This is a genomic window from Enterobacter sp. BIDMC93, from assembly GCF_001037805.1.
GTDB classification, from domain to species: domain Bacteria; phylum Pseudomonadota; class Gammaproteobacteria; order Enterobacterales; family Enterobacteriaceae; genus Enterobacter; species Enterobacter hormaechei_C.
Window position 1 is genome coordinate 57,672 of the sequence record NZ_KQ089962.1, and the last position, 57,671, is coordinate 115,342.

Here is a 57,671-nt window from a genome sequence, read left to right on the forward strand (position 1 = left end):
TAGAATTAAAGTGTCAGTACAAACCGGAACCTCCTCCACAAGCTCGACACGAGGGGTACTGATGTCGGGGGAAACCCTCCCGTGAGCCAGCGGGATAGAGAGAAAGACAAAGACCGGAAAAAACTAAAGCGCCCTTAGTGGCGCTTTAGTTCTTTATGCTTATTGCCGGGTGGCGGCTGCGCCTTACCCGGCCTGCAAAACCGAGAGCGTAGGCCGGGTAAGCGAAGCGCCACCCGGCAAACACCTCTCAATCCTCCTCCAGCAACCGCGCCCCCGTTCCCTGCTCGCCCAGCCTGTCACCCGGGTTACGTAGCGGACAATCGCTGCGTGATAAACACCCGCAACCAATGCAGCCGTCCAGCTCATCGCGCAGGGCCACCAGCGTGTGAATACGACGATCCAGCTCTTCTCGCCACTGGGACGACAGCTGCTTCCACTCCTTCGCGCTCAGCGAGTGCCCTTCCGGCAATACGCCGAACGCGTCACCGATGGTGGCCAGAGGAATGCCGATACGTTGCGCAATTTTGATGATCGCCACGTAGCGGAGCACATCGCGGGTGTAGCGCCGCTGGTTTCCGGCGTTACGGATACTTTTTATTAACCCTTTGCTTTCATAGAAGTGGAGTGCCGACACCGCCACACCGCTTCGCTTAGCCACTTCACCGGGGGTTAACAGCGCTTTGATGCGCGGTAATCTCTTTTCCATAAAACCTCTTTACCTCAAGTTAACTTGAGGAATTATACTCCCCCGCAGAGAAAACGACGAATCAACCAGGACAGATGTCTCCACAGAGGGGTAACCTTATGTCGCATCAGCAAATTATTCAGACACTTATTGAATGGATTGATGAACATATCGACCAGCCGTTGAACATTGATGTGGTCGCTAAGAAGTCGGGCTATTCGAAATGGTATTTACAGAGAATGTTCCGCACCGTAATGCATCAAACGCTGGGTGATTACATTCGCCAGCGCAGGCTCCTGCTGGCGGCGCAGGCGTTACGCTCCACGCAGCGGCCCATTTTTGATATCGCAATGGATCTGGGCTATGTGTCGCAGCAGACCTTTTCCCGCGTCTTCCGCCGCGAGTTTGACCGTACGCCGAGCGACTACCGCCATCAGCTTAATTAATGCGTGTTAACGCAAGGGTTGCTGCTGCCAGGCCATAAATGCCTGGGGCGGCATCGCTTTCGCGAAGTGCCATCCCTGACAATACTGCACGCCACGCTTCAGCAACCAGCTCACCTGCTCCCCCGTCTCGACCCCTTCCGCAATGGTTTTCAGCCGCAGGCTTTGCGCCATCTCAATGATGTGCTCGGCAATCAGGTGGCTGGTGCTGTTGGTGGTTAAGGTATCGATAAAGGATTTGTCGATTTTCAGGATATCGACGTTCAGCGAATAGAGGTTATGCAGGTTAGAGTAGCCGGTTCCGAAATCATCAATCGCCACTTCATACCCCGCCTGGCGAAACGCCTGAATGACCGGCGTGGTTTTTGGCACGTCAATAAACCCCCGCTCCGTCACCTCAATTTTGATTTGCTGCGCGCGAACCGAGTAAAAGCGGGCTTTGTCGGAGATCAGGGCGATAAGACGCGAAGAGTGAAAATCCGACGCCGACAGGTTAATCGAGACATACAGATCGGGATGAGCGGCAAGAAAATGGCCCAGATCGCTGAACACCTCCTCCACGACGTAATCCGTAATGCGCTCAATCATCCCCTCTTTTTCTGCCAGGGGAATAAATTCCGCCGGGCTCATAACCTGACCATTGAATCCAGGCCAGCGCAACAACGCCTCTGCCCCCACGCACTGGTTATTTTTAATATCAATAATGGGCTGATAATGGACGCACAGCTGGCGTTTATTCAGCGCCCGGTGCAGAAGTCGGCCAGGCGAATTGAATTCACGGTGTGTACGCGACCACACCAGCAGAATAATAATGCTGCAAATTATCCCCAGCGGTAGCGTCAGGGTAGCCTGATGATAAAGCGTTTTATAAAAACGGGCGCTGGAGGTTGAAACGATGGCCGCAATCGGCCGCTGCCCGGATTTCACGATCGTATAAAAACGGTCACCTTTCTGAAAAGTCGTTTCCTGATGTCGAAGCATCGAATGCAATAAAGAAATATTGGCTTTCTGGCTTACAGAAAAGAATGCATTGCTGACGGTGTCATACACCCCCCACGACAGGGAACGATCGTCTGACATCACCTCACTGTACGAAAGCGGGTTGACCACTGCGACATAATTTCCGCGCTGCATATATATCATTTTATAACCATCAAAAAATGGCGTATCGCGAAAATAATAGATAGCAACGTCGGGTTTACGTGTGTAATTGGCAGCGGGAATGGTGTAAGGATGATCCGGCGTAAAAAGGGTCGAGCAGAGAAACGACTGGCCTTCAGCATAAATTAAATCGGCAACAAAAAGACGACCGCGGGAAACGTTCAACATATATTGACGATGCTCCGGCGTACACACTTTTCCCTGATATTTTTCCGCGTCTTCCCGGGCCAGATCAACCTGTTGAATAACCCGTTCAGTTTTGTTTAAAGCAAGTTCAGCAAACGTGCGCAGCTGGGCGCTGATTTCCGACACGGCTCTAAGCTGGGCAAACCATAGCGCAAGCATCACCGGCAGCATAACTACCATGATAATCCCGACCACTTTGAGCATGTTGCGCAGCGCGCTACGATTCATTTCCCGCTCTGTATCCCTGCATGTTGTACGCCTGTAGCAATGAAGACCGGCTGCTTTGATAAACAGGTGATTACGTTGCATGAATCATGGGAAGTTAGCAACTGACTTTTGGTATTAAAAATCCTAAAATTCGTGATGCCGATAATATTTTCCCGTAAGCCAAACTAAAAGTATTCATTTCGTTTCTGATAAGGAAAATAATTACCCGCGACAGGTGTGGAAAATTCGCTGGCTGAAATAGCCTGCTCTTTGTTCTTATGCTGATTTATAAATAATCAGACGCCAGGACCGTTTTTCCTCTTCCCGTACGCTTGGCGTCATATAATGCCTTATCGGCACGCATCAGTATGGCAGAAGTATCCCGTTGCCCCTGACAGACTTCAACCACCCCGGCGCTGAAAGAGAGTACCAGCGTTTTATCGCCCACACGCAGCGGTTTTGAGATCAGCGCGGCACGCAGCCGGGAAGAGAGCAACGTAGCGGCCATACCATCCGTGTGCGCCAGCAGAAGAACAAACTCTTCGCCCCCCACCCGTCCCAGCGCCGACCCGGCCGGGCTCACCTCGCGAATACGGTCGCAAAAGTGGATCAATGCCGCATCGCCAACCTGATGTCCCCACCGATCGTTGATCTGCTTGAAATAATCGAGATCGAACATCAGGAGACAGAAGTGGCTACTGACATCCTGCGGCGAACTGGCTGCCAGCGCTATTTTGAGACGCTGTAAGATTGTCGAGCGATTCAGACAGCCCGTCAGATCGTCCGTGGTGGCTTTGACGGTCAGCTGCTGTTCTGCTTTTTTACGTTCGGTGATATCCAGGCCAATGTTGAGAATGGAGTTATCCGGCAAAAGGATGTTTGACCAGAGAATGGTTAACTGCGTCCCGTCTTTACGCACCGGGTGCCATTCGTACATATCCTTAAGTGGTGCGAAACGAACCGACTCCTGCACGCGCTGTCGCTCCTCAGGATCCGGGTAAAACAGGGCCAGCGGATCGGGATGCTCGCCGATTTCAGTCATACTCCAGCCAAAGACTTTTTCGCATTCGGCATTCCACAATACACACCGGTTATGCCTGTCAAAGGCGTTCATTAATACCGGAGCACGCTCAAATAAGGTTTTATATTGCGTGACGACGCGCTGCATTTCCTGCGCCGTTTTTTCCCGCACGATGATGTCATCAAAATAATCTTTTAGCTTCTCAACCAATACCACCACGATATTTTTCAATATCGGCAACGAGGTCAGTTTTTCATTAAAAGCCAAAAAGAAATAACCACTGCACTGTCTGCCATGCGCTGAGAATTTACACAGCACGCCGCTTTGCAGCCGCGCATAGCCTGGGTGCTGAGGGGAAAATACCGCCCGGCCAATATGCTCTTTCCAGTAGATCACCCGCCAGGCGCGGTGATGCCGCTGCAACAGGGTGCTGGTAAGAAAATCCGCCACGTTAAAGGCGTGACACGTCACGTCGCCGGCACAAACCACGCGCGGCCCGTCTGCGGATTCGACACTGACCCATGAGAGATTTGCCCCCAGTGCGCTGTTGATAATTTCCAGCATTTCAACCGGCGAACACTGCGCGTTGAGTTGCGGCATCAGCTTCGCCAGGGCATGCAGCGCCTGCATGCTGTCGTTAATAATCTCGCGTCTTTTTTCTTTCATTATCTTTTCGCAGGTCATTAATCGAGAGAGCAACCGCAATAATTCATATCTGAATAAAAGAATAAGACCACGAAATCAAAGAGCATGCCGAGTGTAAAACAAAGAATACAAAATCCAAAAAAGTCAATTAATTCAATGCGATGAATTATTTTTGCGGGTACATTTATTGTTCCACACAAGCATAATCCATAGATATACTGCTGTAAACGCTATACAGCCGATGGCGTTTTGCAAAGGTTTTACTATCTGGATGAAATAAAAATAAAAATTCCGACCAGACGTCGTTCTGAGCGACGACGATATATTTTCCCCGGCAATAATCCCACTTTTACCTCACGCGGATACTGGCGAATAAAACAGCAAATGTGATATAGTTCACACATCTTATGTAACGAGAAACATTGTTTCATTCCAGTTCGTCTGTTTTGTCGAGGATGGGTTTTATGGCAACCATTACCACCAGCATGGTGCTCCTGCGCTGGCCGTTGTTGAGCGCGGTTTTGATGTTCCTGGCCAGCACGTTAAACATTCAGTTTCGAAAGTCCGACTACGCAGGTCTTGCTGTGATTAGCACCCTGTTAGGGTTGGGCGCCGCATGCTGGTTCGCGACAGGTTTGCTTGGCATTACGCTGGTAGACATTGCCGCCGTCTGGGAAAACATTAAAGTGGTGATGGTTGAAGCCATGAGCCACACTCCGCCAGACTGGCCGATGGTGATTACCTGATAGCCTGTTATAAAAAAACCCAGACATTGTCTGGGTTTTTTGTTTTTCACGCGTCTGGATATCAGAACGGTTAAGTTTACCTAATACCTTGTCTATTAACACTCAATAGACAGTTGGGCCTTAGCAAACGCTTAGATAGGTTAGAAACTGAACACTTGTTTCCTAAACCGCGAACTTTTCTAGGCTCAACTGTAATGAATTTTGTAAGGTATTAATTTCATATACTTGTCAAACTTTACAGTTTAACTACCTTCGCCAATTCTGCCCGAATGCAAGAACTACTTGCATGCAACTTACCAGTTAAGGCTAGTTGACGACGGCTAGCAAGCTAAATTTAATCGTATGTCACCAAGCAACAAATGCGGGCCAAAGTAAAGTGAGTTACGTCACTTTGCACCTTGTGCTACCGTACACAAAGCCTCAATATCTTCAGCAGAAAGTTTATGATGTTTAAGTTGCTTATGAACGATTTGCGAGTCGGCATACCCACCATTACTCGCCAACGAGATTGAATATGCTTGTATCGCATTGCGCATCCTATTGAGTCCTTGTTCGTTAACTATTCGGATGTCGGAATGGGGCGATGCCGCGTGTTCAAATATGGTTTTAGGATGCACCAAGATGGGAGTCCTTGTACAAGTGTGACCGTACTTTTCATCAAACCAGACGATGGACCCATTTAACTGGTTCGTGTCATGTTTGGAGATTCTTTCTGCCAGAACAGCTCCGCTCTTGCACTCAATCACGAAATACCTCGAGTTGCCAAGAGCCCAAAGATTATCTGGTCCTCTGCCCACTAGGTCTTCTGGCCTCTCGGATCCGAAACCGAGAAAAATGCCTAATTCCTTAATGGCAGCCTCAAACCGCTTCGACCCTTCCTCTCCCCATTGTAGATCGTCTAACAACCCGTTGACCCATATGATGAGATCGTTTCCTTCGAGAAAACGCGTCATGAACTGAACGGCTGCGGCCGCTTGTCCGCTAGCGGGTGCGCTGAGACGGTGATAAGTCGTTCCTGCCAAGGGTTTAAGAAGTCGATAGTTATCGCTGAGCGCGGCCAGTTGCAGTTCCTGCGCCTGTGAAGGGTCAGTGAAATTCGTATACGCCGCTAACTGCTGCTTCAGATAGCCTTTGATCTGACGCTCGCTTGCTGCATTCACCGCTGTCTGAGCCTTATTCTTAGCAATGTCATATCGCGACACACGGGCCGCATCGAAGGCCTCCCGCAACAGGACCTGATTATCGTCAATCCGTCCCCCTTCGACAGGTGGCGCATTCACAACCGCATTACGGCCAGCCTGTACCCAGTTGTCATCTTGGGTCAGGCATAGGCCCATAATACCCTGCAGCTTCTCAAGCGATTGTCCACGCAACTGCTCCGCCACACTTTTACCGAGCTCAATCTGAGCACGAGTGGCTGAAGAAAACATCGTTTCAGCTTCGGGTTGATGGAGTCGTTGCGTCAACCTGCCACCAAGCAATAGTACGACACAATGATCGTCACTTGAACGTACACCACGACCCATTCCCTGTTCAATTCTCTGAACTTGGCGCACAAGTTGGCGTTTGGTTCCGTCTAGCAGCAACATTTCACGCCTTTCACCGAGTCCGTAAACCTCCGGCAAGCCATCAATGACGAGCAACTCACAAGCCTTTCCTGGCAAATCGATACCGTCGTATTTATTAATTAGTACGGTTAGGCCTACAAAACCGTCCTTGAGACGCTGTATTCCAGCCTGAATGTTATCTTTGTTAAGTATCTGATAAGCAGAATCTTTCCAGAATTTCGCGCGTTCTTTAGAGGGTACGATAACTACTACGTTCAGATCCTTTGCGATATCTGACACAAGTTCGCGGATCTCCTCCATTTTGAAGTCCGGATTGATCTCCTGTGGGGCAAGAATCATTCGGTCTCCAATATCTCCGCCCCCTTTAGGTCGGATCGGCTTAACTACCTCGTCCGCCAATGCCCCAAAGTGACTCACGAGGATCGTGTCGTCAGCTAAGGTGGCCGTCATATAGATTCTTCGCTGAGCAGTTGCGAAGGATGGAATGCGGTCGATCGGAATGAAATGCGGCGCGATTTCTAGTTTACCGCCGCCGAAAAGGCAGGTGCAGAGCGGGATACAATCGCGCAACAAGGGCCAACTCCATTCCAACTCTGCAGAATTCCGTTGTGCATGAAGCAACGCGATTACTTCCTTTTGTTTAGACTGCCAAGCCCAGTATGGCACTTCCATTACAATGCTAGGATCTAGAGCCTGCACGTCGAGCAGCCCAGTAGGGGACTGTTTATCCAAGTCGTTCTCAAAAAGGTTCAGAAGGTCGTCGTACACCGGTGTGCCAACATCTGCCTTTATCGAGAACTGGTCGTGGACCACGCTAAGACATGCATGTGCATCATCGACAACAACACAGCCTATCGGGATCTTTTTCTGTCCGACCCCAAAAACCGATCTTGCATTGAATAACTTCCACACATTGGCAACAAGGATGGCACGTCCAGCAAGGAAATCTGGATCCTTCTCATCGTCTGTTGCGGGAATGCCGAGCGCCTTAGCCTCATCTAGTACCTGATTGACAAGGAAACTATCGGGCGTAATGTATACTGCGGGCTTGACGTTTTCGTTGAGGGAGCTCTGCAAGCACAGCAGGCCCACCACAGTCTTACCACCGCCGGTATTCATCTTCAGCGTCAAATCTTTGGCCTGCCTCCGTGCATACCAAACGTCAAGTACGTCCGCCTGTTCATCCAATGGCCGCTTGAAACGAGCGTCTCGCTTAAGCGTCGTAAAGATTTTTCTCGGGTCAGTTTGTTTTGCACCGATACCAGCGTTCAGCTTGTCAAAGTCTAGGTTCATGTAACAATCTCAAGTTAGGATTGGGCTATGTAAGTCCCCAATATTTCTATAATGTATTACAATGACCATGCAACGAGATAGTCATTGCCCCAATTAGAACTTTAAGGCACTCCGTTTCTAGATTCATTGAACCACTACAAATTTTATTAAAACGCTACAAGATAATTCCTCCTAGAGCTAGGAGAAAATTGGGGGCTATCAATCCATAGATTGACTTGCACCACAGCTGACGACATGGAGTCTAGATGACACAATTTATGACAATACACACTTTTATCTGCTAGATAGTGATATAATATTCCATCCTATTGATATATACCGAGGTATACGTGAAAAATCAGGTTGATATCGAACTCCAGAGATTGATAAGGGCGCGGTATGACGCCGCGTTAGAAAATTGGAGCGAATGGAAATGGTTAGAAATCGGGCATGGCGTCGTCATCATATATCTCGATTAAAATTTAAGAGAAAAACATATCGAACTGCGGTGGCTAAAACAGCAAAAGTTGTAGGGAAAATTTACTGCACTCCTTGTGCTTGTTCTTGTTATTTATGTGGTAATCAAAGAACTCATCACGGATTGAACATTCAAGAGCTACGAGCCTTGCTGCGTTTCACTGATTGACTTATAAAAAATTAATCTATTAGATAACAAAAAAGGCTCCAACCTCAGGAGCCTAAATTGCTAAAGAGCTAATTAAAAACATTATCTTTTACTACATCAAAGAATATTTTCCCGTGACATATAACCAACAACAGATCCTTTTTCCACCAAAAACTCCAATATTACTAAAACCTCTTCCTTCAACTGTTTTGTTCGTCTAATTCGCTCACGCTCAGTGTTAATATACCGTCTAACCAAACATTCTAAATAATAAACTGTATCATTCTCCAATTTCTTTTCACATAACTCTTTATTAGCCGACAATATCCCTGAAAGCCAGGTTATACCTTGATTAAGATAGCAACCAGCAATATTATTCAAAGATTTAGCAAGAGAGTATAAAGTTGAAGGGCAATGACCCATAGTTTTAGAAACATCGGAAAAGAATTGACTGTTGCTATCTTTAAATGTGTGCCAACCATTAGAATTTTCTTTCCAAGAAGTTTCAGCAAAAAGATAACTTTTTAGAATTTTATCAACATACCAATACCTATCTCCATCTTTGCACAAAGTAACCACCTTATCAAAAAACAAATCCCAAACCTGCCAAAATTTGGCATAAGTATTTAATTGATCTTCGGCAAGAATAAATTCTTTAAATAATTCTGCAATAGGTTCAGAACCATTGAAACCATCAAGAAAGGGTTTTAAATAATCAGGGAGTTCACTCGCAGATGTATGAAGTGTAAAATAGGCAAATCTTTCTAAGAATGAGTGCCGTACAGCGTAATCTACTCTATCCTCCCGATCACTCGATAATAGGCTTGTAGAAAAATGTTTAACAATCAATGATACCAATTGCTTATGCTCAATATTAACAGTATTAATTGGGATCAAATGAAAAGCAGTATTCAAAATATGTAGTTCAACCTTTTCCATATCTCCTAAATGATCTATAGAAATTTTATTACCAATGACATTTGATATGCATTGTCCATAATCATTTAAGAACCTCTCATTGAGATTCGTTTTTTTGATATCATAGTCGCCCTGTCGATACCTTTCATGAATAATTTCCCTTCCGAGAGCCACATGCTTTGGCTTTAAAATCAAAAAACCAAACAATAAAGACTGCATGTCATCAAAATAGTCTTTCCATAATTTATGAATCACCATACTAGGAAATACGGAGTAACGTCCCCCTAACATTCCAGTAGGATAATCATTAAACAACGTTAATAGTAATATTATTTTGATAGTATCCCTTTCCATTGGGTAATTATGGTAAACTACAGATAAAGCTGAAATTGCAGAGGTTGTCCCATCAAGAGCCTGATAATTATAACCGTCCGACAAAGGCAACTTTGAATACGCTAAAACAATATCTTTACAGTATTCTCTTTCTTCATATGCTAGCTCGTTAAAATGCTCTAATAGCAATATAGAACAAACATCCGCTGGTATATTACTATTTAAAAGGCGGAAATCGTCATCACTGTTTTCATTAAGCTTACACATTATTTCCTTAGTCTCTTGTAAAACAACCTGCGGTTTATTCTCATACATTTCATACAGCTTGTGACGTTCATCCTTATCTCTTTTATAGCTTACCCATAGCTTCAGCGTCATATACTTCATATGTTCGGAATTTTTCTTGATTGCTTCATCACTATACTGTTTTAGCTTAGGGTCGATCTCAGGATTGAATAATATCTCAATCCCTTCATCTTTCTCCTTAGTAGTTATCTTCATCTTCCGCCGATCCATTCTCGCTAAGCAAAGCCTCCACGTTTTATCGACTTCTGTTTCTTGTGATTCATCAGGAAACTGGCTATAGTATTTATCGAAAATATCCCAAAGTACTTGTTGTCTTTCCTTAACAACTTCCTCCGTTATATTTTCACTTCTGAATATTTGATAATGCAAAGCTAGATTTTCAAGATAATTATTTCTGTGGACATCATCACAAGCCTTAATCCTATCTTCTTCGTGTAAAGTGTTTTTGTAATTTGCACCGCCAAAGCTATTCCTCAGTGAGATTAATGAACTTTTATGTGTTTTGTCTAGAATCATTCGATTCATATCAAAATGGAAGAAAGCCTTTGTTTGGAATAGCACTTTAGCTACATTGAATGACTTCTCAGGAAATGCAAGTACAATACTCGTAACTACCGCGGAGATAGAAGCTGACTTGGAATTTCTCAGCAAATAGAGAAGCCAACTTTCCAGTACTTTTGAGTCTGCATTTTTAAATTTCTCAAGGAAAAACTTCTCCAAAGCCATATGAATTGATGAGAGTAAGTAGGCAGAGACCTGTGTGCCTCGATATGAACACCATAGACGATTGCATATATATTGCTTTATTAACTTCCCGTCTTCGATAAAAACTTCAACTTCTTCAACTTCGTTTTTAGCAAAGCGGGAGTGTGCAAAACATACCGTTGTCTTGTTCGTAAAATCAAGAATGAAATCTATTGTTTTTTTGAACTGTAATTGTAGCAACCAATATATAGGAGTCTGATATGGACTTTCTGGATAATAGTCATGATGAGACCTAAATAGACCGAACTCATCTTCAATATCCATACGGTGATAACGTTCGCCTTTTTCTTTAAGTGGCCGATACCAGAACAGATCTGCCAATTGTAGAACATATTCCGGGAGAGATGCCCAAACCGGATGTGAATCTAAGTCTGTAAGGATTAAAGTCATAAGATCGAAATATGGGGTACCGTGCTCGTTCCACCTATTTTTAAGAACCTTAACTAAAACCTCTTCTATTTCAGGTTTAATCATGGCCGCCCCATGAAGAATCGCATGCAAAATATTTTTCTCATTACCCCTTCCGGATAAATAGACATCCTCCTCTACAGTCCATTGATAATATTTTAGGGCTATCAAACTAGATAATCGAGTCGTTTCACCCACTTTGTTCTTTTGATTCCACTCTTGAATCACCGGAAGTATAAAATTAATATTTCTGACGCCGATTTCATCTAAATTTTCATGGATTAATTTGATCACACTATGCCAACCAGTTCCCTTTGGCTTGGTAAGAACATATTTAATGGAAAGCAGATCAGAATTACTAACCCCTAACTGTCTCAGGAGATCGTAATCAACATCCTTGCAAGCAAGCCTAAGTAAGAAAGTTAGTCTTTTTAAAAAATTCTGGTCATTACCAAGTAAATATCGTTTAAAGAAATTAAAAAACATATCTGAGTTGTCGGAAAGAAGGACAGCTATCCATAACTCATCTTTCCAAAATTTTGATATTCCTTCCCCACAGACTATTTCGGCGATAAAAGGCTTTAATGTCTGGTCATCTAAAAGCAATCGTTCAGATATCCAATTCCGGAAACTACGGCGAACAGGAAGTGATTCTCCTATTTTTTCGAAGAACTCATTATTGTTCGCTTTACGGATATAATCGACGGAAATTTTCTTTTCTAATGCCCATTCCTCGTATATATCATGTGTAATGAAGTAACCAGCAGCTTCATAGCCGATAACTCCGTCTTTAACTAACGCATCTAAAATTTTTGTATCACATGCCGGGGAGACAAAAAATTGGCCCTCGCTAGCCCGCTGAAAAGCAGTCGCTAAGAAACACTGCTCTCGAGAAGGTTTATTTTTAACAATAATCTTATTCCAAAGCTTTTCTTTGAAGCTCACATAATCGATACTTTCATCGGTATAGAACCTCAGATATTCACTTAGATAAAATGGATTTTTGATTAGCTCTAATAATCGAACATCTTGAGGAAGGCTAAATCCATTATTATCAGATAACTCTATTAGCTCGCTGCGTTCAAGGTTCTTTATTACTAAGTTCTCAGGAGTTATCTTATAAATATCTATGAAAGCATAGTTCAGATCTGACAAGTAGTTGTTACGGGTTGTGAAAACAATCTGCCATTTATACTTTATTAAAACAGTTAGGAATTCTTTAAAAGGATCGATATTGGTCAGTTCTAAAAGCTTTTCAGCAGAATCTACGACTATGACTTTACGTAATTCGTCTTGATGAGCATTAGAGAAATCGTCTAAGCCATGCGCACCGAATAGCTCATTAATGCTGTCCTTTTTAAATTCGCTAGCCTTAAAGACATAGAAAGGAGTGCATTGTTTTTCTGCTTCATAAATTTTTTTGATAACTGCTGTTTTTCCAACTCCACCCTCTCCGCTGACGATGACAATTTTTTTCTGAACTAGATTCTCATATAGAATTTCTATGCAATGTCGTCTGTCAATTTCAATACTTCTGTCTTTGAAATCTATATTGGTTTGAATTTCATATAAAACATTTTCTGTGTGCTTGCGCTTTTCTTCTAATAAATCAAAGATGCTTTCATTGAGGGAGAAAAAATGTTTTGCAATCTTTTCATTCTCAACTATTACAAACGGTGATTCAAAAAAACTAGCAACTCTCCATACGATTTCGATACCCGACTCATATGCTTTCTGATCAACTTCAATTTTTATTTTTGGATCGTTACTATTTCCGATATTTTCCAGAGAATTATCAGCACTCTTCTCGTCTTCAGGTTCATGGGACTTTCTCCCCTGCCCCCACTCTTGATTGGTATAGAAAATGATCTTACTTAATCCTGGATAAGCCTTTTTGCTTTTCCCAATCATTTCTATAAGATCAGCTTTGTTATCCGACAATTTTGTGTCATAGAATTTAGCTTGCCAACCGATAAGTTCATTATCTTTGGTTATCGGATTAGTTTCGATACCAGATTGATTCTTATATCTAAATATACCTGCGGGTATTTTGAACTCTTGACAGAACAACAAGTAGCAAAACCACTCAAAATTATCTTGAGGATTCTCATTAAATTTAGCTTTAAAATTATCCCAGTTTGGTTTGATCATTTAATTATTCTCCTAGTTTTTTGTAAATAACTGCCCCTATACAGAGAAATGCACCCTCGATATCGTACTCAGCAACTATCTTCTTTCTCCATCAGAGCGCTCACGGTCAATTTTTGTCAGCTGCGTATTAAGTTGATGTTCTGTCATTCCATGTTTGTATGCATTGTATTGCCAGATCACAAACTGTTGTTTGTACCTCCGGTTCTCTTCCTTAAGCTCTTCGATTTCGCTTTCAAGATTCACAATCCTAGCGGCTGCAATGTTCAAACTAGCTGGACGCGGATTTTTGGGGCCACGGCCTTTAAGCGCCCCTTTCTTTGTTTGATAGGCAGTCACTATTGCCTCATGTGCATTAAGGGACTGTCTCGACGGCAACTTTCCGACCAATGGTTCTGCCGCCTCACAGATTGCTGACCAGGACAGTTTTGGTTCCTGCCATCCTCGAATTAGATTCACGATGGCGTTAATGTCTCTATTGTTCAGATGCTTAGCCAAGGCCACCTCCTAACAAAGTTGTCAAATCATCTAACATCACAGCTTCTTCACTTTCTTTGCCTTTTTGCTCGATGGCCTCAATAGACGTCTTTGCGACAACACGGCGAAGCTGGCTGAAATCATTGCCCCGGAGCTTAATCTGGGCACCATTTTCAATGCCTGGATTCTCTAAAATAGCGACTAGCTCACGAAGCCGGGTGACAGTTTTCTTGTGGTATTGATACCAGCGATCAGCCCCCATCTCGCAGCTTTCTACCGCTGCATCAGCAATACAAAGCATTTGTTCTAACGTCACCAAACGTTTCTTAATTCGATCCAATATTTCTGTATCCTCGCCTTTGATACAAACCTGCTCGGTACAATTGATGCAATCTCGGAACTTCTCGCAAGGACCGATGGTGTAATCATGTACGCAGTAGCCATACTCCGTCACATGGACTGCGGCATGCTCTAAGGTACTGAACTCCAGCATAGTCATAGGAAAGTGCTTCGCCACCTCGCCTGCCGGCCCAAATAGAGCTTTTGAGGAATCGAGGCGTTCAGCCATGCCAACCAGCTCATATTCAGTCATGTGGTTGTAAGTTCGATTTTGTTTCACATCTGCCCGCCCCGACCACTTGGCAATTTCCAGGTTTGACAGACCGCCGCGCTGGGCAATGGTATTGAGTAGATGTCGAGCCTGGTGGGAGGTCAGTTTTACCGGTTCTCCGTTTACAGCATGGTAACAATGGCGATCAAAGATACTGGTGTGTTTTCCTTTCAAAGCAAGACGAGGAGTTAGATCGCTGTTGAAGAAATTATTGGTTGGCTTATGCAATTCTACTGGTAGGCATCCTCTGTTACCGTGGAACTGATTTGCATTCAGCGCAAACAAGGCATTGCTGTACTTAATTCCCTTGTCTTTATCAAACCACGGGAAGTCATCAGGCAAACGCGCCAACGTATGCTCCCACAAGCTTTTTAGTGTATGAACACCATCTTTATGGGCCAACCCTCGATTATAAAGAGAAGAACGGCATTGTTTTTTGGATTCAGAGACAAGACCGAGAGCCATACATGACTGCTCTATCGTCAAAGGCTCATCATCGGCGACATCAGGGCAGTTAGCATGGCGGTAAAATCTATTCGGATGTGACTCAATCCACTTAGCTAGTTGCCGAGCATTCTCAGTTAACATTTTAATTCTGGCTACGGCTGTTTTAGCGACGCTGACCATTACTGTGGGTATCCATTTGATGTCTCCCTCATAGCCTTTACCGGCAAAGAAACGCCAACCATAGCGTTCTATACCATCGCGGTCCGTTTCGAACACCTCACAATCCGCAGGAAGTGCTAACACCTCAGAAATGCGTGAAGGAGCTGACATCAGCATGGCAAATACCGATGTTGTAAATATGTCTCTTCCGTCTATTGGATCATTGGCAAAAATTTCCGCAAGCGCATTGAGAGCGATATCACTCGGTAGTTTCTCTTCCCTATTTTTATTCGCCTCTCTACCTGTTTTGTTCTTGTCGTCTGCACGCTTAATGGGGTTGACCCAATTTTGCACAGCACATGATACAAGCTGGTTTTCGACGACAAACTTAGCCAGCCGCTCAATCTCTCGACCACAATGATATGCTGAGCCATCGGAGTAGTGCTGCCTTGCCAACTCGGCTGCTTCATCCAGTACTGAAATCGAAAGGCCATTAATATTTGCATTCCCATTGACTTGAAGTAAAGCCGCCTCGACTGTACGGAAAGCCTTACTTTCATTCTTTGCTCCCGTGGGATGATGCCCCTGCTGGTAACGGAAATAAGCTTTGGCAAAATCAATGAAAGCAGGGTCTTGTACCTCTCCCTGTATAGGTTTTCGCGTAGTCATGCCTAACTTGGCAAATACAATTATGTTTGGCCAAACAGGTGCCCCCCAATTTAAATCGGAGCCGAATACAGTCAATTGATCTCGGCACTTGGATATGAATACTCGAAGGTTTTCAGCTGCTGTCAGCGTAGCCTTTGGCTTAAACTGGAAAATCTCAGCCATTGGCGATTGCTCCCTGTGGACGAAGCTCTTCACGACGTTTTGCACAACGCATGATCACATCTGCCACCGCGATAATGCTGCGATCAAGTACGGCAGCAATCTGGATGTCGCCGGTTATCTCTTTCACCCGTTCACGTTCGTTGAGCAGCCCCTGATAGACATCGTCATGGGGGCCATCCAGCCAAGGCTGGAAATGCATGCAGGTGTAGCAAGGAATAGGAACATTGGCACCACAAAAGCCATACTCCCCACAATTACCAACACTATGGCCCATATCGGTCCTAATACGACTGGCAGGGTCGTTACCTCGATACGCGCCCCTCTCGGAATCGACAAGTACCCCGACAAAAGCCTGGGCGTATGGTGCCAATTGGAAACCAACCGCCTCATCAAGCCTTTTCACATGCTCGGGAATGTTTTTGATGTAAACTCCGGCGTTTTGGGTATCCGTATGGTCAAGCAGTTCCGCAATAACCAACTCGCCAAAGCCTTCCCTAGCTGCTCTTGTGCCCGTGGTATAGCGAAAACGACGAGCATTGATATGTAATAGCTCACCGGTGCGTTCCGACCGGATATCCGATTTTTCTATGATGTACTGAAGTGTGTTGGTTATCTTTGCTGCGGGAATGTGGAGTTTGTCAGTAGCAAGTAGCTGGCGGAATTCATAAAGAGATTGGACGACATCTAACACATCAAGATCTGGAAACAGAGGGATTTGCTGTCGGTCACCTTCCTGCAATTCAAACCTTAGATGATTCTCAATCAGTGAAATCGCATTCCTTGCCTGAGCGCTCAGAATTGCCCATAGTTCCAGTGATATCGCAAAAGGTTTGAAATTTTTACGAAAAGAGCTGTTGCACTGCTTGGCTCGCGGCACATTCAAAACATAGAATGGCTCACCTTTTTCATTTTCACCGCAAAGCACATCGACCGCATGAAGCATCGAGATCTGAATGGGCCGTCGTCCTGTATGACTGATGCTAAGTGCCATCGCCAACTCAGCTATGGTAATTAAGCTCTTTTCATAAGCCCGAACAGCCCCCTCGTTAAACGCTGTCAGCTCATTATCTGTCAGTGGCCCTTCATGAGGATCCTGACGCTTAACCGCATCCCCCTTACGATTACCCTTTAGCCTCCAGCCATACAGCAAACGGATCACATCTTTGCTGATACCGGGATAACCCAGCTGGTGCCAAGTTCGAAGAAAGCCACGTATAGTTGCCAGATACCATTCTGTTGCAGGCGTCAACATTGAACGATAATTAACCAATGTCGTATCAGTGATTGCTTCCGCTTCAGTCTCACGCAGCATGTGCTGAAACCGCATAGTAATGTTCATAGTATGAGAAGCGGAAAGACTAGAAGCATAAAATGCTAGTGTACGCAGGCAGCCATCAAGTACCTCGCCTGACAAGTGTTGGTGAATATCTGCAAGAGTAACAGTTGTATTTTTATCCAAAACCCACGATGGATCATACAACTGAAAGAAGTAGCCATTGGCCTTGGCACGGATTTGATCTGATGATGCTCCAGGTACAGCTCTATTCGTCATCATTCTTCATGTCCTCTGGTAAACGGGTACCGCTGCCTTCTTGCAATACCAGAGCGGCCTCAAAACCCTTTTGCCGAATGAAACGTTTGTTGTAAATAGCTGCGGTTCCTGAGCCATCCCTCCAGCCCATTAAATACGAACGAAGCTGTTCTTGGCGTTCCTCGCTGACTTTCTCATCCATTGCATCCATTCTTTCTGAAAACTTGCGATTCCAGGTATGACGGAGCGAATGCCCGGTCGCTGCATACAATTGCGGCGAGACAGTCCTGACCACGGAAAAAATTTTGTGATATCCCGCCTTCGAAATAGGATTACCCACAGTTGGTCCAGACTTGTATGTCACAAACAAGTAATCATTTTTCTTAGCATTTCGGATTTTACGCCGATCATGAATGATATAACTATGCAGTTCTAGAACTAAAGATTCAGACAACGGTAAGAGTCGTTCTCTGGTTTTGGCATTAGGCTCATTGGTTCTAGAGTCAGCCCGCTCATCTGCTCGCCTAACAATACGGATCCTGTTAGTACTAAAATCAACATCCTGTATTCTGATATTCAATAATTCACCACCCCGAATACCAAGATAAAACAGAAGCAAGATCATCAGCCGATTTCGGCGCTGCACTTCAATTGAAAAAGGATTTAATTTGGATCCAGGAAGGATAACTTCAAATAGTGAATCCAATTGAATATCACTCAGTGACCTATCTTGTAGCTCACTGCTTCTGCGCTGTTTAGAAGGCCTGCGCTTCTTTATCTGTTGCGCCATAGCGTCGATCTGTTGGACCACTTCCAGTTCTGCCGTCTTTAAAATATGCATCGCATACCAGTGTAAATAGTTGGCACACGTTGTCAGCCTAGAATGCTGTGTTCCGTTATCAACAATATCGGACTCCGGCTCATCAAGCCAAAGGGTAGAGGATGTATTTAATGACTTCTTTGCTTGCTTACGCTGAGCAAAATCTCGCAGGTCGTCCAGCTCATGTGGTTTTAAGAAATTTTTGGTCAAAAAACGCTGTTCAAGGTCAATTCCACGAATATCTAAAAAGCGGAGCAAAACAATTAGGTTGCTAGCCGCCGCTGACATCGTTGAAAAAGCATCCCCCCTATTGCGGAGTTGTGTTGTTAAATAAAGAGTAGGGTAATACACGGGAAGGCCAGAAGAGCGATTCATCACTATGCAGTAGCGCTCGCCACTGTCCATAACAAATGTTTTAAGCCCGTAGTGATTCTTCATGCACCTACACCTCATAAATTTTACACAATTGCAAGGTCCATAATATCCTAAGAGAGGGTCAATAAAAAATTGACGGTTTTGATATGTCGAATACAAAAAAGCCCCTGTATTAACAGAGGCTTGATAGAAAATTCATGACTAAATGTTCTTAGGTAAATCCTAGAACGGGATATCGTCGTCGAAATCCATTGGCGGTTCGTTAGACGGTGCCGGAGCAGACTGCTGCTGCGGACGGGACTGCGCGCCGCCGCTGAACTGGTTGCCGCCCTGAGGCTGCTGAGGCTGACCCCAACCACCCTGCTGCTGATTCTGACCGCCACCTGCCGGTGCGCCACCGCCCTGACGGCCACCCAGCATTTGCATGGTGCCGCCCACATTCACCACCACTTCCGTGGTGTACTTCTCAGCGCCGGATTGGTCGGTCCATTTGCGGGTACGCAGCTGGCCTTCGATATAGACCTGAGAACCTTTACGCAGATACTCACCGGCCACTTCGGCCAGTTTGCCAAACAGCACAACGCGGTGCCATTCGGTCTGCTCTTTCATTTCTCCGGTCGCTTTATCACGCCAGGATTCGGAAGTAGCCAGCGTAATGTTGGCAACTGCGCCACCACTCGGCATGTAGCGTACTTCCGGGTCCTGGCCCAGATTACCGACGAGAATCACCTTGTTTACGCCTCTGCTGGCCATGTTCGTGTCTCCTGAATACGTTTCTTAATAGTGTAAACGCGCGAGTGTACCATTTCCATGCTGCACTTTGATAGTTGCGTAGCACGTTCCAGAGTTCTCCCGCGAACTCGACATTGTTACACAGTGAATCAGAAAATGCATTCCAATACTGTATATTCAAACAGGTCATTTTGTGTCATAATTAGCCGTTTCTGACAGCCGTTTGTCCTTCAAACAAATCAGGCAATCCGTGTTCCAACCGGGAAAGGTGAATGGATAAGATCGAAGTTCGGGGCGCCCGCACCCATAATCTCAAAAATATTAACCTCATAATCCCTCGCGACAAACTCATCGTCGTGACCGGGCTTTCGGGGTCTGGCAAATCCTCACTGGCTTTCGACACTTTGTATGCCGAAGGACAGCGTCGTTACGTTGAATCGCTCTCGGCGTACGCGCGTCAGTTCCTGTCGCTGATGGAAAAACCGGATGTCGACCACATTGAAGGGTTGTCCCCTGCTATCTCCATTGAGCAGAAATCCACATCGCATAACCCGCGCTCCACGGTCGGTACCATTACCGAAATCCATGACTACCTGCGTCTGCTGTATGCGCGCGTGGGCGAGCCGCGCTGCCCGGACCACGACGTCCCGCTGGCGGCCCAGACCGTCAGCCAGATGGTGGATAACGTACTGTCGCAGCCGGAAGGCAAACGCCTGATGCTGCTGGCGCCGATCATTAAAGAGCGTAAGGGCGAGCACACCAAAACGCTGGAGAACCTGGCAAGCCAGGGCTATATCCGCGCCCGTATCGACGGCGAAGTGTGTGACCTGTCCGATCCGCCAAAGCTGGAGCTGCAAAAGAAACACACCATCGAAGTGGTGATTGACCGCTTTAAGGTACGTGAAGATCTGGCAACGCGTCTGGCGGAGTCCTTTGAAACGGCGCTGGAACTCTCTGGCGGCACGGCCGTGGTCTCCGATATGGACGACCCGAAAGCGGAAGAGCTGCTCTTCTCCGCCAACTTTGCCTGCCCGATTTGCGGCTACAGCATGCGCGAGCTGGAACCGCGCCTGTTCTCGTTCAACAACCCGGCGGGCGCGTGCCCGACCTGTGACGGCCTGGGCGTTCAGCAGTATTTCGACCCGGACCGTGTGATCCAAAACCCGGAACTGTCGCTGGCGGGTGGCGCTATTCGCGGCTGGGATAAGCGTAATTTTTACTACTTCCAGATGCTGAAATCGCTGGCTGAGCACTATAAGTTCGACGTTGAAGCCCCGTGGGCCAGCCTGAGCGCGAACGTACATAAAGTGATCCTGTTCGGTTCCGGCAAAGAGAATATTGAGTTCAAGTACATGAACGATCGCGGTGACACTTCCGTGCGTCGCCACCCGTTCGAAGGGGTGTTGCACAACATGGAGCGCCGCTACAAAGAGACCGAATCCAGCGCGGTGCGTGAGGAGCTGGCGAAGTTCATCAGCAACCGCTCCTGCGCCACCTGCGAGGGTACACGTCTGCGTCGCGAAGCGCGTCACGTGTTTGTCGAAAACACGGCACTGCCGACCATCTCAGACATGAGCATCGGCCACGCGATGGACTTCTTCAACAACCTGAAGCTCTCCGGTCAGCGCGCGAAAATCGCTGAAAAAGTGCTGAAAGAGATCGGCGATCGCCTCAAGTTCCTCGTGAACGTCGGTCTGAACTACCTGACGCTTTCCCGCTCGGCTGAAACGCTGTCCGGCGGTGAAGCCCAGCGTATCCGCCTGGCGAGCCAGATTGGCGCGGGCTTAGTCGGCGTGATGTACGTGCTGGATGAGCCGTCTATCGGCCTGCACCAGCGCGACAACGAACGCCTGCTCGGCACGCTGGTTCACCTGCGTAACCTCGGCAACACGGTAATCGTGGTCGAGCACGACGAAGATGCGATCCGCGCCGCGGACCACGTGATCGACATCGGCCCGGGCGCAGGCGTACACGGCGGCCAGGTGGTCGCGGAAGGGACGCTGAAAGACATCATGGCGGTGCCTGAATCGCTGACCGGCCAGTACATGAGCGGCAAGCGCAAAATTGAAGTGCCGAAACAGCGCGTGGCGGCGAACCCGGAAAAAGTGCTGAAGCTGACCGGCGCGCGCGGCAACAACCTGAAGGACGTGACCCTGACACTGCCTGTCGGGCTGTTTACCTGCATCACCGGCGTGTCCGGTTCCGGTAAATCGACGCTGATCAACGATACGCTGTTCCCGATTGCGCAGACGGCGCTGAACGGCGCGACGCTGGCCGAGCCTGCGCCGTACCGCGACATTCAGGGGCTGGAGCATTTCGACAAGGTTATCGACATCGATCAGAGCCCGATTGGCCGTACGCCGCGTTCCAACCCGGCGACCTATACCGGCGTCTTTACGCCCGTACGTGAACTCTTTGCCGGCGTGCCGGAAGCGCGTTCACGCGGCTATACGCCAGGCCGTTTCAGCTTTAACGTGCGCGGCGGCCGCTGTGAAGCGTGCCAGGGCGACGGCGTAATCAAGGTTGAGATGCACTTCCTGCCGGATATCTACGTGCCGTGCGACCAGTGCAAAGGTAAGCGTTATAACCGTGAAACGCTGGAGATTAAGTACAAAGGCAAGACCATCCACGAAGTGCTGGATATGACCATCGAAGAGGCGCGCGAGTTCTTTGACGCCGTCCCTGCGCTGGCGCGTAAGCTGCAAACCCTGATGGATGTGGGTCTGACCTATATTCGTCTGGGGCAGTCAGCGACAACGCTGTCCGGCGGTGAAGCGCAGCGCGTGAAGCTGGCGCGTGAGCTGTCCAAACGCGGTACCGGTCAGACGCTGTATATTCTGGATGAGCCGACCACCGGCCTGCACTTTGCGGATATCCAGCAGCTGCTGGACGTGCTGCACCAGCTGCGCGATCAGGGCAACACCATCGTGGTGATTGAGCACAACCTGGACGTGATTAAAACCGCTGACTGGATTGTCGATCTCGGCCCGGAAGGCGGCAGCGGCGGCGGTGAAATCCTCGTCTCCGGTACGCCAGAGACCGTTGCAGAGTGCGAAGCCTCGCACACCGCGCGCTTCCTCAAACCGTTGCTGTAATCGTCACACGGAGAGCTGCTGTCGGATCGTTTCCGGCAGCAGTTCAACCGCCTGTATATACGACGCATCCACCAGGTAGTAAATTTGCGAATCTGGCAGCGAGCCGTCGAGAAACACCGTACTCCAGTGCGCTTTATTCAGATGCTTACTTGGCCTGACATCATCGTGCTGCTGGCGCAGTAAGTCGGCCAGTTCCGGACTGGTTTTCAGTGATGCCGCAGGCCGCGCATCCACCTCTTTCACCATCGCGAACAGCACATCACCCACTTTGATCTGCGTGGCTTTCCAGTCGCTGTGAACGCTTTGTTCCGCACCCGGCTTGCTCATGCAGTACTGAAGTATCTCCGAAATTGTCATCTTTATTCCCCTTGTAGCGTTGCGATAATTTTACGCGAACCACCGTGAATGCGATGTTCTCCCAGCCAGATCCCCTGCCACGTTCCCAGCTGTAGCCGTCCGTTGTGGACCGGCAGCATCAGCGAGACGCCCAGCAAAGAGGATTTGATGTGCGAAGGCATATCGTCCGCCCCCTCGTAATCATGCTCATACGGGGCGTTATCCGGGACGCTCTTCAGAAAATGGTGCTCCATGTCGGACCGGACGGTGGGATCGCAATTTTCATTGAGCGTGAGAGAGGCGGACGTGTGCTGAAGCAGCAGATGCAGTAAACCCGTTTTGACGCGCGACAGGTCGCGGATTTGCCCGATGACTTCGTCCGTCACAAGGTGAAATCCGCGTGGTTTAGCGCTTAAGGTCAGGGTCTGTTGGTACCACATGTGCTGCTCCATTATGAAAGGTGAATCTTTCTAAGTGTGCAGCAAGAAAGCGAAAGGTAAAACCCGCGCAGCGAGATTTGCTTAAAAAAGCATTCACCCCGCCGTTAATGCGTCAGTATTCAGAGTTAACGATCACCTCTTCACCAAATTTTCCGGCCATCGGCAGCGGTCGGTAGGTGGAGTTCGAGGCGCGTAACACCCTGATGCCTCTGGCTCCCACGTCTTGCGCCGCGGTGATGTCGTTATCTGAATCCCCGTAGAACACTTTGATATTTTTCTTTTCCAGCCACTGGGTTTTGGTGTTTTGCCCTTCGTGGTCCCCGGCAAAAATGACCGGGTTCATGCTGGCCGCCGGGATCAGGAAATCATCCTGTAGCGTTTTCGAGACGGTTTCGGTTTTGGTCTGGCTACGTCCGGTCACGAAGTAAATGCTGTCGCCGCGCTTTACGTGCATGGCGATCAGCGCGCGGGCAACCTCTTTCGGGATACTGAACTCATCCCAGCCGTTGTTCATCTTTTCCCAGAATTCCGGGTTTTTCAGATAGGCTTCGCTGTCCGGGGAGTACGTTTTTTTGCCGCGCCAGAAACCGGGGCTGGAGAAGAGAACGGTATCGTCAATATCGAAGCCCACGGCTATCGGCGGGCGACCCGTCAGGCTATTTTCGATTTGTGCCACTGAAACCCAGTGAATGGGGGCCTGTTCGGCAAGAATGGCGGCGGTAGTGCCGGTGTAAAGCGGCGTGGGTGCAGAAGCCCGTGCAACAACGGCGCTATTAAGCGAGAACAATAAGCAGGCGGCGCTGAGCGCCAGTGTGATCTTGCGCATATTTTCCCCTGAATATTCAGTTTGTTATCTTTTTATTTTGAGCGGATGGTCAAAAAACTATCCGACCATAACCCCAGCGGTAGGGGAAGGAAAGGAGTTTTTACTTATGGGGCTGAATAAAAAGAAGACGATCACAAAGCGCAGAAGAAACGTGTAGGTCCGGTAAGCGAAGCGCCACCGGGCAATGACTGGCACCGACGCGAACAAAAAAGCCGGGTGGCGGCTACGCCTTACCCGGCCTACATACAGTATGCAAGTAAGTGAATGCTTACATTACGGATGCAAACGCCTGCGCCACGCGCTGGACATTGCTGGCATTCAGACCCGCCACGCACATACGGCCGCTGGCGATCAGGTAGACACCGAACTCTTCGCGCAGGCGATCGACCTGCGCTGCGCTCAGTCCGGTGTAGCTGAACATCCCGCGTTGCTTGAGAAGATAATCAAAGTTATGCCCAGGCACGGCCTCTTTCAGGACGTTAACCAGCTCCTGACGCATCGACAGGATGCGCTTACGCATCGCTTCCACTTCCGCAAGCCAGGACGCTTTCAGCGTTTCGTCACCGAGAACTGTCGCCACCACCTGCGCACCAAAGTTCGGCGGGCTGGAGTAGATCCGGCGGACCGTCGCTTTCAGCTGACCGAGTACGCGTCCCGCGGCTTCGGCGTCTTCACACACCACGGACAGGCCGCCAACGCGCTCGCCGTACAGGGAGAAGATTTTTGAGAACGAGTTGCTGACCAGAGCGGGAAGCCCCGCGCTGGCAATCGCGCGAATGGCATAGGCGTCTTCCTCCATGCCCGCGCCAAAGCCCTGATAGGCGATGTCGAGGAACGGGATCAGGTTACGCGCCTTCAGTATCTCGATCACCGCATCCCACTGGGCATTGGTGAGGTCCGCACCGGTCGGATTATGGCAGCACGGATGCAGCAATACGATACTGCGCTCCGGCAGGGTGTTCAGTTTTTCCAGCAGCGCATCAACGCGCACGCCGTTGGTTTCGCTGTCGAACCACGGATAGGTCGCCACCTTAAAGCCCGCGCCCTCGAAGATCGCAACGTGGTTTTCCCACGTCGGGTCGCTGACCCACACGCCGGAATCCGGGAAGTACTTTTTCAGGAAATCTGCGCCTACCTTCAGCGCACCCGAGCCACCCAGCGTCTGGATAGTCGCCACGCGCTTTTGCGCGAGCACCGCGTGGTCCGCACCAAACAGCAGCGGCGCGATAGTGTTGCGGTAGGTGTTTAATCCTTCCATCGGCAGATAAAGCGAAGCACCGTGCGGGGTTGCGTTCAGACGCGCTTCAGCTTCGGCAACGGCTTTCAACTGAGGAATGATGCCGTCTTCGTTGTAGTAAAGACCAATGCTGAGGTTCACTTTGTCGCTGCGAGGATCTTCTTTGAAACGCTCCATCAAGGAGAGGATAGGGTCGCCGGCGTAGGCGTCTACTTTCTGAAACACGCGATGTTCTCCGGATTATTATGAGGCAGGGAATTCAACAATAAACCGGAAGCGGAAGAAGATCGAGGGGATGTTAACAGAAGCGGGATGCATCGCATCCCGCTCATGCTTAGTCGACGTATTTCATCGCGACCCTTGAGGTAAGGCGCGTGATAAGTTCGTAAGCACTCACTTTTGTTATTTCAGCAATACGTTCTACCGGCAGGCCTTCGCCCCACATTACCGCATCGTCCCCCGCTTTATCCTGCGCGTCGGGCCCCAGATCAACACAAATCATGTCCATCGCCACGCGGCCGACAATCTTTACTTCGCGACCGTTGACCAGCACCGGCGTGCCCGTTGGTGCGGCGCGGGGATAGCCGTCACCGTAGCCCATCGCCACCACGCCAAGACGCGTATCGCGCTCGCTGATCCAGGTGCCGCCGTAACCTACCGGCTCTCCCGCTTTGTGCTCACGCACGGCAATCAGCTTTGAAACCAGCGACATCACCGGCTTAAAGCCAAAGTCCGGCCCCCAGGGTTTGTTCTCCAGCGGCGACACGCCATAAAGAATGATGCCCGGACGCGCCCAGTCGAAGTGCGACTGCGGCCATAGCAGGATCCCGCCGGATGCCGCGATCGAGCGCATCCCCGGTTTGCCTTCGCAGAAGGTGTTGAAGATATCAAGCTGCTGTTCCGTTGCGCCGCATTCAGGCTCATCGGCGCGGGCAAAGTGGCTGACGATGTTCACCGGCTGACGCACATTTTTGCACTGACTCAGACGCTGATAAAACGCCTCCGCGCTTTCCGGCCGCACGCCCAGACGGTGCATGCCCGTGTCGAGCTTCATCCAGACGGTGACCGGCTCGCTCAGTTCAGCCGTTTCCAGCGCGGCCAGCTGTTCTTCGTTATGCACCGCCGTGTGCAGGTGCTGATCGGCAATGGTCGGCAGGTCCGAGGCTTCAAAAAAGCCTTCGAGGAGCAGAATCGGTTGCGTAATTCCACCTGCGCGCAGGCGGAGAGCTTCTTCGAGACGGGCGACGCCAAAAGCGTCGGCATCGGGGAGCGTTCGCGCGGTCTCAAGAAGACCGTGTCCGTAAGCGTTCGCTTTCACGACTGCAACGAGCTTACTGGCGGGCGCCAGTTCTCGCAGACGTTGCAGGTTGTGTCGCAGAGCGCGGCGGTTAATAACAACAGTTGCCGCTTGCATTTGAATTCCTTAGAAATTACTCATCATCATATTGAGGACCGGCATAGTTGTCGAAACGCGACCACTGGCCGTTAAAGGTCAGACGTACCGTACCGATGGGGCCGTTACGTTGCTTACCAATAATAATTTCGGCGATCCCTTTCAGATCGCTGTTCTCGTGATAAACCTCATCACGGTAGATGAACATGATTAAGTCGGCATCCTGCTCGATGGAGCCGGATTCACGCAGGTCGGAGTTGACCGGGCGCTTGTCTGCACGTTGTTCCAGAGAGCGGTTAAGCTGCGATAGCGCCACCACCGGCACGTGCAGCTCTTTGGCTAACGCCTTGAGCGAGCGGGAAATCTCGGCAATCTCCAGCGTACGGTTGTCGGAAAGCGACGGAACGCGCATCAGCTGAAGGTAGTCGATCATGATGAGGCCGATACCACCGTGTTCACGGGCGATACGGCGCGCGCGGGAGCGCACTTCCGTCGGCGTCAGGCCGGAGGAGTCATCGATATAGATGTTCCGTTTTTCCAGCAAAATCCCCATGGTGCCCGAGATGCGCGCCCAGTCCTCATCGTCCAGCTGGCCGGTACGGATGCGGGTCTGATCCACGCGCGACAGGGACGCCAGAGAACGCATCATGATCTGTTCAGAGGGCATCTCAAGACTGAAGATAAGCACCGGCTTATCCTGCAACATCGCCGCGTTTTCGACGAGGTTCATCGCAAATGTCGTTTTACCCATCGACGGACGCGCCGCGACGATAATCAAATCCGATGGCTGAAGACCTGCCGTTTTCTTGTTGAGATCGTCATAACCGGTGTTCACCCCCGTCACGCCATCGTGCGGCTGCTGGAAAAGCTGCTCAATACGCGCAACCGTGGCGTCGAGCACATCGGCGATATTTTTCGGGCCTTCGTCTTTGTTCGCACGGCTTTCGGCGATTTTAAAGACGCGGGATTCCGCCAGGTCGAGCAGATCTTCGCTGGTGCGCCCCTGGGGATCGAAACCAGCCTCGGCGATCTCATTCGCCACCGAGATCATCTCGCGGACAACGGCGCGTTCACGAACGATATCAGCGTAAGCGCTGATGTTCGCGGCACTTGGCGTGTTTTTTGACAGTTCTGCCAGATAGGCAAATCCGCCGACGCTGTCGAGCTGTCCCAGACGCTCCAGCGATTCTGCGAGCGTAATCAGGTCGATAGGGCTGCCCGACTCCTGCAAACGCGCCATTTCCGTAAAGATATGGCGGTGCGGGCGGGTATAGAAGTCTTCCGCGACAACACGCTCGGCGACGTCGTCCCAGCGTTCGTTATCCAGCATTAAACCGCCCAACACCGACTGTTCCGCTTCAATCGAGTGCGGCGGGACTTTTAACCCGGCGACCTGATAATCACGCTCACGAGGTTCAGTCTGTTTGTTGAAGGGTTTGTTTCCTGCCATAGTGAATGGAGTTACCGAGATAAAGAGTGGGTCGAAAGATTACCACATTCTGGAGGAAGCATGGCAACACGTATTGAATTTCACAAGCATGGTGGCCCTGACGTACTCAAAGCGGTGGAATTTACCCCCGCTGCGCCTGGCGAGAACGAAATCCAGGTGGAAAACAAAGCGATCGGCATTAACTACATCGATACCTATATTCGCGGCGGCCTCTATCCGCCTCCGTCGATGCCGAGCGGACTGGGCACCGAGGCGGCCGGTATCGTCAGCAAAGTGGGCAGCGCGGTTAAGCACATTAAGGAAGGCGATCGCGTGGTGTACGCGCAGTCGGCGCTGGGCGCTTACAGCTCCATCCATAACGTTCCGGCCGAGAAAGCGGCGCTGCTGCCAAATGCGATCGGCTTCGAGCAGGCTGCCGCCTCATTCCTGAAAGGGCTGACGGTCTATTATCTGCTGCGCAAAACCTACGAAATTAAGCCTGACGAGCAATTCCTGTTTCACGCAGCCGCAGGTGGCGTGGGGCTGATTGCCTGCCAGTGGGCGAAAGCCCTGGGCGCGAAGCTGATCGGCACCACAGGCAGCGCGCAAAAAGCGCAGCGCGCGCTGGACGCGGGCGCATGGCAGGTGATCAACTACCGGGAAGAGAGCATCGTTGAGCGGCTGAAAGAGATCACTGGCGGCAAAAAGGTCCGCGTAGTGTATGACTCGGTGGGGAAAGACACCTGGGAATCTTCGCTGGACTGCCTGCAACGTCGCGGGCTGATGGTGAGCTTCGGTAACGCCTCCGGGGCAGTCACCGGCGTCAACCTGGGCATTCTGAATCAGAAAGGGTCGCTATACGTCACTCGCCCTTCCCTGCAAGGTTACATTACCAACCGGGAAGAACTTGAGGAAGCCAGCAACGAGCTGTTCTCGCTGATCGCCAGTGGGGTAATTAAAGTGGATGTGGCAGAGGCGCAGAAATATCCGCTGACCGATGCGCAGCGCGCGCATGAGGTGCTGGAGAGCCGGGCAACGCAGGGATCAAGTCTGTTAATTCCCTGAGCCATAAAAAGAAATTGGGCTTCCCGTAGGAAGCCCTTTCTTTTTTTAGTTCGGCTGTATGTAGGGTACAGCTCGATGAATTCTTTAGCGGCAGCCATAGTGACAGATTCGATAAGTAAATCCTATTCTGTTCTAAGGATTGCTGCCGGAAAAGTTGCAGGTATGTGACGTACACCTCAATACCTTAGTAACGGAAGCGGTTATTACGCTGATAAGTGGGCAGTTTTGGTGATTTAATCGCCCGTATCGCCCATACCACCGCAATCGCCAGAAGTAACCACGGCAAGAGTTTAATCGTCAGGGCAAATAAACCGCCGACAAACATCACCACCGTGGCCACGACGAGCGCGGCCAGGATACCGAGCAGCGATACGCCCGTGACCATCAGCATGATAAAGAAGCCAATCACAAAAAGTAGTTCCAGCATGGTGCTCTCCCACGAGTTCCCGAATGATGCTGCGATCGTTACAAGAAACATGCCAAAAATAAGTCGTTGTTCTGAAAGCAAAACGCCCCGCAATGTCTTGCAGGGCGTGGCGTATTTGACCATCTTTTAGCGAAATTTAACGTTTATCCGCAACCAGACGCAGCGCGTGTTCCAGGACCTCAATATCCGCACCGGCCTTATGCGCGTTCTCGCTGAGATAACGACGCCACTGGCGCGCGCCAGGAATGCCCTGGAACAGGCCAAGCATATGGCGGGTAATGTGGCCCAGATACGTACCATGACTCAGCTCGCGCTCAATGTACGGATACATGGCGCGCACTACTGCCACGGGATCGGTGTCAGCACCGTCAACGCCAAAGATTTCCCGGTCAACCGTCGCCAGAATGCCCGGGTTCTGATACGCCTCGCGTCCGACCATCACGCCATCCATATGTTCGAGATGCGCTTTGGCCTCGTCCAGCGACGTAATACCGCCGTTGATCGACATGGTCAGGTGCGGGAAGTCGCGTTTTAGCTGGTACACGCGCGGGTAGTCCAGCGGCGGGATCTCGCGGTTTTCTTTCGGGCTGAGGCCAGAGAGCCAGGCTTTACGGGCGTGGATGATAAACATCTCGCATTCACCCCTCCCTGATACGGTGTTGATGAAATCACACAGGAACTCGTAGCTGTCCTGGTCGTCTATGCCGATACGGGTTTTGACCGTGACCGGGATAGAGACGACGTCGCGCATCGCTTTGATACAGTCCGCCACCAGATGTGCATTACCCATCAGACACGCGCCGAACATACCGTTTTGCACACGGTCGGACGGGCAACCGACGTTGAGGTTAATCTCGTCATAGCCGCGTTCTTCAGCCAGCTTCGCGCACTGCGCCAGCGCAGCCGGATCGCTGCCACCCAGTTGCAGCGCAACCGGATGCTCCTCTTCGCTGTACGCCAGATAATCGCCCTTGCCGTGAATAATTGCGCCGGTAGTGACCATTTCGGTGTACAGCAGCGTATGGCGGGAGAGCTGGCGCAGGAAATAGCGGCAGTGTCTGTCCGTCCAGTCGAGCATTGGCGCAATGGAGAAACGGTGTGCAGGGAAAGCGGTCTGGAATTCTGACGACATGGCGAAGTTTTAAGCATCTGGTGGAAAAGGGGCGCTACTATAGCACAAAGAAAAGCCGGAGGCGCAGCGCCTCCGGTGTACTTTAGAACGTCATGCTCAACTGTGCCCCTGCGCCCCAGGTCTCGTCTTCGCCATAAAGCCCCATCAGGTCAACGTGGACGGAGTTGAACGGCGCGAAACCGACACCGCCGGTAAAGACGTTGCTGTCGTTCCCTTTCATATCCGCACGATAACCGGCGCGTACTGCCAGCCAGCTCAGTGGCGTGACTTCGGCACCAACGCCAACGTACTGGGAGGTGTCTTCGCTTTTAAAGCCCTTGGTTTCGGTCAGATCGCCGTCTGCGGTCAGCGTGACCAGATCGTTGTGCCAGGCGGCCCCGGCAGTGACCAGCGGACGGATCTGATAAGTGTCTTTATAACTCACCACCTCTCCCGTACGCCCGTTGCGGATGCGGATATCTTTGGTATCGATATCGCGCGACATCAGGTTTTGCCCGCTCACGCCGACCGTCCAGTTTTCACCGAAATCAGCAGCAATACCGGCATCGACGTTGAAGCCAGTGTCGTCGGTACGGTAGCGGCTGTCGTTCCACTTATTACTGTCGTAATCGTAGATTGAAGTGGTGTAGTTATAGAGCCAGGTTTTTTGCAGCTTCGGCGTGACGCCAACGGAAACCGGAACGCCGCCAAGATCGAACTGACGGGCCACCGCAATACCGTAGTCGGATACAATCGCCGCCCGACCAGACGCCGTAGAGTTAAGGTTTTTGGTGATCTGATCGGTGCCGTTTAGCGCGGCATCCAGCGCCACACCGGCAGCCACCGCATCGCTTCGTTGTATACCGCGCAGATAATCAATGTCCTGCTGATCGATTGAAGAGCTGACCCGGCCATGGGCATAGCCTTTTGCCATAAAGGCCACGGAAAGAACATCGTTAGGGATACTGACGGCAATCCCCGCCCCTGCGGTGGCGTGTGCGGTCTTGCCTTTCAGGTAGTCCAGTTCATCAGCGAGATCTTTCGCTGCGCCCTGGAACTGATTGATCGAACCTAATGGATTGGTGATAACTTCAATGGGGGTCAGACTATCAACCACATCCTTGTAATGATTGATTTTGTCATTAATGGTATCAATCTCGTCCTGAAGATTGTCTTCATCGGTCACCTGTACGCCAACGGACGGCAAAATAACCGTCACATCATCCTCGGGCTTAGATTTTGCCAGTAACGCGGGGTTGATTAACGCCCCGCTGCCATAGCTCCCTGCCGCGACACCCGTTCCGCCCATTGCGTCGCTACGCGCTTCCGTCCAGGTATTGGCTGCTCCCGCCTGATTTGCCATAAAAAAGGAGACAGCGATGCTAACCATCGAAAATTTAAAATGTTTTTTCACAGTGTGCTCGTAAATAGTTTGTTATTAGTTAACCCTGTCTGTTATCACCCAAACAGGAACGAACTATTGCTGTGAATAAGTGCAAAAAGACCCGCTATTTCCTTAAGTTAAATTCCATCCAGGCCTGTTGTAATATGTGACGACCATCAATATTTATAGAAGAGGAAATTATTTTCGCCCAGGTTTTCCATCGTGCGGCCCAAAAAACTGAGGCGGATGGTCGACCCAGCGGTCTTCGCGCGTCGCGGCATACACCGGATTGAGCGGATAGTAGATGCGGTTATGTTTTTTATTGGCCTCACCCACCACCAGTAAGCGCACCTCTTCATCGGTATTGTTGATAAAGGTATGACACACGCCCGTCCCGGCTGGAAATCCCACGCTGTCTCCGGGTTCGAGCTTCCATAAATAGCCATTGATCCAGGCCTCAGGGTAACCCTCCAGAACGTAAACAAACTCCTCTTCGTCGCTTTCCGCATGCGGATAAGACGTACGGCGTCCGGGTGGCAGCCGTTCATGGTGAATACCAATGCGGCCGAGACCCAGCCTGCGGGCCAGCGGCGCGCCAACAGAAAAACGTTCGTTGCTGTCAGGATACGTTGCGTCATCAGCGCCTTCCACGTCCCGCCAGTGCCGAATACAGTCAGGTCTTTTCATTTTGCGATCTCCTGATTTACGATGCGTCAGGTATAGCACAGCCTGGCGGATCTCGGTGTTTTTAGCAGAACATGGTAAAGTGAGTGTTTTCACCCCTTACCATATCCGAGGTGCCCGATGGACAAGTCCACAAAAGAGCTGTTAGCGCAAGCTGAAAAGCTGTGCGCGCAACGCAATGTGCGCCTGACCCCGCAGCGCCTTGAGGTACTGCGTCTGATGAGCCTGCAACAGGGCGCCATCAGCGCCTACGATCTACTCGATCTGCTGCGTGAAAGCGAGCCGCAGGCAAAACCGCCGACCGTTTATCGGGCGCTGGATTTTCTGCTGGAGCAAGGGTTTGTGCATAAAGTGGAATCAACAAACAGCTATGTGCTGTGCCATCTTTTTGACCAGCCAACTCACACGTCCGCCATGTTTATCTGCGATCGCTGTGGTGTGGTGAAGGAAGAGTGTGCGGAAGGTGTGGAAGATATTATGCATACGCTGGCAGCCAGAATGGGCTTTGCGCTGCGCCATAATGTGATTGAAGCCCACGGCTTATGTTCTGCCTGCGTGGAGGTGGAGTCATGCCGCCATCAGGATGCCTGTCAGCACGATCACTCTATCCTGGTGAAGAAAAAGCCGCGTTAAAGCCAAAGAAAAAGGCGGCTCAGGGCCGCCCTTGGGGATAGTGCCGGTTACCAGCGGTAGTCGTTACGGGTTTCCCAGTCTTTGACTTCGTTTTCCGCCTGATCTTTTTCGTAACCGTAGCGCTCCTGGATTTTACCTACCAGCTGATCGCGCTTACCTTCAATGACGGTCATATCGTCATCTGTCAGCTTACCCCACTGTTCTTTCGCTTTACCTTTGAATTGCTTCCAGTTGCCGCCGATTTCGTCTTTATTCATAATCGTGTCCTCGTGTTAAGCGTCTATGAGTATCGTCCGCTTCGTTCTTTTCTGCTGGACGTGATTATTATTGTAGTTAAGGATTCGGCAGTTGTTTTTATATTCGGAATCTTTAACCGTTACGATATATCGTGCGGGGCTGGAAACCAGGTATTATTTCGCCAGTGACGATGCCAGATAACGGCCAGCGAAAGGCCACGCAGTGAGAGAAACACCGCCAGCGCCAGCCACAGACCATGATTGCCGAGATACGGCAGGGTTAGCAGCGTCAGGCCGAACCCCGCCGCCGCGACGGCCATGCTGTTGCGCATCTCCGCCCCTCGCGTCGCACCAATAAACATGCCGTCCAGCAAATAGCACCACACGCCCACCACCGGTAATACTACCTGCCAGAGGATGTAGCGATCGGCCAGCTCACGTAGCGCGGGCAACGAGGTGAGTAACGCGACAATATGCCCACCAAAACAGGCGTATACCAGAGCAAAGACCAGCGCCACCAGGCCCGCCTGACGACAGGCAGCACGCCAGACTTCGCGTAACTGGCCGCTTTCACGCGCGCCATAGGCCTGCCCTGAATGCGCCTCCACGGCGTAAGCAAAACCATCCAGCGCGTAAGCGGTAAAGGTCAGTAATGTCATAAGCACTGCGTTGACGGCAACGATCTCAGGCCCAAGACGCGCACCAAAAACGGTTAATGCACCAAAGCAGAGTTGCAGCAGAAGCGAACGGAGCATGATGTCGCGATTAAGCGCCAGCAGCTTACGAATGTTGCCGCGCCAGGCCGATTTCAGCAGAACCAGGGTGATACCGCGCATCGCCAGCACGCGCCAGACCATCCCCAAACCGATCAGCAGCGTACCGTACTCGGCAATCGCCGTGGCCAGCGCCGCGCCCCGGACGTTCATGTGCAGCCCCATCACCAGCCAGAGATCGAGCACAATGTTAAGCAGGTTGCCCACCACCAGTAGGATCACCGGCGCGCGGGCGTACTGCACGCCCAGCAGCCAGCCCAGCAGGACCAGGTTTGCCAGTGAAGCGGGCGCGCTGAGCCAGCGAATTTCGAGGAACCGCCGGGCCTGTTCCAGTACGGCATCGCTGCCACCTACAATATGGAGCGCAAGATCAATCAGCGGCGTACGCAACAGAACGATTAACGCGCCGGCACCGAATGCCAGAATGAGCGGCTGAACCAGCGCACGCGCCAGACGCAGGGGATCTTTTGCACCATACGCCTGGGCCGTCAGGCCTGTCGTACTCATGCGCAGAAAAAGCAGCAGCATAAAGAGGAAGCTGGTCGCCGTTGCGCCGATCGCGACGCCGCCAAGATAAATCGGCGAATCGAGATGCCCGATAACCGCCGTATCCACCAGCCCCAGCAGAGGAACGGTAATATTGGAAAAAATCATCGGTAGCGCAAGACGCCACAACGCCTTATCGGCAGAAGTTAGCAATGCCATGGAAATTACCGGAATCAGAAAACAGGCCAGGCTGTAGAGGAACTACAGCCTGTCAGGAAGAGATTACAGCCATTCACCGTTGCGGATAACGCCGACCGCCAGTCCTTCAATAGAGAAGCTCTGCTCGCGGAGATCCACCACAATCGGGGAGAATTCATTGTTTTCAGGCAGAAGCTGCACGGTATTGCCTTGTTTTTTCAGGCGCTTAACCGTCACTTCATCATCAATGCGCGCCACCACGACTTGCCCGTTACGCACATCCTGCGTTTTGTGTACCGCCAGCAGATCGCCATCCAGAATACCGATATCTTTCATGGACATTCCGCTAACGCGCAGCAGGAAATCGGCGCTCGGCTTGAACATGCCTGGGTCAACCTGATAGTGCCCTTCGATGTGCTGCTGCGCCAGCAGAGGTTCACCTGCGGCAACGCGGCCCACCAGTGGAATACCGCTCTCTTCTTCCACAAGCAGACGAATGCCGCGTGAGGCCCCGGAAACAATCTCAATCACGCCCTTACGCGCCAGCGCTTTAAGGTGCTCTTCGGCAGCATTAGGAGAACGGAAGCCCAGACGCTGCGCAATTTCTGCACGCGTGGGTGGCATACCCGTCTGGCCGATATGATCCCGAATGAGATCAAACACCTCTTGCTGCCTGGTCGTTAACGCTTTCATACCGCCCCCTGGGTGTATATACAGTTATGCTGTGAGTATATACAGTCAAAGGCGATTTTGGAACCAAAAACTGCACAAAAAACCAGGGACTTAATTATTCCTCGAGGCTCATCGGAAATGCGACCAAAGCAGCGTGACCCAGGTGATCGCCGCAGTGATAATCGCCAGCAGTACGGCAGCGGAACCCATGTCTTTCGCCCGGCCAGACAGTTCATGGAATTCCGACCCGATTCGGTCAACAACGGCCTCAATAGCGCTATTCAGAATTTCCACTATCATCACCAGAAGGACAGATCCGATGAGCAGTACGCGGGTGATAGCATCAACATCAAGGAAGCAGGCGATGACAACGGCAACGATTGCGGCAACCGCTTCCTGGCGGAAAGCGGCTTCATTAACCCATGCCGCGCGGAAACCTTTCCATGAATAACCGGCAGCTTTAATGATTCGAGTTAACCCAGTGGTATTATTGGCCATTAAAAGAACCTTTTATGATAAATAGCGTCTGTAACTAAAGCCGCAGCGCGTTTTGCTGCAACCTGAAGTATGACGGGTAACAACAGAAATTTTGCGCGCTTTCTGTTATCCTTGCGCCGCAATTGCATTATTAACCAGAGGCTTTACATCGTTTATGTCCGGCTGGCCACGAATTTACTACAAATTACTTAATTTACCATTAAGCGTCCTGGTAAAAAGTAAGTCTATCCCAGCAGAACCTGCGCTGGAATTAGGGCTCGATACGTCGCGCCCTATTATGTACGTTTTGCCTTATAACTCGAAGGCAGACCTGCTGACGCTTCGCGCTCAATGTCTGGCGCACGATTTACCTGACCCGCTTGAACCGCTGGAAGTCGACGGTACGCTGCTGCCGCGCTACGTGTTCATCCATGGCGGGCCGCGCGTGTTCACCTATTACACGCCGAAAGAAGAGTCCATTAAGCTGTTCCATGATTACCTCGATCTGCACCGCAGCAACCCCGATCTGGACGTGCAGATGGTGCCGGTGTCGGTGATGTTTGGCCGTCGTCCGGGACGCGAAAAAGGGGAAGAGAACCCGCCGCTGCGTATGCTCAACGGCATTCAGAAGTTCTTCGCCGTCTCCTGGCTGGGACGCGACAGCTTTGTCCGCTTCTCACCTTCCGTTTCACTGCGCCGCATGGCGGATGAACACGGCACTGACAAAATCATTGCGCAAAAGCTGGCGCGCGTTGCGCGTATGCACTTTGCACGTCAGCGTCTGGCGGCCGTTGGACCACGTCTCCCGGCACGTCAGGATCTGTTCAACAAGCTGCTGGCTTCCAAAGCGATTGCCCGTGCCGTAGAAGACGAAGCGCGCAGCAAGAAAATTTCGCACGAGAAAGCGCAGCAGAACGCGATAGCGCTGATGGAAGAGATCGCCGCGAATTTCTCCTACGAGATGATTCGCCTCTCTGACCGTATCCTTGGCTTCACGTGGAACCGCCTCTATCAGGGGATTAACGTCCACAACGCCGAGCGCGTACGTCAGTTAGCGCACGACGGCCACGAGATTGTCTATGTGCCCTGCCACCGCAGCCACATGGACTACCTGTTGCTCTCTTACGTGCTCTATCACCAGGGGCTGGTGCCGCCGCATATTGCTGCCGGTATCAACCTGAACTTCTGGCCAGCAGGCCCGATTTTCCGCCGTCTGGGTGCGTTCTTTATTCGTCGTACCTTTAAGGGTAACAAGCTTTACTCCACCGTCTTCAGGGAGTATCTGGGCGAGCTGTTCAGCCGCGGTTATTCCGTGGAGTACTTTGTTGAAGGCGGGCGCTCGCGTACCGGTCGTCTGCTCGATCCGAAGACCGGCACGCTGTCGATGACCATTCAGGCCATGCTGCGTGGCGGTACGCGTCCTATCACGCTGGTGCCTATTTACATCGGTTATGAACACGTGATGGAAGTGGGCACCTACGCGAAAGAGCTGCGCGGTGCAACCAAAGAGAAAGAGAGTCTGCCGCAGATGCTGCGTGGGCTGAGTAAACTGCGCAACCTCGGCCAGGGCTACGTGAACTTTGGCGAGCCCCTGCCGCTGATGACATATCTGAACCATCATGTTCCGGAGTGGCGCGAGTCTATCGATCCTATCGAAGCGGTACGTCCGGCCTGGCTGACGCCAACGGTCAACGGCATTGCATCCGAGCTGATGGTACGCATCAACAATGCTGGTGCGGCAAACGCCATGAACCTGTGTTGTACTGCGCTTCTGGCCTCCCGCCAGCGTTCACTGACCCGCGAACAGCTGACCGAGCAGATTGACTGCTACCTGGATATCATGCGCAACGTGCCGTATTCCGTTGATTCGACCGTGCCGTCTGCCACCGCCAGCGAGCTGATCGTTCACGCGTTGCAGATGAACAAGTTCGAAGTCGAGAAAGATACGATTGGTGACATCATCATTCTGCCGCGCGAGCAGGCCGTGCTGATGACCTACTACCGCAATAACATCACGCACATGCTGATGCTGCCGTCGCTGATGGCGGCCATTATTACCCAGCACCGCCGTATTTCGCGTCAGGAGCTGCTGCGCCATATTCAGGCCATCTACCCAATGCTGAAAGCGGAGCTGTTCCTGCGCTGGAGTAAGGATGAACTGGCGGCAGAGCTCGATAAAATGACGGCAGAGATGCATCGTCAGGGGCTGATTACCATCATTGATGATGAACTGCATATCAATCCGTCACGTTCCCGTACCTTGCAGCTCCTGGCTTCCGGTGCGCGTGAGACGTTGCAGCGCTACGCCATTACCTTCTGGTTGCTGAGTGCAAATCCGTCCATCAACCGCGGTACGCTGGAAAAAGAGAGCCGGACGCTGGCTCAGCGCCTTTCTGTTCTGCATGGCATTAACGCCCCGGAATTCTTCGACAAAGCGGTATTCAGCTCCCTGGTGCTGACGCTGCGCGACGAAGGGTACATTAGCGATACGGGCGATGCCGAGCCGGAAGAGACGATGAAGGTTTACCAGATGCTGGCAGAGCTGATTACCGCGGATGTGCGTTTGACGATTGAGAGTTCGACGCAGGGCGAATGATGCTAAAGCCGGGTGGCGCTAACGCTTACCCGGCCTATATGTTCCGCTAAATCGTAGGCCGGGTAAGGCGAAGCCGCCACCCGGCTTTTTTATCACCAGTAACTCATCGCCAGGCCCAGAAACAGCACCAGCCCGACGTAGTTATTATTCAGAAACGCTTTAAAGCAGGCTTCACGCTCGCGCTTCGCGATCAGCTTCTGCTGATACGCAAACAGCAGCCCCGCCACCAGTACGGACCAGTAAAACTCCCAGTTCAGCCCGTTCAGGCGACCAATCGCCACCATCAGCGCCAGCACCGCCACCTGCAATATGCCGATGATAAGTTTGTCGTGACGACCAAACAGGATCGCCGTCGATTTGATGCCAATCTTGAGATCGTCATCGCGATCGACCATCGCGTATTGGGTATCGTACGCAACGGCCCAGAGAATATTCGCCAGGAACATCAGCCAGCAGCTGAGCGGAACGGACTCGCTGACCGCGGCAAACGCCATGGGAATCGACCAGCCAAATGCCGCACCCAACACCACCTGCGGCAGATGGGTGTATCGCTTCATGAACGGGTAAACCCAGGCCAGCGCCAGAGCAGCAACGGACAGCAGAATGGTCATGGTGTTAAGGGTTAACACCAGCATAAAAGAGAGAAGCACCAGCACCACAAACAGAATGCGCGCCTCTTTCCCGGTCACCTGACCGCTCGGCAGAGGACGATTCGCGGTGCGCTTAACATGTCCATCAAATTTCCGGTCAGCATAGTCGTTAACCACACAGCCCGCAGCGCGCATCAGCCAGACGCCCGCCACAAACACCGCCAGGATCCACAGCGGCGGCACGCCCGGCGTGGCAACCCACAGCGCCCATAAGGTCGGCCACAGCAGCAGCAGCGCGCCAATGGGTTTATCAGTACGCATCAGGCGGTGATAGGCCAGCAGCTTATTCTGCGTCAGACTCCACTCCATTTTTTCTCCCTCTTAGTACAACGGCGATGCAGGCAAAAAGAGTTCCGTCAGTATTAACGGCTTGCCACTCAAACGAAGGCGGGAACGGCGCCCCCACAAATCGGCATCGCAACCAATTTCAATAAAATCACGGGTCAGTTCAGACGAGGTGAACAGATAGCGCCCCAGGGGCGTTTTGCCGAGGCGTTGCAATGCCAGCTCCGGCCCGGAAAGTGTAGACTCAGGAACCACCGTCCGCCCGGCAAGCCACGGCTCGCCATCTGCACACAGTAAAATTTCACGCAGCCAGTAGCGTTCTTCTTGCGGCAGCAGCGGCAGCTCGCTGGCAATCTCCGCAGGCGAGACAAACCCTTCCTGAATCATCGTCACCGTGACCGTTTTACCCTGTTGCTCAAAACGTTTTGTCATGGAATCTTCCAGCAACAGCCAGTCCAGTTGCTCCGGGTCAAGCGCGGGTATTTGGTCGAAATAGCGTAGCGCACGCAGCTGCGTTAGCGCGGGGTGTGACATGCCAGACTCTCCGATACATAACGTAAAGGCATTGTATCGCAGATTGGCAAAATGAGGACGGACAAACCAAATTTAGCGATCACTATCGCAACAATGGTGCAACAGCGCGGGAGAAATGTTCGTGGCAGCAATAGCAGAACTTGATTTTGGTTAAGTATCGCGCGGATAAATTGTGAGCTAATGCAGCTCTTGAGAAGGAATATCAGTAACTTAATACATGGATGACAACAAAAATAGCCCCCCTAATCGGTCTTATCATCGTCCCATCTGGGATGACGATGGCACGTTTCATTATAAAGTTTTTTCTCAGCCAAAAGACAAAAACCACATCTCGGTTTGTCTCAAGCCCCCTACAAAAGTGATCCCGGTGATTTTTATTCCTGGGGTGATGGGGTCAAACTTAAAGAGTGGGGATAAAAAAGTCTGGCAGTTCAGCTTGTCATCGCTTAAAAAATGGCCACTTGCTGGCCCCCAAAAAAGAAAGCAACTGCTTGATCCGACGACCACCGTCGTCGATGACTCTGGGGAAATTTTAAACGACGGTGCGGATGGGAAAAAATTCCCGTCCCGTCACGCCCGCGGATGGGGAAGTGCGTTTTACATGAACTACGGTGAGGCGCTTGACCGGCTGCAATACCTGCTCAGCGACGACGAGATCCTGATGGATAATTACTTTCGGGAGACACAGTTGCAAACGGCACGTCAGCGTTTTATCGGCGTCAGAATCGGTAACGAGCCTCAGGAGCAGGTGCTGAGCGAAGAAGAAGTGGCTCACGGGCACAAGTTCTTATTCCCGCTGCACGTTTTTGGTTACAACTGGCTGCAATCGAATGCGGACTCTGCGGCGTTGCTGGGCGAATATATCCGTAAGGTGCTGAGTGCGTATCACGGACGCCTGGCAGTCAACAAGGTCGTCCTGATCACCCATTCGATGGGCGGACTGGTCGCCCGCCATTACTCGGAAAATATGGGCGGACAAGACTCAATCCTGGGTATCGTACACGGCGTCATGCCGGATCTCGGCTCACCGGCAGCTTATCGCCGCATGAAGATCGGTGAGCGTGGCATTACTGGAATGATTATCGGGGAAAGTGCTGAAAAGCTGATGCCGGTGCTGGCACAGTCTCCCGGTCCGTTACAGCTTCTGCCGGGTATGGCTTATGGTCCGAGATGGCTGAAAATCAACAGTAAAGAGACTCAACTTTCCCTCCCGGTGGCCGATCCGTATGAGGAAATTTATCTCAACAAAACAGCGTGGTGGCGGCTATGTGAGCAGGATTTGCTGCTGGATGATACTAGGGTCGAATGGAATAAATATGAGAAAACAATAAGTAATATCGTTAAAAAATTTATTGAGAAGTTAAACGGCAAATACCACCCCCAGACCTGGCTATTTTACGGAGCCAGCAAAAGCAACCCGTCTGATGGGTTCCTGGCATGGTAAGAGCGGATCCCCCAGGGCGTTAAGGAAGCACAGAGGTGCAGGGAAAATGCAGCTAACCCTTTTGAACTGTCTCCGTTAAGAACTCATCAACTAATTTCATCCGCAAGCCCTGGTGATGGGACCGTGCCGACCACCTCCGTCCGCACCTCCTCTTCCCGTATACAGGGTATACTGGCGACAGATGTCGATCATGAAGGAGCTTATGCTGTCGATCCTGTCGATCGCTCCCGCTCGGTATACAGCGATCTCTCCGACGCACTGGTGTTTACGGTTCGCTCGGTGGTGAAAATTGTGCAGCAGGCTCCCGCCCCATGAAAAAAGACACATCCCCCCTGATTGTCACGCTGACGCTCCTGCTGCTGGCGGCAGGATATTACATCCATAAATATGTGACATTCGTGCATGTGCCCCCGGCGTTAACGGACAAGGAAAAACGTATGGTTAATACTCTTTTTGCCACCACCAAATCCCAGTGCGTGGGGCGCTATGTGTTTGAGGTTCCGGCCTCATTCGAAAACACCTTGACTGACCGGGCACAGATTAATGAGATCCGCATCAGCAGCAAGCGACTCTACCGCCCGGCATTTGAGCAGCGTATCCGGTTGCGGGAACAGAAACTGAAAAACAGCGCTACCGTGGACCCTGTTGATCAGCCATTTCTTAAGCAGATATACAAGCTGAGTGATAATGCGGTCATTTTTGACCGTAATGAAAATGAGAGTGTGGCGGGATTTGGGCGCATTCTGGAAGGTCATCTCTACGTTGACGGAGTAGCGTTTATCCTCATGCAGGGGATTACCGATTATTCTGATCCGCGCTTCGCTAAAGAGCGAGCGTTTTATCTGCGCAAGGAAGCGGGAAGACCTGACTGGATGGCGAATGATAAACCCCAGAAACTGGCGGAATTACAGGACCTCATGTCCCGACTGAGCGGACGGCATAATGAGGATATTCCTTCCGTGCCCGGCACCTGTATTCCGCAAGGGTTTATCCGCGACGGAAACGGCAAGCCTAAGGAAGATATTACCTTTGTTTACCCCTATAGTTCGGTGTTTTCTTTTTCAGTCTGGAGCAATAACGCCCTTAAGGAAAGCACAACCATGCTGGAGCGCAGCGGGGAAATTCAGTCTTATATCAATAGCATAGACGGAAGTACGCTGCGAAAAGGAGAAGCACGCATTGCCGGTTTTAATGCCAGTGAATGGCTAATCACCGCCCCGCCAGATAAATCATCCGAAAATCCGTCAAAACAACTAATGTTTACCGCCGTAGCCAATGAAACCAACGCTGATTTTGCACACCCCAGCCTTGATCTGACATTAAGCAATGAAATCTTACCTGAAGGAAGCGATGTCTCATCCCCACCTGATTACAGCGACGCTGAACTGGTGGAAATCTGGGATCGCATCATTCTTTCTTTCCGCGTCAGGGATAATGCGTTCTGAACAGATTGCCCCTGAGTAGTGGCAAAAAAAGTGCGCCCACTCAGGCGCACTAAACGACTAACAAAATCAGCACTGTGGGGAGACGGTTACCCCTTGCCTTTTACACTGCTGATAAAGGTGGAACGGGCAGTGGTTGAACCTAAACGCTCGGCTTCATCAAGCAGTTTCAGCGCTTTATCGACATCGCCGTTTTTAACCGCCTGCTTGATGGCGTTGTTAAAGTAAGTTTCAGTATCGTTAAGCACGGGCTCGGCTTTTTTCGCCGGGGCCGGGGCTGCGGCCGGTGCTGCGGCTGGCGCGGCGTACACAGGCGCGGCAGTATTACCCACCGTTACCGGACCCGGGCCAGATGAGCCAAACAGCGGGCCTACGAGTACGCTGGAGGCGCTGTTGGTGGAGACTTTCAGCTTGATCAGACCATCGGTGGTATGACGGGCAAGCGGGTCCGGAATATCCGGGACAGAGTTCCCCGTGCCTTTCGCATAGGCTTTTGCCGGGTCAACAAGCTTCGTTGTCTGTTGCAGATCTTTTTCAGTCGTGAACACCAGGACATAAATCTTCTGCTGACCCAGGGCTGGCGTCAGGCGCATAACGCCTTCCAGCCGATCGGCACTCATGACGCCAGGCTCCTGATAGCTGAAATAGTCACTTGGGAAGAACGCGGATGGCGTCATGTTCTGATCGAGGATCAGCACGTTAGGCGCGAAGACGCTGGTCTGTTTATTGACTTCACTGGTCAACGTCAGGGTCAGCTCGCCGATATTCGCCGGCACGCTGAAAGCCGCGACCGGACCGCTGATACCCGGCACGTTCAGTGACTGGCCCCCCGCTGAAAGCTGGGTAGTTTGTGTTTTCGATTGATCAACTGGCGTCCACACCAGTTGCTGTAGTGCCGCAGCCGGAATAGCTGGCGCAGCGCTGGTATTTTGAGGAACAAAATTCACATCTGCAAAGGTGACCGCAGGCGCACAGGCCAACAGCCCCGCAGAGAGGCACAGCGCGACGAGACTTTTCTTCATTTTCATTGTTATTACCTCTGATAGCGTGAGCACTGCGGTGGCCAGGCAATAGCGCGCAGCACCCTAAGGAGAGAGGGGCTTGCGCCCCTCTTTTCAGGTCATTACGTCAGGCTTGACGAATTACCACCAGATTTCCATCTGGGCGCCGAAGGTCCACTCATCGTTGTCGCCACGGCTGAAGGTTTTCGCGGAGGTGTCGCTATACGCTACGCCAGAGGTGTAACCTGCACCTGAGTCGTTGTTTGCATAGCCCCATTTCTCATCCCACTTCGCGTAGGTTGCGAAGACACGGATAGCCGGACGGGACCAGATGCTGTCACCTGCCTGCCATTGCTGTGCCAGGGTGATTTTGTACTGGCTGTTTTTGTCGTCAGTTTTCTGAGATTTGACGTTGTCGTAGCCCACTTCCAGCAAGGTGCTCATGATCGGCGTCCATTTGAACATTGGACGAACACCCACGGTCCACCACTCGGTACCGTTGTTGTTGTCACGATCGATGTTCTGGTACATACCGACGTACATCAGGTCCCAACGGTCTGCCAGGGTGATTGCACCGTGATCCAGCACGCGCCACATAGAGCCGTCGTTATCGATGCTGCCGCCCTGTGGAATACCTTTACCGTTAGAGGTCATGGAATCCGTACCGTATTGCAGTACGAACTTGTTGAAGCCTTTCATCATGCTCTGGGTGTGTTCAGCGGTGAACAGCCAACCATCTTTAGAGGCGCCAGGTTGCAGGTAGTAGTCGTCAGGAATGTTGGTATGACCGTAGTCAACGCCCAGCTCCAGCGTACCGCCCGGGTTGGTTTCCAGACCGGCTAAACGGACGTCGAAGACATCGTTTGGTACCACGTTGTCATAAATACGGTCGCCGTTCGCATCACGATCGGCGAAGGTTGCAGAACCGCCGGACTCAGAAGAACGGGTCGCTGCCAGAGAGAGTTTACCAAAGCCCAGATCGATGTTTTCAATACCGGCACCAGGACCAGAGATATCCCAGTAGTAGAAGTCGATCATGTGTACGTCATGACGCTGATAGAAGCGTTTACCGGCCCAGATGGTAGAGCCTGGCAGCCATTCAATCAGGTTTTTACCCTGCACGTTAGCTTCACGGAAGGCCGGGCTGGTGGATTCCCAGTCATTCTGTTGAGAAACGGAGTACGCTACGTTGGTGTCGAAATAGAAGCTCTTGTCGCCTTCTTTCCACACTTCCTGGCCCAGTTTCAGTTCGGCGTAGGTTTCACATTCGTTACCGAGACGGTATTTACTTTGTGCGCCTGTTGCCTGGAAACATTGTTGTTCACCGCCACTTCCGGTCCAGCCAATGCCGGAACGAGCATAACCTTTAAAGTCTACGGCGCCCGCCTGGGCAGACAGGATGCCTGCCGCAATGGCGACAGCCAGAGGGACTTTGCGCAGAGTAATCATTATTCTATCTCCTGAGATCATTGCTTTTCTTTGTAATTGGAATGCTTAAACGCCTGGCTCTTTGTGCAACCGACGACATGCAGTGCCATCCTCACGGAACAGATGGCAACGCTCTGGCGGCAAACCGATAGCGAATGTGGCACCCTCTTCTACCAACACCACGTCATTCTGGCGGTAGACCAGGTTCTGACGGATGGCGGGGATCTGGATATGAATCTGTGTTTCGTGACCAAGCTGTTCGACGACCTGAACTTCACCTTCCAGCGTCACATCAGCGATGTGGCTCGGCAGTAAATGCTCAGGGCGGATACCGAGGGACATGTTGGCCCCCACCTGTACGTTAGCGCTGTCGACCGGCAGCCAGACTTGCTGACGGTTTGGCAGCTCCACCTGTACCTGTTCGATTGCCGTCGCGGTCACTTTTACGGGCAGGAAGTTCATCTTTGGCGAGCCAATGAAGCCCGCAACAAAGCGGTCTGCCGGGTAGTGATACAGCTCCAGCGGCTTGCCCACCTGCGCCACGCGACCGGCGTCCAGCACCACGATTTTGTCGGCCAGCGTCATCGCTTCGACCTGATCGTGGGTGACGTAAATCATCGTGCGTCCAAGGCGTTTGTGCAGACGGGAGATTTCGATACGCATCTGGACGCGCAGGGCGGCATCCAGGTTAGAAAGCGGTTCATCGAGCAGGAACACGCGCGGCTCGGCCACCAGCGTACGGCCGATCGCCACACGCTGACGCTGACCACCGGAGAGCGCCTTCGGTTTACGCTCCAGCAGATGTGCCAGCTGGAGCACTTCCGCCACCTGGGTGACGCGCTGGTTAATGGTCTCTTTTTTCGCGCCGGCCAGCTTCAGGCCAAAGGACATGTTCTCGGCAACGGAAAGATGCGGATAAAGGGCATAAGACTGGAACACCATGCCCACGCCGCGTTCGGCTGGCGGGATGTCGTTCATTCGGGTATCACCAATAAATAAATCGCCACTGGTGATGGTTTCAAGACCGGCAATCATACGCAGCAGAGTCGATTTACCACAGCCTGATGGACCCACGAACACCACAAACTCACCTTCGTGGATGTCCAGATTGATGTCTTTTGACACCACTACGTCGCCCCAGGCTTTCGTTACATTACGCAGCTGTACGCTCGCCATGCCCTTCTCCCTTCGTTACAACCTGTCACCGACAGAAACATTCAAGATAAGTTCACTATGCGTGTTCCATTACTTTCGTGAATCCTCCACCCCCCGGCTTTTTTATGGGGGAGGAGGCGGGAGGATGAGAGAGCAGGCTCTGCGACCGCAGCGGAGGGGCTGAGGCGAAAATCGTGAAGCGGCCTGCAAAATTCAGTGGGTTTTTATGTGCGCCAGCACTCATAACTTAAATTTATGTTACAGGGATCACACAAACAGGGGGTGGGGCGTAGGGACTGGGAGGATGGAAAGAGGATGTCAAATAAGGAGACTGAGTCACGTTGAACCACCTTATGTATCCACGAGCACATCACCAATAAAGGATGGCAGATATGAAGATCAAGACTGGCGCACGCGTTTTCGCATTGTCCGCCCTCGCAGCAATGATGATTTCCGCACCGGCTCTCGCCAAAATTGAAGAAGGTAAGCTGGTTATCTGGATTAACGGCGACAAGGGCTATAACGGTCTGGCCGAAGTGGGCAAAAAATTCGAGAAAGACACCGGTATCAAAGTCACCGTAGAACACCCGGACAAACTGGAAGAGAAGTTCCCGCAGGTTGCGGCAACTGGCGATGGTCCGGACATTATCTTCTGGGCGCATGACCGTTTCGGGGGCTACGCGCAGTCTGGCCTGCTGGCAGAAGTTACGCCAGACAAAGCCTTCCAGGACAAACTGTTCCCGTTCACCTGGGACGCCGTTCGCTATAACGGCAAGCTGATCGCTTACCCAATCGCGGTTGAAGCGCTGTCTCTGATTTACAACAAAGACCTGGTGCCAAACCCGCCGAAGACCTGGGAAGAGATCCCTGCTCTGGATAAAGAGCTGAAGGCGAAAGGTAAATCCGCCCTGATGTTCAACCTGCAAGAGCCGTACTTCACCTGGCCGCTGATTGCTGCCGACGGCGGTTACGCGTTCAAGTTTGAAAACGGCAAATATGACGTGAAAGACGTGGGCGTGGACAACGCAGGTGCGAAAGCGGGTCTGACCTTCCTGGTTGACCTCATCAAGAACAAACACATGAATGCGGATACCGACTACTCCATCGCGGAAGCGGCGTTCAACAAAGGCGAAACCGCGATGACCATCAATGGTCCGTGGGCCTGGACCAACATCGACAAGAGCAAAATCAACTACGGCGTGACCCTGCTGCCAACCTTCAACGGCAAGCCATCTAAACCGTTCGTGGGCGTGCTGAGCGCGGGCATCAACGCCGCCAGCCCGAACAAAGAGCTGGCGAAAGAGTTCCTCGAAAACTACCTGCTGACCGATCAGGGTCTGGATGAAGTGAACAAGGACAAGCCGCTGGGCGCCGTTGCGCTGAAATCCTTCCAGGATCAGCTGGCGAAAGATCCGCGTATTGCGGCCACCATGGATAACGCCCAGAAAGGCGAAATCATGCCGAACATCCCACAGATGGCTGCGTTCTGGTACGCCACCCGTACCGCGGTCATCAACGCTGCAAGCGGTCGCCAGACTGTCGATGCCGCACTGAAAGATGCTCAGGGCCGTATTACTAAGTAAGTCTGAAAAACGGCGGGTGGCGCGTGCGCTTACCCGCCCTACGACTACGGCACGATCCGTAGGTCAGGTAAGCGCAGCGCCACCTGACGATAAGTTTCCACCGTTGTAGAGGAAGAACCCCATGGATGTCATTAAAAAGAAACACTGGTGGCAAAGCGACGCACTGAAGTGGTCAGTGATAGGTCTGCTGTGTCTGCTGGTGGGTTACCTTGTTGTTTTAATGTACGTGCAAGGGGAATACCTGTTTGCCATCATGACGCTGATTTTAAGCTCGGTTGGCCTGTATATTTTCGCCAACCGTAAAGCGTACGCCTGGCGCTATGTCTACCCGGGCGTTGCCGGGATGGGGCTGTTTGTCCTCTTTCCGCTGATCTGCACCATCGCGATTGCCTTTACCAACTACAGCAGCACCAACCAGCTCGCGCAGGAGCGTGCCACCCAGGTGCTTCTGGATCGTTCTTACCAGGCGGGTAAAACCTTTAACTTCGGCCTGTATCCCACGGGTGACGAGTGGAAGTTAGCGCTCACTGACGGTGAGAGCGGCAAAACCTATCTTTCCGACGCGTTCAAATTTGGCGGCGAGCAGAAGCTGGCCTTAAAAGAGGCTGCGGCCCTGCCGGAAGGTGAACGTGCGAACCTGCGTATCATTACCCAGAATCGTCAGGCGCTGACCCAGCTCACCGCCGTGCTGCCAGACGAAAGCAAAGTGACCATGAGCTCGCTGCGCCAGTTCTCCGGCACGCAGCCGCTTTATACTCTGGCGGATGACGGCACGCTGACCAATAACCAGAGCGGCGTGAAGTACCGTCCGAACAACGATATCGGTTTCTATCAGTCGGTGAATGCCGACGGCAGCTGGGGCGACGACAAACTCAGCCCGGGCTATACCGTCACCATCGGCTGGGACAACTTCACCCGCGTATTTACCGACGAAGGCATCCAGAAACCGTTCTTCGCCATCTTCGTCTGGACGGTGGTCTTCTCGGTGCTGACCGTGATCCTGACCGTGGCCGTGGGCATGGTGCTGGCCTGCCTCGTGCAGTGGGAGTCCCTGAAAGGCAAAGCGATTTACCGCGTGCTGCTGATTCTGCCCTACGCCGTGCCGTCGTTTATCTCGATTCTGATTTTCAAAGGGCTGTTTAACCAGAGCTTCGGTGAAATCAACATGATGCTGAGCGCGCTGTTCGGCATCAAACCGGCCTGGTTCAGCGACCCGACCACCGCTCGCTCGATGATTATCATCGTCAACACCTGGCTCGGTTATCCGTACATGATGATCCTGTGCATGGGGCTGCTGAAGGCTATCCCGGACGACCTGTACGAAGCCTCGGCGATGGACGGCGCGGGTCCGTTCCAGAACTTCTTCAAAATTACCCTGCCGCTGCTCATTAAGCCGCTGACGCCGCTGATGATCGCCAGCTTCGCCTTTAACTTTAACAACTTTGTGCTGATTCAGCTGTTGACCAACGGTGGCCCGGACCGTCTCGGCACCACCACGCCGGCAGGCTATACCGACCTGCTCGTGAGCTACACCTACCGCATCGCCTTCGAGGGCGGCGGCGGTCAGGACTTCGGCCTGGCGGCGGCGATTGCCACCCTGATCTTCCTGCTGGTGGGCGCCCTGGCGATTGTGAACCTGAAAGCCACACGTATGAAATTTGACTAAGGAGGGCACTGAACATGGCAATGGTACAACCCAAATCTCAGAAACTGCGCCTCCTCGCGACGCACTTAGGCCTGCTGATTTTCATCGCGGCGATCATGTTCCCGCTGCTGATGGTTATCGCCATCTCCCTGCGCTCGGGGAACTTCGCCACCGGGAGCCTGATCCCGGACGAAATCTCCTGGGAGCACTGGAAGCTCGCGCTGGGCTTCAGCGTGGAACATGCGGATGGCCGCGTCACGCCGCCGCCGTTCCCGGTGCTGCTGTGGCTATGGAACTCGGTAAAGGTGGCGACCATCACTGCGATCGGCATCGTGACGCTCTCCACCACCTGCGCTTACGCCTTCGCCCGTATGCGTTTCCCGGGCAAAGCGACGCTGCTGAAAGGGATGCTGATTTTCCAGATGTTCCCGGCCGTGCTGTCGCTGGTGGCGTTGTATGCCCTGTTTGACCGTCTTGGGCAGTATGTGCCGTTCATCGGCCTGAACACTCACGGCGGCGTGATCTTCGCCTATCTTGGCGGCATCGCCCTTCATGTGTGGACTATCAAGGGCTATTTCGAAACCATCGACGGCTCGCTGGAAGAAGCGGCGGCGCTGGATGGGGCGACACCGTGGCAGGCGTTCCGTCTGGTGCTGCTGCCGCTGTCGGTGCCGATTCTGGCGGTGGTGTTTATCCTGTCGTTTATCGCCGCCATCACCGAAGTCCCGGTCGCCTCACTGCTACTGCGCGATGTGAACAGCTACACCCTTGCCGTCGGTATGCAGCAGTACCTCAACCCGCAAAACTACCTGTGGGGCGACTTTGCCGCGGCGGCCGTCCTCTCTGCCATCCCGATTACCGTGGTGTTCCTGCTGGCCCAGCGCTGGCTGGTCAACGGCCTGACGGCGGGCGGTGTGAAAGGTTAAGTTTCATTTGTTATGCCACTGCAACCCTCAACTTTAGACGTATTGTATTGAACCAACTTGTGACTGTTATTCGGCGGCCTCCGGGCCGCCATTTTTTTTTATTCGCGTTTCAGCCGCTTCGAGTTGCACAGCCAGAGGGTGATCACCAGCAGCAGGATCGCCGCCGAGTAGATCAGCACGTCGAGCGGGGATTTATGATCGACGATGATCAGCCGCACAATGGCGGTGATGCCAATGTAGACAAAATAGCGCAGCGGGAAGTGAAAGCCGGACTGAAAGTACTTCACAATCAGGGCGATAAATTCAAAGTAGAGAAAGTAGACCACCAGGCCTTCCACCAGCGCGTATTTGCTGGTTTGCTCAGGGGCGAACAGCACATCCGCCAGATGCACCGTCTCTTTACCCAGAAAAACGACCAGGATCAGGCCAAGGCTCAGCAGACCGAGGTTCAGCACGGTCTGGAGTATCGTTGAGATAAACTCAACGCGCGGACGCGTCAGGGATGTCATACAGCACCTCATTCTCCAGGGCGAGGTTCCTGTATAACGCAAAAATGTGACGGGGATCTATATTTTTTGTTTATGTTTTGTCCAGATGAACATTCTTGCCGGGCGGCACTGCGTTTGCCCGGCCTACAAAAACACTCTCGTAGGCCCGGTAAGCGCAGCGCCACCGGGCAAATAAGCATCAGCGGAAGTTAATGTTCTTATCGCTGGTCATATCATACAGCTGGAATTTACGTCCAAGCTGCTGACCGCCGTCGCGCGTCAGCGGCGTCCAGCCCACTGCCGCACGGCTGCGGGTTGGGCCTGATGAGAACAGATCCAGCGGAATCGACACGTACACCCCTTTGGTGAAGTCCCCTTCCCCGTACTCGTCTGGCGAAACGTTGGTGATGGTGGCATAGCCGCCCACCACCACGCCGCTGTCGAAGTGTTTGGAGATATCCAGCGTACCGCCCTTATCACCCGCCAGATACTGGCCGACGCTGGCTTTCACCAGCACGTCCTGCGCGAACGACGGCGTCCAGTAGGCGGTCAGGTGGCCGGTTTTGACGCTGTAGTCGGTGAACTTCATCATGTCCTGCGCGCTGCGCCAGTCACGCTGTTTCACGTAGTTGGCATCAACCCCAAACGCCCAGTTGCTGTCGACAGGACGATAAAGCACTTCTGCCCCGGCGCCGCCGAACATGGTTTCCAGATAGCCACCGTAAACCTGGCCGTAGAAGCCGTTGCCGAAGTACTGGAAGTAGTTGGCCTGGAGGTTATTCACGTAGATATCGTTCTGCACATATTCGCGAACGCGGGTACGCACGCGCGGCAGTTTTGAATCGTTCGGCGGGTTGGTGTAGTTAAATTTGTCGTAGTTGTTAGCAATGTTGCCGAACAGACTACCGGTGGTCAACAGGTGGTCGGTCACCCACAGATCCGCCGTCGCCATCGCCCCCAGCTGATACATGTAGAAGTTTTCCGGCCCACCCACGGACTGGTTCAGCACCGGATCGATATGGAAATCGAAGCGGGATTTATCGATATACCAGCCCTGCTCGGTGCTCTCTGGCACCACCGGCTCAACGCGTTTTTGTACCAGCTCGGTTTCATGTCCCAGCGGTTCGCCTTCAAGATGACGCTTAAGGCTGGCAACATCGGTTTCGGTTGTGACCTGCGGCAGGTTGAGGCGGTTCTCCGTCACGCGGATCGTGCGGATCCCCTCCGGCAGATCGTTCATGACGATCCGGTTGGCGCGCTCGATCCCTTCGCGGGAGTCGCGGTATTTTACCTGCTCGCCGATGACGTACAGCGTATCGCCTTTGGTCTGGATCTTTGGATCCGCCAGGCCCGCGTTATATTTCAGCAGCGTCAGCTGGTTCGCTACCACGGAGTGCTGAATGATCGCATCCTGCGGCTCCGGCTGATATTTTGGCCGCGGGTTGTCATTGTAGTGCGGCCGCATGTCGTTAAAGTTAGTGCGCAGGGTAAAGCCAAACATCAGGGTATTACCGCGCTCATAGCTGAGGTTAACGTCGGCCCAGTCGGTGACGCGGTAAATGGCGCCGACGTTAAACTTGCTCTTTTGCTCAATTTTCCCGGCGAAGTCCTGCGAGTAGTCGTTTCCTTCGTACTCCAGCTTCAGACGTAACGGCTGCCACGGTGTTTGATACTCCACGCCACCAAACAGCGAGGCCGGGCCGTGGAACATCTGGTCCCCGTTGATGGAGCCCGCTTTCTGGTAGCTGTTATCGCGGTAGCAGTATTTATCGCTGTAGGTACAGAACGGATTTTTGACGTTGCCGCTGGTGCCGAGATAGCCCCATCCCAGACCGAGTGAGAAATCAAACGGTCCCCAGGCTTTGCTGGCCACGATGTATTCCGCGTCAAACAGGCCGGTCCCGCCGATATCCTTCGCACCAACGGAGACCTGCGGCATCCAGTAGCTCTCTTCCCACAGGCGCAGCTTCACGTCGAAAGCTTTGTCTTTATAAGTCTGGTCGCCGGAGAAGGCATCCACGCTGCTGTACTGTTTTGTACGCACGTCGGTGTAGCGCAGCGTGGTCTCCAGCCAGGGGAACAGCTGCACGGACGCAGAGTAGTAACGGTACTGATCGTTATCGCGATAGTTAAGGCTGATTTCCCCCTCGCGGGCCATACGCGCGGTTGGGGTTTGCAGTAAGCCCACGCCGCCAAAATCGGACTGCGACGGGCCGATGGGTGCCGGATACGTTTCTGCATGACAGGCGGAACTCACGCACAGTGCAAGCATGCTGTAGAGATAGGTTTTTTTCATTATTCCGGTATCCGCTGTATCAGGGAGCGAAGGATATCGGCATTAAGCCCGTCATACGCTTTCGTCCAGAAATGGTCGGCAAAACCGACAAAAATGATGCTGCCTGGCATAGGTTCGATATGGCGTTTATTCCAGTAAGCCACCGGCGCTTTCTGCGTATGCCCGTCCGGATAGACCACCCAGGCATAGCTGTTATCCGCTCCGCTGAGCAGACTTTGCTCGTCGAGATAGCTCGCCACGTCCCGGCCCGGCGTAAACGGCTTTTTGCCAGGGCTGCTGAGAAGCCCCATCACGGTGACGGTGGAAGGCTGAGCCGGAAGCCACAGGGTATAGTCCCCTTCCAGCGACGGATTGCCGTTTTCCGCAACGCGCACCTCATCCGGATCCAGATTCACCTTCTGGCGCCCCGTCACCTTAACCGCCTGAAGCTGTTGACGCAGGCTAGTAATGGCCGCGGCATCGTCGGTATCTTCCTGTTGTGCCAGCCCGCTCAGTCGGGCGAGCAGCGCCTGATGTTTTTGTTCCGCTACGATCGTCGCCTGACGCTCGCTGATCACCGCCCCGGTCCACCAGCTTTTCGCCAGCCTCGGCTGCCCCACCAGATCGAGCAGATGCCCGGCATTGGTTAAGGTTTTAGGTTTTTCGCTGTCCGGGGTGTAGACCTGTACCGTTCCCGCAGACCACGCCAGCGGCGAGGTCAGGCTGGCGAGAAGCGCAATGTGGATGAACATTTTCATGATTTCGCCGCCTTGATCAGGGTGGCCTTCACCGGGAAGAAACCGGCACCGAGATACTGTAAGGACTGGCGGATTTGCCCCTCTTCGTCCACCCAGAAGCGGTTATGCCAGGTGGCCTGATCGGTTGTCACTTCTTCATCCAGCACGCGCACCTGCGTTTCGTCGCTGCCCACTTTGACACTGTCCGTACCGTCCCAGCGGAAGGTGGAGCGGGCCGTGGCGTAGCGCACCTGTTTATGCTCGGTCCAGCCCATCGTGCGCGTCCAGCTTGCGCCATCGACGATCTGATTCGGCTTGATGAGCGGATCTTCAGCCAGGTTGTTCACCTCAAGCAGGTTGTCGCCGCCGAGCAACGTTTTCACGATGCGGGAATGCTGTGTCACGATGGTGGCCTGATCCTGCGTCACCCATTTCTGCTGCCCGTTTTCATCGAAAGCGAGCACCACAAACAGTTGCGGACCATCGTTTAGCTGCATGTACTGGCTGGCATACGGCATGTTCTGAAGTTCGTCATCGGTCAGATGCACGCCCGGCGTGCCGAACATGCTGTCCCACAGTGAGTGGCCCAGCCCTTTGGTGGTAGCTGAGCACGCCTGCAACAGCAGGCAAATCAGGATGATTGCAGGTCGCTTCACGACTCTTCTCCGAAGGGGCGAAATAACCACACCGAAGTGTGGTTATGATTAAAACACCCGTTATTACTGGGTGCTGGTCGTCGTAGTGGTCGTGGTTCCGGTATTGGAGCCATCACCGCCACCGGTTGCCGCCAGCGCGACACCCACGGCTGAACTTACGGCGCTGGTGCTGGCTGCGGTAGAACTCCCCGCAGACGCAGACGTCGCTGCCGACCCTGCTGCTTCCCCGACCTGGACCGGAGCTGCATAGACAGACGTCGCCGCAAGCGCAGATATGGCAAAAATGCCATACAGTACTTTCTTCATAACAATTTCCCTTCAATGAATGAATGGAGATTTGCCCGAAAAGAAATTCAGGCGGATTCGAGTATACACAACTAAAGCAGTGGGTTTACCGTGGGGGTAAATAGGGATGAGGTTTTCAGACTAATGGTTAAAAATGGAAGGAAAAAAGAATCAAGGAAATATATAATCACTATAAATCAACCATTTATAATATAAGAACATTAAAGCATCACTCCGTATTTTCTTAAAATAAACCTCAGCAATTAACGGGGTTACCGTCTTTTTCGGATTAAACTCAGCTTCAGAATTTGAGATAACTAACAGACATCAGGAATTATCCGATAAAAAAATGCCGGCATATCGCCGGCATTGTTCATGACATATTTATTACGCACGCCAGGCTTTATAACGGTTAATCAGACCATTGGTGGAGCTGTCGTGGCTGTCGATCGCTTTATCGTCACCCAGCTCTGGCAGAATGCGGTTTGCCAGCTGTTTGCCCAGCTCAACGCCCCACTGGTCAAAGGTGAAGATGTTCAGAATAGCGCCCTGAGTGAAGATTTTGTGCTCGTAGAGGGCAATCAGCGCACCCAGGCTGAACGGCGTGATTTCGCGCAGCAGAATGGAGTTAGTTGGACGGTTGCCTTCGAACACTTTAAACGGCACAACGTGCTCCAGCGTAGCCGGATCTTTACCCTGGTCACGGTATTCCTGCTCAACCACCTCGCGGGATTTACCGAACGCCAGCGCTTCGGTCTGGGCGAAGAAGTTAGACAACAGCTTCGGATGGTGGTCGGACAGCGGGTTGTGCGTGATCGCCGGGGCGATGAAATCGCACGGTACCATTTTGGTGCCCTGGTGGATCAGCTGGTAGAACGCGTGCTGACCGTTGGTTCCCGGCTCGCCCCAGATGATTGGGCCAGTCTGGTAATCCACCGCGTTGCCGTTACGGTCAACGTACTTACCGTTGGATTCCATGTTGCCCTGCTGGAAGTAGGCCGCAAAGCGGTGCATGTACTGGTCGTACGGCAGAATCGCTTCGGTTTCAGCGCCGAAGAAGTTGTTGTACCAGATCCCGATCAGCGCCAGCAGTACCGGCAGGTTTTTCTCAGGCGCGGTGGTGGAGAAGTGTTTGTCCATCGCGTGCGCGCCGGAGAGCAGTTCAACGAAGTTGTCGAAGCCCACGGACAGGATGATGGACAGACCGATCGCAGACCACAGTGAGTAGCGGCCGCCCACCCAGTCCCAGAACTCAAACATGTTCGCGGTATCAATACCGAACTCACCCACCGCTTTACCGTTGGTGGACAGCGCCGCAAAGTGTTTCGCCACGTGCTTTTCGTCGCCCGCGGTTTTCAGGAACCAGTCGCGCGCGCTGTGGGCGTTGGTCATGGTTTCCTGAGTGGTGAAGGTTTTAGACGCCACCAGGAACAGCGTGGTTTCCGGGTTCACCTTTTTCAGCACTTCAGCGATGTGAGTCCCATCGACGTTGGACACGAAGTGCATGTTGAGGTGGTTTTTGTACGGGCGCAGCGCCTCGGTCACCATGAACGGGCCGAGGTCAGAGCCGCCGATACCGATGTTTACGACGTCGGTGATCGCTTTGCCGGTGTAGCCTTTCCAGCTACCTGAGATGATCGCTTCAGAGAAGGTTTTCATCTTTTCCAGCACCGCGTTCACTTCCGGCATCACATCTTTGCCGTCTACGATAATTGGCGTATTGCTACGGTTACGCAGGGCCACGTGCAGGACGGCACGGTCTTCGGTGCGGTTGATTTTCTCACCGGAGAACATGGATTTGATGGCATCTGCCAGCTCAGTCTCTTTCGCCAGATCTTGCAGCTTCGCCAGCGTCTCTTCGGTGATACGGTTCTTGGAGAAATCCACCAGCATCAGGTCATCGAAGGTGGCGGAAAACTTGCTGAAACGATCGGCATCTTTCGCGAACAGATCCGCGATAGTGACGTCTTTCATTTCATCAAAATGTTTCTGTAGTGCCTGCCATGCAGCGGTCTGCGTTGGGTTGATGTTTTTCATAGCAATACTCTTCTGATTTGAGAATTGTGACTGCGGTCGATTGTAGCGCCTGCAAATAAAAATTGTGATGGTTTTTATGCCATTGCCCTGGTCTGCATCAAACGCAGGTGAAAAGACCCGAAAAGTATAGCTGCTGTCGCGCCCTTCCGGCGTGGCGAAATGTTGGTCAAAAAGGGGGAAAAA

At 51.9% G+C, this 57,671-nt stretch carries 47 protein-coding genes; 12 read left to right on the forward strand and 35 right to left on the reverse strand.

The window, feature by feature from the left end:
- Positions 1 to 247: 247 nt before the first annotated feature.
- Complete coding sequence (gene soxR / locus SK58_RS00280; RefSeq protein WP_003860275.1) at positions 248 to 706, reverse strand: redox-sensitive transcriptional activator SoxR; 459 nt, start codon at positions 704 to 706, stop codon at positions 248 to 250.
- A 98-nt stretch (positions 707 to 804) separates the two neighbouring features.
- On the opposite strand from soxR, the gene soxS reads away from it, so the two are divergent.
- Complete coding sequence (gene soxS / locus SK58_RS00285) at positions 805 to 1,131, forward strand: superoxide response transcriptional regulator SoxS (RefSeq protein WP_003860277.1); 327 nt, start codon at positions 805 to 807, stop codon at positions 1,129 to 1,131.
- Between the two features lie 6 nt (positions 1,132 to 1,137).
- Here the strand turns inward: soxS and SK58_RS00290 are convergent, their stop codons facing one another.
- Positions 1,138 to 2,703 carry an EAL domain-containing protein gene (locus tag SK58_RS00290; protein WP_015570189.1) on the reverse strand — a complete coding sequence of 522 codons (1,566 nt, stop codon included), beginning with the start codon at positions 2,701 to 2,703 and terminating at the stop codon, positions 1,138 to 1,140.
- A gap of 265 nt (positions 2,704 to 2,968) precedes the next feature.
- Positions 2,969 to 4,369, reverse strand: coding sequence for a sensor domain-containing diguanylate cyclase (locus SK58_RS00295; RefSeq protein WP_048219189.1), 1,401 nt, complete (start codon positions 4,367 to 4,369; stop codon positions 2,969 to 2,971).
- Positions 4,370 to 4,812: 443 nt separating this feature from the next.
- Here SK58_RS00295 and SK58_RS00300 point away from each other — a divergent pair, with 443 nt between their 5' ends.
- Entirely contained in the window at positions 4,813 to 5,094 is a 282-nt protein-coding gene (locus SK58_RS00300) for a YjcB family protein (protein ID WP_003860282.1), read from the forward strand.
- A gap of 386 nt (positions 5,095 to 5,480) precedes the next feature.
- Here the strand turns inward: SK58_RS00300 and SK58_RS00305 are convergent, their stop codons facing one another.
- From SK58_RS00305 to ssb1, 7 genes are all read right to left on the reverse strand, one after another.
- Positions 5,481 to 7,955 carry a DEAD/DEAH box helicase gene (locus SK58_RS00305; RefSeq protein WP_048219192.1) on the reverse strand — a complete coding sequence of 825 codons (2,475 nt, stop codon included), beginning with the start codon at positions 7,953 to 7,955 and terminating at the stop codon, positions 5,481 to 5,483.
- A gap of 721 nt (positions 7,956 to 8,676) precedes the next feature.
- Positions 8,677 to 13,440 (reverse strand): AVAST type 4 anti-phage nuclease Avs4, encoded by a 4,764-nt coding sequence (gene avs4, locus SK58_RS00310; protein WP_048219194.1) that lies wholly within the window; start codon positions 13,438 to 13,440, stop codon positions 8,677 to 8,679.
- 75 nt (positions 13,441 to 13,515) lie between these two features.
- Positions 13,516 to 13,935 carry a hypothetical protein gene (locus tag SK58_RS23030; RefSeq protein WP_044702301.1) on the reverse strand — a complete coding sequence of 140 codons (420 nt, stop codon included), beginning with the start codon at positions 13,933 to 13,935 and terminating at the stop codon, positions 13,516 to 13,518.
- Positions 13,928 to 15,961, reverse strand: coding sequence for an integrase (locus SK58_RS00320; protein WP_044702299.1), 2,034 nt, complete (start codon positions 15,959 to 15,961; stop codon positions 13,928 to 13,930). The genes SK58_RS23030 and SK58_RS00320 overlap by 8 nt, the downstream gene beginning before the upstream one ends.
- Positions 15,954 to 17,513 (reverse strand): site-specific integrase, encoded by a 1,560-nt coding sequence (locus SK58_RS00325; protein ID WP_044702307.1) that lies wholly within the window; start codon positions 17,511 to 17,513, stop codon positions 15,954 to 15,956. Before SK58_RS00325 ends, SK58_RS00320 begins: the two co-directional genes overlap by 8 nt.
- Complete coding sequence (locus tag SK58_RS00330) at positions 17,503 to 18,750, reverse strand: tyrosine-type recombinase/integrase (protein ID WP_044702296.1); 1,248 nt, start codon at positions 18,748 to 18,750, stop codon at positions 17,503 to 17,505. Before SK58_RS00330 ends, SK58_RS00325 begins: the two co-directional genes overlap by 11 nt.
- A gap of 159 nt (positions 18,751 to 18,909) precedes the next feature.
- Positions 18,910 to 19,440 (reverse strand): single-stranded DNA-binding protein SSB1, encoded by a 531-nt coding sequence (gene ssb1 / locus SK58_RS00335; protein WP_006177466.1) that lies wholly within the window; start codon positions 19,438 to 19,440, stop codon positions 18,910 to 18,912.
- Between the two features lie 251 nt (positions 19,441 to 19,691).
- On the opposite strand from ssb1, the gene uvrA reads away from it, so the two are divergent.
- Entirely contained in the window at positions 19,692 to 22,514 is a 2,823-nt protein-coding gene (gene uvrA, locus SK58_RS00340) for an excinuclease ABC subunit UvrA (RefSeq protein ID WP_015570187.1), read from the forward strand.
- Between the two features lie 3 nt (positions 22,515 to 22,517).
- Here the strand turns inward: uvrA and SK58_RS00345 are convergent, their stop codons facing one another.
- From SK58_RS00345 to dnaB, 6 genes are all read right to left on the reverse strand, one after another.
- On the reverse strand, positions 22,518 to 22,871 hold the full coding sequence (locus SK58_RS00345; protein ID WP_032620552.1) for an MmcQ/YjbR family DNA-binding protein: 354 nt from the start codon (positions 22,869 to 22,871) through the stop codon (positions 22,518 to 22,520).
- A gap of 2 nt (positions 22,872 to 22,873) precedes the next feature.
- Positions 22,874 to 23,290 carry a secondary thiamine-phosphate synthase enzyme YjbQ gene (locus SK58_RS00350; protein ID WP_017382627.1) on the reverse strand — a complete coding sequence of 139 codons (417 nt, stop codon included), beginning with the start codon at positions 23,288 to 23,290 and terminating at the stop codon, positions 22,874 to 22,876.
- A gap of 112 nt (positions 23,291 to 23,402) precedes the next feature.
- On the reverse strand, positions 23,403 to 24,116 hold the full coding sequence (aphA, locus tag SK58_RS00355) for an acid phosphatase AphA (RefSeq protein ID WP_015570184.1): 714 nt from the start codon (positions 24,114 to 24,116) through the stop codon (positions 23,403 to 23,405).
- 268 nt (positions 24,117 to 24,384) lie between these two features.
- A complete protein-coding gene (gene tyrB / locus SK58_RS00360) occupies positions 24,385 to 25,578 on the reverse strand; it encodes an aromatic amino acid transaminase (protein ID WP_017382625.1) in 1,194 nt (397 codons plus the stop codon).
- A gap of 109 nt (positions 25,579 to 25,687) precedes the next feature.
- Positions 25,688 to 26,767: an alanine racemase gene (alr, locus tag SK58_RS00365; protein ID WP_048219196.1), complete on the reverse strand. Its 1,080-nt coding sequence runs from the start codon at positions 26,765 to 26,767 to the stop codon at positions 25,688 to 25,690.
- A gap of 16 nt (positions 26,768 to 26,783) precedes the next feature.
- Positions 26,784 to 28,196, reverse strand: a complete 1,413-nt coding sequence (dnaB, locus tag SK58_RS00370) for a replicative DNA helicase (RefSeq protein ID WP_003860298.1) — start codon at positions 28,194 to 28,196, stop codon at positions 26,784 to 26,786.
- Positions 28,197 to 28,256: 60 nt separating this feature from the next.
- Here dnaB and SK58_RS00375 point away from each other — a divergent pair, with 60 nt between their 5' ends.
- Positions 28,257 to 29,240: a quinone oxidoreductase gene (locus SK58_RS00375; protein ID WP_003860300.1), complete on the forward strand. Its 984-nt coding sequence runs from the start codon at positions 28,257 to 28,259 to the stop codon at positions 29,238 to 29,240.
- A gap of 184 nt (positions 29,241 to 29,424) precedes the next feature.
- On the opposite strand, the gene pspG is transcribed toward SK58_RS00375, so the two are convergent.
- The 4 genes from pspG to SK58_RS00395 form a co-directional block, all read right to left on the reverse strand.
- Complete coding sequence (gene pspG / locus SK58_RS00380) at positions 29,425 to 29,667, reverse strand: envelope stress response protein PspG (RefSeq protein WP_017382623.1); 243 nt, start codon at positions 29,665 to 29,667, stop codon at positions 29,425 to 29,427.
- 136 nt (positions 29,668 to 29,803) lie between these two features.
- Entirely contained in the window at positions 29,804 to 30,799 is a 996-nt protein-coding gene (dusA, locus tag SK58_RS00385; RefSeq protein WP_048219198.1) for a tRNA dihydrouridine(20/20a) synthase DusA, read from the reverse strand.
- A gap of 82 nt (positions 30,800 to 30,881) precedes the next feature.
- A complete protein-coding gene (gene traF / locus SK58_RS00390; protein ID WP_176601513.1) occupies positions 30,882 to 32,168 on the reverse strand; it encodes a conjugal transfer protein TraF in 1,287 nt (428 codons plus the stop codon).
- Positions 32,169 to 32,360: 192 nt separating this feature from the next.
- Entirely contained in the window at positions 32,361 to 32,849 is a 489-nt protein-coding gene (locus SK58_RS00395) for a cupin domain-containing protein (RefSeq protein WP_017382621.1), read from the reverse strand.
- A gap of 117 nt (positions 32,850 to 32,966) precedes the next feature.
- Here SK58_RS00395 and zur point away from each other — a divergent pair, with 117 nt between their 5' ends.
- Positions 32,967 to 33,479, forward strand: a complete 513-nt coding sequence (gene zur, locus SK58_RS00400) for a zinc uptake transcriptional repressor Zur (protein WP_006810484.1) — start codon at positions 32,967 to 32,969, stop codon at positions 33,477 to 33,479.
- A 47-nt stretch (positions 33,480 to 33,526) separates the two neighbouring features.
- Here zur and SK58_RS00405 read toward each other — a convergent pair whose 3' ends face one another.
- The 4 genes from SK58_RS00405 to SK58_RS00420 form a co-directional block, all read right to left on the reverse strand.
- A complete protein-coding gene (locus SK58_RS00405; RefSeq protein WP_003860314.1) occupies positions 33,527 to 33,736 on the reverse strand; it encodes a CsbD family protein in 210 nt (69 codons plus the stop codon).
- Between the two features lie 119 nt (positions 33,737 to 33,855).
- The gene (gene dinF / locus SK58_RS00410; protein WP_032668818.1) at positions 33,856 to 35,193 is read right to left on the reverse strand and encodes an MATE family efflux transporter DinF; all 1,338 of its coding nucleotides are present in this window, start codon (positions 35,191 to 35,193) and stop codon (positions 33,856 to 33,858) included.
- Positions 35,194 to 35,256: 63 nt separating this feature from the next.
- On the reverse strand, positions 35,257 to 35,865 hold the full coding sequence (gene lexA / locus SK58_RS00415; protein ID WP_003860318.1) for a transcriptional repressor LexA: 609 nt from the start codon (positions 35,863 to 35,865) through the stop codon (positions 35,257 to 35,259).
- 108 nt (positions 35,866 to 35,973) lie between these two features.
- Positions 35,974 to 36,342, reverse strand: coding sequence for a diacylglycerol kinase (locus SK58_RS00420; RefSeq protein ID WP_017382619.1), 369 nt, complete (start codon positions 36,340 to 36,342; stop codon positions 35,974 to 35,976).
- A gap of 154 nt (positions 36,343 to 36,496) precedes the next feature.
- Here SK58_RS00420 and plsB point away from each other — a divergent pair, with 154 nt between their 5' ends.
- A complete protein-coding gene (gene plsB / locus SK58_RS00425; protein ID WP_048219201.1) occupies positions 36,497 to 38,917 on the forward strand; it encodes a glycerol-3-phosphate 1-O-acyltransferase PlsB in 2,421 nt (806 codons plus the stop codon).
- Between the two features lie 92 nt (positions 38,918 to 39,009).
- Here the strand turns inward: plsB and ubiA are convergent, their stop codons facing one another.
- Both ubiA and ubiC read right to left on the reverse strand, forming a co-directional pair.
- The gene (ubiA, locus tag SK58_RS00430; protein WP_015570176.1) at positions 39,010 to 39,876 is read right to left on the reverse strand and encodes a 4-hydroxybenzoate octaprenyltransferase; all 867 of its coding nucleotides are present in this window, start codon (positions 39,874 to 39,876) and stop codon (positions 39,010 to 39,012) included.
- A 12-nt stretch (positions 39,877 to 39,888) separates the two neighbouring features.
- Positions 39,889 to 40,386 (reverse strand): chorismate lyase, encoded by a 498-nt coding sequence (ubiC, locus tag SK58_RS00435; protein WP_015570175.1) that lies wholly within the window; start codon positions 40,384 to 40,386, stop codon positions 39,889 to 39,891.
- Between the two features lie 217 nt (positions 40,387 to 40,603).
- Here ubiC and SK58_RS00440 point away from each other — a divergent pair, with 217 nt between their 5' ends.
- The 3 genes from SK58_RS00440 (at position 40,604) to SK58_RS00445 (ending at position 43,275) form a co-directional block, all read left to right on the forward strand.
- Positions 40,604 to 41,830, forward strand: a complete 1,227-nt coding sequence (locus tag SK58_RS00440) for a lipase family alpha/beta hydrolase (RefSeq protein WP_053070230.1) — start codon at positions 40,604 to 40,606, stop codon at positions 41,828 to 41,830.
- Between the two features lie 123 nt (positions 41,831 to 41,953).
- On the forward strand, positions 41,954 to 42,145 hold the full coding sequence (locus tag SK58_RS22790; RefSeq protein ID WP_156174988.1) for a hypothetical protein: 192 nt from the start codon (positions 41,954 to 41,956) through the stop codon (positions 42,143 to 42,145).
- Positions 42,142 to 43,275: a T6SS immunity protein Tli4 family protein gene (locus tag SK58_RS00445; RefSeq protein WP_053070231.1), complete on the forward strand. Its 1,134-nt coding sequence runs from the start codon at positions 42,142 to 42,144 to the stop codon at positions 43,273 to 43,275. Before SK58_RS22790 ends, SK58_RS00445 begins: the two co-directional genes overlap by 4 nt.
- Positions 43,276 to 43,361: 86 nt before the next feature.
- On the opposite strand, the gene malM is transcribed toward SK58_RS00445, so the two are convergent.
- From malM to malK, 3 genes are all read right to left on the reverse strand, one after another.
- The gene (gene malM, locus SK58_RS00450) at positions 43,362 to 44,300 is read right to left on the reverse strand and encodes a maltose operon protein MalM (RefSeq protein ID WP_015570172.1); all 939 of its coding nucleotides are present in this window, start codon (positions 44,298 to 44,300) and stop codon (positions 43,362 to 43,364) included.
- 114 nt (positions 44,301 to 44,414) lie between these two features.
- On the reverse strand, positions 44,415 to 45,725 hold the full coding sequence (locus SK58_RS00455) for a maltoporin (protein WP_026080558.1): 1,311 nt from the start codon (positions 45,723 to 45,725) through the stop codon (positions 44,415 to 44,417).
- A 42-nt stretch (positions 45,726 to 45,767) separates the two neighbouring features.
- Entirely contained in the window at positions 45,768 to 46,877 is a 1,110-nt protein-coding gene (gene malK / locus SK58_RS00460; RefSeq protein WP_003860329.1) for a maltose/maltodextrin ABC transporter ATP-binding protein MalK, read from the reverse strand.
- A 371-nt stretch (positions 46,878 to 47,248) separates the two neighbouring features.
- Between malK and malE the strand changes: the two genes are divergently transcribed.
- The 3 genes from malE (at position 47,249) to malG (ending at position 51,010) form a co-directional block, all read left to right on the forward strand.
- Entirely contained in the window at positions 47,249 to 48,439 is a 1,191-nt protein-coding gene (gene malE / locus SK58_RS00465) for a maltose/maltodextrin ABC transporter substrate-binding protein MalE (RefSeq protein ID WP_017382618.1), read from the forward strand.
- Positions 48,440 to 48,560: 121 nt separating this feature from the next.
- The gene (gene malF, locus SK58_RS00470; protein WP_017694723.1) at positions 48,561 to 50,105 is read left to right on the forward strand and encodes a maltose ABC transporter permease MalF; all 1,545 of its coding nucleotides are present in this window, start codon (positions 48,561 to 48,563) and stop codon (positions 50,103 to 50,105) included.
- A 14-nt stretch (positions 50,106 to 50,119) separates the two neighbouring features.
- On the forward strand, positions 50,120 to 51,010 hold the full coding sequence (malG, locus tag SK58_RS00475) for a maltose ABC transporter permease MalG (protein ID WP_003860332.1): 891 nt from the start codon (positions 50,120 to 50,122) through the stop codon (positions 51,008 to 51,010).
- Positions 51,011 to 51,108: 98 nt separating this feature from the next.
- Here the strand turns inward: malG and psiE are convergent, their stop codons facing one another.
- From psiE to pgi, 6 genes are all read right to left on the reverse strand, one after another.
- Positions 51,109 to 51,519: a phosphate-starvation-inducible protein PsiE gene (psiE, locus tag SK58_RS00480; protein WP_000202963.1), complete on the reverse strand. Its 411-nt coding sequence runs from the start codon at positions 51,517 to 51,519 to the stop codon at positions 51,109 to 51,111.
- Between the two features lie 178 nt (positions 51,520 to 51,697).
- Positions 51,698 to 53,794 (reverse strand): YjbH domain-containing protein, encoded by a 2,097-nt coding sequence (locus tag SK58_RS00485; RefSeq protein WP_032620651.1) that lies wholly within the window; start codon positions 53,792 to 53,794, stop codon positions 51,698 to 51,700.
- Positions 53,794 to 54,531 carry a capsule biosynthesis GfcC family protein gene (locus tag SK58_RS00490; RefSeq protein ID WP_015570167.1) on the reverse strand — a complete coding sequence of 246 codons (738 nt, stop codon included), beginning with the start codon at positions 54,529 to 54,531 and terminating at the stop codon, positions 53,794 to 53,796. The genes SK58_RS00485 and SK58_RS00490 overlap by 1 nt, the downstream gene beginning before the upstream one ends.
- A complete protein-coding gene (locus SK58_RS00495) occupies positions 54,528 to 55,166 on the reverse strand; it encodes a YjbF family lipoprotein (RefSeq protein ID WP_017382614.1) in 639 nt (212 codons plus the stop codon). Before SK58_RS00495 ends, SK58_RS00490 begins: the two co-directional genes overlap by 4 nt.
- A gap of 63 nt (positions 55,167 to 55,229) precedes the next feature.
- Positions 55,230 to 55,472 carry an exopolysaccharide production protein YjbE gene (yjbE, locus tag SK58_RS00500; RefSeq protein ID WP_003860341.1) on the reverse strand — a complete coding sequence of 81 codons (243 nt, stop codon included), beginning with the start codon at positions 55,470 to 55,472 and terminating at the stop codon, positions 55,230 to 55,232.
- Between the two features lie 366 nt (positions 55,473 to 55,838).
- Positions 55,839 to 57,488: a glucose-6-phosphate isomerase gene (gene pgi, locus SK58_RS00505; RefSeq protein ID WP_003860343.1), complete on the reverse strand. Its 1,650-nt coding sequence runs from the start codon at positions 57,486 to 57,488 to the stop codon at positions 55,839 to 55,841.
- Positions 57,489 to 57,671 lie beyond the last annotated feature (183 nt).

Bases quoted from the DNA above. Each gene is read 5' to 3' on its own strand.
- soxR (WP_003860275.1), bottom strand. From the start codon at position 706: ATGGAAAAGAGATTACCGCGCATCAAAGCGCTGTTAACCCCCGGTGAA.
- soxS (WP_003860277.1), top strand. From the start codon at position 805: ATGTCGCATCAGCAAATTATTCAGACACTTATTGAATGGATTGATGAA.
- SK58_RS00290 (WP_015570189.1), bottom strand. From the start codon at position 2,703: ATGAATCGTAGCGCGCTGCGCAACATGCTCAAAGTGGTCGGGATTATC.
- SK58_RS00295 (WP_048219189.1), bottom strand. From the start codon at position 4,369: ATGAAAGAAAAAAGACGCGAGATTATTAACGACAGCATGCAGGCGCTG.
- SK58_RS00300 (WP_003860282.1), top strand. From the start codon at position 4,813: ATGGCAACCATTACCACCAGCATGGTGCTCCTGCGCTGGCCGTTGTTG.
- SK58_RS00305 (WP_048219192.1), bottom strand. From the start codon at position 7,955: ATGAACCTAGACTTTGACAAGCTGAACGCTGGTATCGGTGCAAAACAA.
- avs4 (WP_048219194.1), bottom strand. From the start codon at position 13,440: ATGATCAAACCAAACTGGGATAATTTTAAAGCTAAATTTAATGAGAAT.
- SK58_RS00320 (WP_044702299.1), bottom strand. From the start codon at position 15,961: ATGGCTGAGATTTTCCAGTTTAAGCCAAAGGCTACGCTGACAGCAGCT.
- SK58_RS00325 (WP_044702307.1), bottom strand. From the start codon at position 17,513: ATGACGAATAGAGCTGTACCTGGAGCATCATCAGATCAAATCCGTGCC.
- SK58_RS00330 (WP_044702296.1), bottom strand. From the start codon at position 18,750: ATGAAGAATCACTACGGGCTTAAAACATTTGTTATGGACAGTGGCGAG.
- ssb1 (WP_006177466.1), bottom strand. From the start codon at position 19,440: ATGGCCAGCAGAGGCGTAAACAAGGTGATTCTCGTCGGTAATCTGGGC.
- uvrA (WP_015570187.1), top strand. From the start codon at position 19,692: ATGGATAAGATCGAAGTTCGGGGCGCCCGCACCCATAATCTCAAAAAT.
- SK58_RS00345 (WP_032620552.1), bottom strand. From the start codon at position 22,871: ATGACAATTTCGGAGATACTTCAGTACTGCATGAGCAAGCCGGGTGCG.
- SK58_RS00350 (WP_017382627.1), bottom strand. From the start codon at position 23,290: ATGTGGTACCAACAGACCCTGACCTTAAGCGCTAAACCACGCGGATTT.
- aphA (WP_015570184.1), bottom strand. From the start codon at position 24,116: ATGCGCAAGATCACACTGGCGCTCAGCGCCGCCTGCTTATTGTTCTCG.
- alr (WP_048219196.1), bottom strand. From the start codon at position 26,767: ATGCAAGCGGCAACTGTTGTTATTAACCGCCGCGCTCTGCGACACAAC.
- dnaB (WP_003860298.1), bottom strand. From the start codon at position 28,196: ATGGCAGGAAACAAACCCTTCAACAAACAGACTGAACCTCGTGAGCGT.
- SK58_RS00375 (WP_003860300.1), top strand. From the start codon at position 28,257: ATGGCAACACGTATTGAATTTCACAAGCATGGTGGCCCTGACGTACTC.
- pspG (WP_017382623.1), bottom strand. From the start codon at position 29,667: ATGCTGGAACTACTTTTTGTGATTGGCTTCTTTATCATGCTGATGGTC.
- dusA (WP_048219198.1), bottom strand. From the start codon at position 30,799: ATGTCGTCAGAATTCCAGACCGCTTTCCCTGCACACCGTTTCTCCATT.
- traF (WP_176601513.1), bottom strand. From the start codon at position 32,168: ATGGTTAGCATCGCTGTCTCCTTTTTTATGGCAAATCAGGCGGGAGCA.
- SK58_RS00395 (WP_017382621.1), bottom strand. From the start codon at position 32,849: ATGAAAAGACCTGACTGTATTCGGCACTGGCGGGACGTGGAAGGCGCT.
- zur (WP_006810484.1), top strand. From the start codon at position 32,967: ATGGACAAGTCCACAAAAGAGCTGTTAGCGCAAGCTGAAAAGCTGTGC.
- SK58_RS00405 (WP_003860314.1), bottom strand. From the start codon at position 33,736: ATGAATAAAGACGAAATCGGCGGCAACTGGAAGCAATTCAAAGGTAAA.
- dinF (WP_032668818.1), bottom strand. From the start codon at position 35,193: ATGGCATTGCTAACTTCTGCCGATAAGGCGTTGTGGCGTCTTGCGCTA.
- lexA (WP_003860318.1), bottom strand. From the start codon at position 35,865: ATGAAAGCGTTAACGACCAGGCAGCAAGAGGTGTTTGATCTCATTCGG.
- SK58_RS00420 (WP_017382619.1), bottom strand. From the start codon at position 36,342: ATGGCCAATAATACCACTGGGTTAACTCGAATCATTAAAGCTGCCGGT.
- plsB (WP_048219201.1), top strand. From the start codon at position 36,497: ATGTCCGGCTGGCCACGAATTTACTACAAATTACTTAATTTACCATTA.
- ubiA (WP_015570176.1), bottom strand. From the start codon at position 39,876: ATGGAGTGGAGTCTGACGCAGAATAAGCTGCTGGCCTATCACCGCCTG.
- ubiC (WP_015570175.1), bottom strand. From the start codon at position 40,386: ATGTCACACCCCGCGCTAACGCAGCTGCGTGCGCTACGCTATTTCGAC.
- SK58_RS00440 (WP_053070230.1), top strand. From the start codon at position 40,604: ATGGATGACAACAAAAATAGCCCCCCTAATCGGTCTTATCATCGTCCC.
- SK58_RS00445 (WP_053070231.1), top strand. From the start codon at position 42,142: ATGAAAAAAGACACATCCCCCCTGATTGTCACGCTGACGCTCCTGCTG.
- malM (WP_015570172.1), bottom strand. From the start codon at position 44,300: ATGAAAATGAAGAAAAGTCTCGTCGCGCTGTGCCTCTCTGCGGGGCTG.
- malK (WP_003860329.1), bottom strand. From the start codon at position 46,877: ATGGCGAGCGTACAGCTGCGTAATGTAACGAAAGCCTGGGGCGACGTA.
- malE (WP_017382618.1), top strand. From the start codon at position 47,249: ATGAAGATCAAGACTGGCGCACGCGTTTTCGCATTGTCCGCCCTCGCA.
- malF (WP_017694723.1), top strand. From the start codon at position 48,561: ATGGATGTCATTAAAAAGAAACACTGGTGGCAAAGCGACGCACTGAAG.
- malG (WP_003860332.1), top strand. From the start codon at position 50,120: ATGGCAATGGTACAACCCAAATCTCAGAAACTGCGCCTCCTCGCGACG.
- psiE (WP_000202963.1), bottom strand. From the start codon at position 51,519: ATGACATCCCTGACGCGTCCGCGCGTTGAGTTTATCTCAACGATACTC.
- SK58_RS00485 (WP_032620651.1), bottom strand. From the start codon at position 53,794: ATGAAAAAAACCTATCTCTACAGCATGCTTGCACTGTGCGTGAGTTCC.
- SK58_RS00490 (WP_015570167.1), bottom strand. From the start codon at position 54,531: ATGAAAATGTTCATCCACATTGCGCTTCTCGCCAGCCTGACCTCGCCG.
- yjbE (WP_003860341.1), bottom strand. From the start codon at position 55,472: ATGAAGAAAGTACTGTATGGCATTTTTGCCATATCTGCGCTTGCGGCG.
- pgi (WP_003860343.1), bottom strand. From the start codon at position 57,488: ATGAAAAACATCAACCCAACGCAGACCGCTGCATGGCAGGCACTACAG.